This window comes from Chryseobacterium sp. WLY505, assembly GCF_030846215.1.
Taxonomy (GTDB): domain Bacteria; phylum Bacteroidota; class Bacteroidia; order Flavobacteriales; family Weeksellaceae; genus Chryseobacterium.
The window spans coordinates 115343-173013 of the sequence record NZ_JAVCWI010000009.1; the positions used below are offsets into that span (position 1 = coordinate 115343).

Annotated in this window: 56 protein-coding genes (2 of these 56 running past the window's edge); 31 read left to right on the plus strand and 25 right to left on the minus strand. The window is 36.7% G+C overall.

The genetic code is table 11. From position 1 onward, the window contains the following. The 3 genes from RAH34_RS17595 to RAH34_RS17605 form a co-directional block, all read left to right on the plus strand. Window positions 1-765, plus strand: the 3' portion of a protein-coding gene (locus RAH34_RS17595) for a NuoM family protein (protein ID WP_114820916.1). 729 nt of this gene lie to the left of the window's left edge; only the last 765 of its 1494 coding nucleotides appear in the window; the start codon falls outside the window, past its left edge; the stop codon is at window positions 763-765. A 16-nt stretch (window positions 766-781) separates the two neighbouring features. Next, complete coding sequence (locus RAH34_RS17600) at window positions 782-2161, plus strand: NADH-quinone oxidoreductase subunit N (RefSeq protein WP_306596967.1); 1380 nt, start codon at window positions 782-784, stop codon at window positions 2159-2161. Window positions 2162-2424: 263 nt separating this feature from the next. After that, window positions 2425-4737, plus strand: coding sequence for a GAF domain-containing protein (locus tag RAH34_RS17605; RefSeq protein WP_306596968.1), 2313 nt, complete (start codon window positions 2425-2427; stop codon window positions 4735-4737). Window positions 4738-4741: 4 nt separating this feature from the next. Here the strand turns inward: RAH34_RS17605 and RAH34_RS17610 are convergent, their stop codons facing one another. Both RAH34_RS17610 and RAH34_RS17615 read right to left on the minus strand, forming a co-directional pair. Then, window positions 4742-5665: a bestrophin family protein gene (locus RAH34_RS17610; RefSeq protein WP_306596969.1), complete on the minus strand. Its 924-nt coding sequence runs from the start codon at window positions 5663-5665 to the stop codon at window positions 4742-4744. A 19-nt stretch (window positions 5666-5684) separates the two neighbouring features. Further along, window positions 5685-6860 carry a Pycsar system effector family protein gene (locus RAH34_RS17615; RefSeq protein WP_306596970.1) on the minus strand — a complete coding sequence of 392 codons (1176 nt, stop codon included), beginning with the start codon at window positions 6858-6860 and terminating at the stop codon, window positions 5685-5687. A gap of 26 nt (window positions 6861-6886) precedes the next feature. Here RAH34_RS17615 and RAH34_RS17620 point away from each other — a divergent pair, with 26 nt between their 5' ends. From RAH34_RS17620 to RAH34_RS17630, 3 genes are all read left to right on the plus strand, one after another. Continuing rightward, entirely contained in the window at window positions 6887-10603 is a 3717-nt protein-coding gene (locus RAH34_RS17620) for a metallophosphoesterase (RefSeq protein WP_306596971.1), read from the plus strand. 519 nt (window positions 10604-11122) lie between these two features. Beyond that, window positions 11123-11818: a hypothetical protein gene (locus RAH34_RS17625; RefSeq protein WP_162800916.1), complete on the plus strand. Its 696-nt coding sequence runs from the start codon at window positions 11123-11125 to the stop codon at window positions 11816-11818. Window positions 11819-11920: 102 nt separating this feature from the next. Then, window positions 11921-12634, plus strand: coding sequence for a hypothetical protein (locus RAH34_RS17630; protein ID WP_114820923.1), 714 nt, complete (start codon window positions 11921-11923; stop codon window positions 12632-12634). An 80-nt stretch (window positions 12635-12714) separates the two neighbouring features. On the opposite strand, the gene RAH34_RS17635 is transcribed toward RAH34_RS17630, so the two are convergent. The 6 genes from RAH34_RS17635 to ruvX all read right to left on the minus strand — a co-directional run bounded on the left by RAH34_RS17635 (window position 12715) and on the right by ruvX (window position 17102). After that, on the minus strand, window positions 12715-13527 hold the full coding sequence (locus RAH34_RS17635) for a hypothetical protein (RefSeq protein ID WP_306596972.1): 813 nt from the start codon (window positions 13525-13527) through the stop codon (window positions 12715-12717). A gap of 29 nt (window positions 13528-13556) precedes the next feature. Then, entirely contained in the window at window positions 13557-14429 is an 873-nt protein-coding gene (locus RAH34_RS17640) for an SdiA-regulated domain-containing protein (protein ID WP_306596974.1), read from the minus strand. 56 nt (window positions 14430-14485) lie between these two features. After that, a complete protein-coding gene (gene mazG, locus RAH34_RS17645) occupies window positions 14486-15253 on the minus strand; it encodes a nucleoside triphosphate pyrophosphohydrolase (protein WP_306596975.1) in 768 nt (255 codons plus the stop codon). A gap of 231 nt (window positions 15254-15484) precedes the next feature. Further along, window positions 15485-16042 (minus strand): DUF5606 domain-containing protein, encoded by a 558-nt coding sequence (locus RAH34_RS17650; protein ID WP_306596976.1) that lies wholly within the window; start codon window positions 16040-16042, stop codon window positions 15485-15487. 74 nt (window positions 16043-16116) lie between these two features. After that, window positions 16117-16689: a peptide deformylase gene (gene def, locus RAH34_RS17655; protein ID WP_306596977.1), complete on the minus strand. Its 573-nt coding sequence runs from the start codon at window positions 16687-16689 to the stop codon at window positions 16117-16119. Next, the gene (gene ruvX / locus RAH34_RS17660; RefSeq protein WP_114820926.1) at window positions 16686-17102 is read right to left on the minus strand and encodes a Holliday junction resolvase RuvX; all 417 of its coding nucleotides are present in this window, start codon (window positions 17100-17102) and stop codon (window positions 16686-16688) included. The genes def and ruvX overlap by 4 nt, the downstream gene beginning before the upstream one ends. A gap of 115 nt (window positions 17103-17217) precedes the next feature. Here ruvX and RAH34_RS17665 point away from each other — a divergent pair, with 115 nt between their 5' ends. Continuing rightward, window positions 17218-17694 carry a histidine phosphatase family protein gene (locus RAH34_RS17665; protein WP_114820927.1) on the plus strand — a complete coding sequence of 159 codons (477 nt, stop codon included), beginning with the start codon at window positions 17218-17220 and terminating at the stop codon, window positions 17692-17694. Continuing rightward, on the plus strand, window positions 17675-18565 hold the full coding sequence (locus RAH34_RS17670; RefSeq protein WP_306596978.1) for an archaemetzincin: 891 nt from the start codon (window positions 17675-17677) through the stop codon (window positions 18563-18565). The genes RAH34_RS17665 and RAH34_RS17670 overlap by 20 nt, the downstream gene beginning before the upstream one ends. Window positions 18566-18887: 322 nt before the next feature. Here RAH34_RS17670 and RAH34_RS17675 read toward each other — a convergent pair whose 3' ends face one another. Further along, complete coding sequence (locus tag RAH34_RS17675; protein ID WP_306596979.1) at window positions 18888-20432, minus strand: serine hydrolase; 1545 nt, start codon at window positions 20430-20432, stop codon at window positions 18888-18890. Between the two features lie 87 nt (window positions 20433-20519). Between RAH34_RS17675 and RAH34_RS17680 the strand changes: the two genes are divergently transcribed. The 6 genes from RAH34_RS17680 (at window position 20520) to RAH34_RS17705 (ending at window position 23998) form a co-directional block, all read left to right on the plus strand. Then, window positions 20520-20987, plus strand: coding sequence for a hypothetical protein (locus tag RAH34_RS17680; protein WP_306596981.1), 468 nt, complete (start codon window positions 20520-20522; stop codon window positions 20985-20987). Window positions 20988-21045: 58 nt separating this feature from the next. Further along, window positions 21046-21495 carry a hypothetical protein gene (locus RAH34_RS17685; RefSeq protein WP_114820931.1) on the plus strand — a complete coding sequence of 150 codons (450 nt, stop codon included), beginning with the start codon at window positions 21046-21048 and terminating at the stop codon, window positions 21493-21495. Further along, on the plus strand, window positions 21495-21992 hold the full coding sequence (locus RAH34_RS17690) for a metallophosphoesterase (RefSeq protein ID WP_306596982.1): 498 nt from the start codon (window positions 21495-21497) through the stop codon (window positions 21990-21992). The genes RAH34_RS17685 and RAH34_RS17690 overlap by 1 nt, the downstream gene beginning before the upstream one ends. Before the next feature lie 125 nt (window positions 21993-22117). Beyond that, window positions 22118-22612 (plus strand): Smr/MutS family protein, encoded by a 495-nt coding sequence (locus tag RAH34_RS17695; protein ID WP_306596983.1) that lies wholly within the window; start codon window positions 22118-22120, stop codon window positions 22610-22612. 18 nt (window positions 22613-22630) lie between these two features. Next, window positions 22631-23347, plus strand: coding sequence for a DUF3822 family protein (locus tag RAH34_RS17700; RefSeq protein WP_114820934.1), 717 nt, complete (start codon window positions 22631-22633; stop codon window positions 23345-23347). 78 nt (window positions 23348-23425) lie between these two features. Then, on the plus strand, window positions 23426-23998 hold the full coding sequence (locus RAH34_RS17705; protein WP_306596984.1) for an RsmD family RNA methyltransferase: 573 nt from the start codon (window positions 23426-23428) through the stop codon (window positions 23996-23998). On the opposite strand, the gene RAH34_RS17710 is transcribed toward RAH34_RS17705, so the two are convergent. Further along, the gene (locus tag RAH34_RS17710) at window positions 23995-24342 is read right to left on the minus strand and encodes a helix-turn-helix domain-containing protein (protein ID WP_306596986.1); all 348 of its coding nucleotides are present in this window, start codon (window positions 24340-24342) and stop codon (window positions 23995-23997) included. The two genes, RAH34_RS17705 and RAH34_RS17710, sit on opposite strands and share 4 nt — an antisense overlap. An 84-nt stretch (window positions 24343-24426) precedes the next feature. Between RAH34_RS17710 and RAH34_RS17715 the strand changes: the two genes are divergently transcribed. Then, window positions 24427-25026 (plus strand): nitroreductase family protein, encoded by a 600-nt coding sequence (locus RAH34_RS17715; RefSeq protein ID WP_306596987.1) that lies wholly within the window; start codon window positions 24427-24429, stop codon window positions 25024-25026. Between the two features lie 80 nt (window positions 25027-25106). Here RAH34_RS17715 and murI read toward each other — a convergent pair whose 3' ends face one another. From murI to RAH34_RS17740, 5 genes are all read right to left on the minus strand, one after another. Continuing rightward, window positions 25107-25937, minus strand: a complete 831-nt coding sequence (gene murI, locus RAH34_RS17720; protein ID WP_034693761.1) for a glutamate racemase — start codon at window positions 25935-25937, stop codon at window positions 25107-25109. Between the two features lie 164 nt (window positions 25938-26101). Then, complete coding sequence (gene hemW / locus RAH34_RS17725) at window positions 26102-27226, minus strand: radical SAM family heme chaperone HemW (protein WP_306596988.1); 1125 nt, start codon at window positions 27224-27226, stop codon at window positions 26102-26104. 51 nt (window positions 27227-27277) lie between these two features. Then, window positions 27278-28228 carry a PorP/SprF family type IX secretion system membrane protein gene (locus RAH34_RS17730; RefSeq protein ID WP_114820939.1) on the minus strand — a complete coding sequence of 317 codons (951 nt, stop codon included), beginning with the start codon at window positions 28226-28228 and terminating at the stop codon, window positions 27278-27280. Between the two features lie 51 nt (window positions 28229-28279). Then, window positions 28280-29353 carry an RluA family pseudouridine synthase gene (locus RAH34_RS17735; RefSeq protein ID WP_306596989.1) on the minus strand — a complete coding sequence of 358 codons (1074 nt, stop codon included), beginning with the start codon at window positions 29351-29353 and terminating at the stop codon, window positions 28280-28282. 73 nt (window positions 29354-29426) lie between these two features. Next, complete coding sequence (locus RAH34_RS17740; protein ID WP_306596990.1) at window positions 29427-30515, minus strand: PASTA domain-containing protein; 1089 nt, start codon at window positions 30513-30515, stop codon at window positions 29427-29429. 156 nt (window positions 30516-30671) lie between these two features. On the opposite strand from RAH34_RS17740, the gene RAH34_RS17745 reads away from it, so the two are divergent. From RAH34_RS17745 to RAH34_RS17760, 4 genes are all read left to right on the plus strand, one after another. Next, entirely contained in the window at window positions 30672-31655 is a 984-nt protein-coding gene (locus RAH34_RS17745; protein ID WP_114820978.1) for a D-alanine--D-alanine ligase, read from the plus strand. A gap of 95 nt (window positions 31656-31750) precedes the next feature. Next, a complete protein-coding gene (gene coaD / locus RAH34_RS17750; protein WP_114820941.1) occupies window positions 31751-32215 on the plus strand; it encodes a pantetheine-phosphate adenylyltransferase in 465 nt (154 codons plus the stop codon). A gap of 23 nt (window positions 32216-32238) precedes the next feature. Continuing rightward, a complete protein-coding gene (locus RAH34_RS17755; RefSeq protein WP_114820942.1) occupies window positions 32239-32610 on the plus strand; it encodes a four helix bundle protein in 372 nt (123 codons plus the stop codon). A 49-nt stretch (window positions 32611-32659) separates the two neighbouring features. Continuing rightward, window positions 32660-33295: a trimeric intracellular cation channel family protein gene (locus RAH34_RS17760; protein WP_047428487.1), complete on the plus strand. Its 636-nt coding sequence runs from the start codon at window positions 32660-32662 to the stop codon at window positions 33293-33295. A gap of 268 nt (window positions 33296-33563) precedes the next feature. Here the strand turns inward: RAH34_RS17760 and RAH34_RS17765 are convergent, their stop codons facing one another. Together RAH34_RS17765 and RAH34_RS17770 are read right to left on the minus strand one after the other, a co-directional pair. Then, entirely contained in the window at window positions 33564-34133 is a 570-nt protein-coding gene (locus RAH34_RS17765; protein ID WP_034693340.1) for a membrane protein, read from the minus strand. Window positions 34134-34208: 75 nt separating this feature from the next. Next, on the minus strand, window positions 34209-34703 hold the full coding sequence (locus tag RAH34_RS17770; protein ID WP_114820943.1) for a dihydrofolate reductase: 495 nt from the start codon (window positions 34701-34703) through the stop codon (window positions 34209-34211). A 73-nt stretch (window positions 34704-34776) separates the two neighbouring features. Between RAH34_RS17770 and RAH34_RS17775 the strand changes: the two genes are divergently transcribed. From RAH34_RS17775 to RAH34_RS17795, 5 genes are all read left to right on the plus strand, one after another. Continuing rightward, the gene (locus tag RAH34_RS17775) at window positions 34777-35382 is read left to right on the plus strand and encodes a LemA family protein (RefSeq protein WP_066690947.1); all 606 of its coding nucleotides are present in this window, start codon (window positions 34777-34779) and stop codon (window positions 35380-35382) included. A 2-nt stretch (window positions 35383-35384) separates the two neighbouring features. Further along, a complete protein-coding gene (locus RAH34_RS17780; protein ID WP_306596991.1) occupies window positions 35385-35813 on the plus strand; it encodes a TPM domain-containing protein in 429 nt (142 codons plus the stop codon). After that, window positions 35794-36606: a YgcG family protein gene (locus RAH34_RS17785; RefSeq protein WP_306596993.1), complete on the plus strand. Its 813-nt coding sequence runs from the start codon at window positions 35794-35796 to the stop codon at window positions 36604-36606. The genes RAH34_RS17780 and RAH34_RS17785 overlap by 20 nt, the downstream gene beginning before the upstream one ends. 198 nt (window positions 36607-36804) lie before the next feature. Further along, window positions 36805-37326: an NAD(P)H-dependent oxidoreductase gene (locus tag RAH34_RS17790; RefSeq protein ID WP_110011719.1), complete on the plus strand. Its 522-nt coding sequence runs from the start codon at window positions 36805-36807 to the stop codon at window positions 37324-37326. Window positions 37327-37329: 3 nt separating this feature from the next. Next, entirely contained in the window at window positions 37330-39219 is a 1890-nt protein-coding gene (locus tag RAH34_RS17795; protein WP_306596994.1) for a monovalent cation:proton antiporter-2 (CPA2) family protein, read from the plus strand. Between the two features lies 1 nt (window position 39220). On the opposite strand, the gene RAH34_RS17800 is transcribed toward RAH34_RS17795, so the two are convergent. Then, window positions 39221-40048 carry a GIN domain-containing protein gene (locus tag RAH34_RS17800; protein WP_306596995.1) on the minus strand — a complete coding sequence of 276 codons (828 nt, stop codon included), beginning with the start codon at window positions 40046-40048 and terminating at the stop codon, window positions 39221-39223. Window positions 40049-40305: 257 nt separating this feature from the next. On the opposite strand from RAH34_RS17800, the gene RAH34_RS17805 reads away from it, so the two are divergent. Both RAH34_RS17805 and RAH34_RS17810 read left to right on the plus strand, forming a co-directional pair. Continuing rightward, on the plus strand, window positions 40306-42447 hold the full coding sequence (locus RAH34_RS17805; protein ID WP_306596996.1) for a M3 family metallopeptidase: 2142 nt from the start codon (window positions 40306-40308) through the stop codon (window positions 42445-42447). Window positions 42448-42711: 264 nt separating this feature from the next. Further along, window positions 42712-43089, plus strand: coding sequence for a YchJ family protein (locus tag RAH34_RS17810; RefSeq protein WP_114820948.1), 378 nt, complete (start codon window positions 42712-42714; stop codon window positions 43087-43089). 216 nt (window positions 43090-43305) lie between these two features. Here RAH34_RS17810 and RAH34_RS17815 read toward each other — a convergent pair whose 3' ends face one another. Then, window positions 43306-43806, minus strand: a complete 501-nt coding sequence (locus tag RAH34_RS17815; protein WP_306596997.1) for a peptidylprolyl isomerase — start codon at window positions 43804-43806, stop codon at window positions 43306-43308. 146 nt (window positions 43807-43952) lie between these two features. After that, window positions 43953-44201 (minus strand): VF530 family DNA-binding protein, encoded by a 249-nt coding sequence (locus RAH34_RS17820; protein WP_114820949.1) that lies wholly within the window; start codon window positions 44199-44201, stop codon window positions 43953-43955. 108 nt (window positions 44202-44309) lie between these two features. On the opposite strand from RAH34_RS17820, the gene RAH34_RS17825 reads away from it, so the two are divergent. The 3 genes from RAH34_RS17825 to RAH34_RS17835 all read left to right on the plus strand — a co-directional run bounded on the left by RAH34_RS17825 (window position 44310) and on the right by RAH34_RS17835 (window position 48853). Next, the gene (locus tag RAH34_RS17825; protein ID WP_306596998.1) at window positions 44310-44462 is read left to right on the plus strand and encodes a hypothetical protein; all 153 of its coding nucleotides are present in this window, start codon (window positions 44310-44312) and stop codon (window positions 44460-44462) included. Between the two features lie 146 nt (window positions 44463-44608). After that, window positions 44609-45814 (plus strand): exonuclease SbcCD subunit D, encoded by a 1206-nt coding sequence (locus RAH34_RS17830; RefSeq protein ID WP_306596999.1) that lies wholly within the window; start codon window positions 44609-44611, stop codon window positions 45812-45814. A 3-nt stretch (window positions 45815-45817) separates the two neighbouring features. Further along, entirely contained in the window at window positions 45818-48853 is a 3036-nt protein-coding gene (locus tag RAH34_RS17835; protein WP_306597000.1) for an SMC family ATPase, read from the plus strand. A gap of 74 nt (window positions 48854-48927) precedes the next feature. Here RAH34_RS17835 and RAH34_RS17840 read toward each other — a convergent pair whose 3' ends face one another. After that, window positions 48928-49953: an LLM class flavin-dependent oxidoreductase gene (locus RAH34_RS17840; protein ID WP_306597001.1), complete on the minus strand. Its 1026-nt coding sequence runs from the start codon at window positions 49951-49953 to the stop codon at window positions 48928-48930. 350 nt (window positions 49954-50303) lie between these two features. Then, the gene (locus RAH34_RS17845) at window positions 50304-52442 is read right to left on the minus strand and encodes a DPP IV N-terminal domain-containing protein (protein WP_306597002.1); all 2139 of its coding nucleotides are present in this window, start codon (window positions 52440-52442) and stop codon (window positions 50304-50306) included. A gap of 331 nt (window positions 52443-52773) precedes the next feature. Here RAH34_RS17845 and RAH34_RS17850 point away from each other — a divergent pair, with 331 nt between their 5' ends. Together RAH34_RS17850 and ygiD are read left to right on the plus strand one after the other, a co-directional pair. After that, entirely contained in the window at window positions 52774-53286 is a 513-nt protein-coding gene (locus RAH34_RS17850; protein ID WP_062675631.1) for a YceI family protein, read from the plus strand. A gap of 83 nt (window positions 53287-53369) precedes the next feature. Then, complete coding sequence (gene ygiD / locus RAH34_RS17855; RefSeq protein ID WP_306597003.1) at window positions 53370-54197, plus strand: 4,5-DOPA dioxygenase extradiol; 828 nt, start codon at window positions 53370-53372, stop codon at window positions 54195-54197. A gap of 69 nt (window positions 54198-54266) precedes the next feature. On the opposite strand, the gene RAH34_RS17860 is transcribed toward ygiD, so the two are convergent. The 3 genes from RAH34_RS17860 to hutH all read right to left on the minus strand — a co-directional run. Then, entirely contained in the window at window positions 54267-55748 is a 1482-nt protein-coding gene (locus tag RAH34_RS17860) for a S8 family serine peptidase (protein WP_306597004.1), read from the minus strand. A gap of 91 nt (window positions 55749-55839) precedes the next feature. Further along, window positions 55840-56286 (minus strand): GNAT family N-acetyltransferase, encoded by a 447-nt coding sequence (locus tag RAH34_RS17865; protein ID WP_114820956.1) that lies wholly within the window; start codon window positions 56284-56286, stop codon window positions 55840-55842. 115 nt (window positions 56287-56401) lie between these two features. After that, a protein-coding gene (gene hutH, locus RAH34_RS17870; protein ID WP_114820957.1) for a histidine ammonia-lyase crosses the window boundary here: on the minus strand, window positions 56402-57671 show its 3' portion. The gene runs 218 nt beyond the window's last position; 1270 of the gene's 1488 nt are visible here — the last part of the coding sequence; its start codon lies off the right edge, out of view; it ends in the stop codon at window positions 56402-56404.

The window sequence follows — 57671 nt, forward strand, 5'->3', positions numbered from 1 at the left end:
TTATTATCAGGGATCATGCTGAAGATGGCAGTATACGGTGTAATGCGTTATTTACTTCCAATCACTCCACTTCCGATTGCCGGAATTTCAGGACAGATCGTAATTATTCTTGCTATTGTAGGAATTGTTCACGGTGCGTTGATCGCTATTATCCAAACGGATATGAAGAGAATCATTGCGTATTCTTCTTTCTCTCACGTAGGATTGATGGTAGCAGGGATCTTCGCTTCTGCAGTAGTTACTTTAAGAGGAACTTTCAATGTAGAAGGTGCTGAAGGAGCTTTGGTACAGACATTTGCTCACGGTATCAACGTAGTAGGTTTATTCTACTGCTGTGATATTTTATATAAGAGATTTAAATCAAGAGACATCAGACAAATGGGTGGTTTAGCTAAAGTAGCGCCTAAGTTTGCGGTGTTGTTCCTGATCATCATATTAGGTTCAATGGGAGTTCCATTAACCAATGGATTCATCGGGGAATTTATTTTGTTGAAATCTGTTTATGATTTTAACGGAACAGCAGCAGTAATTGCTGGTCTTACGGTAATTCTTTGTGCGGTGTATTTATTGAGATTCTACGGAAAAGCAATGTTTGGAGAAGGAGATGAAGCCGTTTTAAGTACAGCAAAAGATTTATCAGGCGTAGAATTTTCTGTATTGGCAAGTTTAGCGGTTTTTGTGATTTTACTAGGTATTTTCCCACAACCGGTAATCGACATGGTGAGTAGTTCGGTGAAGTTTATCTACCAATCAATGGTAAGTTAATTTGATATTTTAAGAAATGAGTGTTTTAATTATTGTTTTCCTAACGGCAGTTATTGCGTTATTTTCAGGAGTTTTTGAACAAGGAAAATTCGCAAGATACATTGGGATTTTGGGATTAATCATTGCATTGTACGTAAGTTTTATGCCGGAATGTTCGTTTTTCGATCATTACAAGCATATGTATGAGTACAGTGACAATACCGCATTATTCACTAAAATATCAATCGTAACAACTTTATTATTATTCTTCCTGGGCGGTTTTGCATTCAGCAATCACAGAAGCCACCAGTCAGAATTATATGCATTAATGCTATTCGCATTATGTGGAGGGATCATCCTTTTCGGATACCAGAACCTGGTGACGATGTTCTTAGGAGTTGAGATCCTTTCTATTCCATTATATGTAATGGCTGGAGCTAACAAAACTGATCTGAGATCCAACGAAGCTTCTATTAAATATTTCCTTATGGGTGCATTCGCAACAGGTTTCTTACTGTTCGGTATTGCGTTCATCTACGGAAGTGCAGGAAGTTTTGATCTTTACAAGATTCATGATTTTGGAGTAGCTAATTCAGGGAATGTAATGTTCATCTTAGGAGTATTACTTATTCTTTGTGCATTGGCGTTCAAAGTAGCTTTGGCACCTTTCCACATGTGGAGCCCTGATGTATATGCAGGTTCTCCTTCATTAATCACAGCTTTCATGGCGAGTGTAGTAAAGATCTCAGGATTCTTTGCGCTGTTCAGATTGATGACGCTTGGCTTCGCTGGGGTAACTCACGAGTGGATTAATGTTTTAGGTGTATTCTTAATCATTACTTTACTTTTGGCAAACGTTATGGGTCTTGCTCAGACAAATGCAAAAAGAATGTTGGCATACTCTTCAGTATCTCACGCAGGATATATCGGATTGGTATTCTTCGGAATGACGAGCCTTTCTACTTATAACCTTGCCTTCTATCTGTTTGCTTATTCTTTATCTACAGTAGGAGTTTTCATGTGCCTGATCTGGGTAGAGAAATTAAAGAGAGAAACGTCTTTCGGAGCCTTCAAAGGATTGGCAAAAACTGAACCTTTATTAGCAACAGCTGCAACAATCTCTATGCTTTCAATGGCAGGAGTTCCGTTAACAGCTGGTTTCATGGGGAAATTTGCTTTATTCTCCCAGGCTATGAACGGTGCAGCTTTCTTAGTATTGGTAGCTGTGTTAGGTTCTGCCCTATCTATTGCTTACTATTTAAGACTGATCATTGCGATGTTCTTCTTTAAAGAATCAACATTCAAATCATCAGAAAAAGTAACCCTTACTTACAATATCATTGGAGTAGTTGTTATTGCTTTGATCATCATCCTTGGAGTTTTCCCGGATCTATTTGCAAGAATGTTCGGATTGTAAAATCAGAACTCTACAATATAAAAAGCACAACTTCTCAGTTGTGCTTTTTTATTATCTTATTTAAATAATTAATATCTTACCCAAAAAATTACAATTTTTGTTTATCAGTAAATCTATAATCTGTCTGTATAAAAAACAGTAAGGAATTATAAAATACCTTACAGAGTTTCCCAAAGCACCTGCAAATTATGTACAATAAAATAAAAATTCCACACGATCAATATTCTCCTTTTTTCATAACTTTACTTTAAATTTTTCAGCTCTTGGCTAATCTCTATAAAAAAGACTCTCCCTTTCAGGTTTATATATCATTCAAAAAATATTTGGATGTTCTGGAACATATCCGATATAATGACAGATTGGAATACAGGGTCAATTATGCGGAGTCTTTACTAGAGAGCACCAGAAATTTTAAAGATCTTAGAGAAGGATTTCAGGACACGACCCTTCTTGAAAAACATGAAGACCTCATCAGACTACTTCTTGCTGATCTTTTCCCAACGGGTCTTACCAAAAACGAAATAAAAGCAGCAAGTATTCCGCTTTCCAATATTACTTTCAACTATACCGAAAGGTTTAAAGATATTCTGAAAGACGCAGGAAAAGACTTCGAAATAGAACTCAGAAATATTTCAGATAATGAATTTTATGTATTCTGCTGTTGTCTGATTCTTCAGAGCTACTTCAAAAAAGATATTAAAAGTACCATTCCGTTTTATTATGATATTCCCAACAAACAGGGAATCATGAAACATTATAAAATTACGGTCAATTCAGATTTTACCGAAATAACGCCTACAGAAGAAGCCAGAATTCCATCTGATGACGTTCTGGATATGCTTCTGGAAAATCTTGATGACTTTAAGCTTTGGAAGAAATATTTCCCATCTCAATCCTGGATATTGAAAGGATTTACCATTATTTCACTGGTAGACTGCACCTCTGAAGTTGCCCTTTCTGATCTGAAATCAAGCATGATTGAAATTGATCCGGAAAATATGAATCCCAACGAAAATCTTACGGAAATTTTCAAATCTTATTTTGATGTTCCGGAACTCAGTTTCGGGTTAATGACATTCAATAAAAAGGAACAGAAACTGGATAAGCTCCCGATCTATGAGAGTCTTCTTACCAACCATATCCTGGATTTCTGGATCAATGCATTTGATGAAGAAACGCGTAAGAGTACTTTTAATAATTTAAATCACAATTCAAAACCTGTAGTCGTTTCCAATGTAAATAACCTGGAAGAAAATGTCAAGCTGCTTCCTTCCTTCAGTATTTTAAAGGATAATAATGTGAACAGTTTCATGGTAATTCCTATCATGAAAGATGGTGAACTCCTTGCGATCATGGAATTCACCTCTCCTATTGCCGGAAGTTTCAATGGTTTAAAACTAAAAAAACTGGAGTTTTTCACCGATATGGTTCTTTTTTCTCTGAACAGATTTTACTTTGAGAAAAATTACCAGATTGAAGCTATTATCCAGCGTGAATATACAACCATCCATGACAGTGTGGTCTGGAAATTCAGAAATGAAGCTGAGAAATATTTTACGGCATCGCTGGGAAAAAAAATATACACCTTAAAGCAGATTGCATTCAAAAATCTGACTCCTTTGTTTGGGGTTTCAGATATCCGTTCTTCTTCTGAAAAACGTTTTAATCTGATGCTGCAGGATCTTAATCAACAAATTGAATGGCTGAATGAAGTTTTGACACTCACCAATTCCGATTCGGAAAAATTTGTACTGGCACTGGATGTTTTTGAGAATGAGATCAACAACGAGATCAAAGCAGATACGGAACAACGTTTTCAGAGATTGTTAAGAGAAGAAATTCATCCTTTTTTACAAGGGAAGCTGGAAATTAAAACGTCCAGGGAAATAAAAGCAAAGATCAAAGACTATTTCTCCCACATCTTTACTTCTACAGATCTGTTTTATCATCACAGAAAAAACCTTGATGATTCTATCACTCTGGTCAACCGGAAACTGGCAGATATGCTGGACGAAAGCCAGGTAAAAGCACAGGAAATTTTCCCGCACTACTATGAAAGATTTAAGTCAGACGGTGTGGAACATAATCTGTACAGTGGCTCTACCATCGCTCCTGACCTGCACTATACTTCGAAAGTAGTTCACAAACTGAGATACTGGCAGCTGAAAACCATCTGTAAAATGGAACTTGAATTTCAGTCGTTCAAAAAGTATCTTCCGGTACCACTTGATATTGCTTCACTGATTTTCGTATATAATGAAAAAATAGACATCCGTTTCAGAATGGATGAAAAACGCTTTGATGTAGACGGAGCTTACAATTCCTATTACGAGATTATCAAAAAGCGACTGGATAAAGCCCATATCAAAGATTCTTCAGAACGCATCACTGCTCCCGGAAAAATTACGATCGTTTATTTCGGCATGGAAAACCAAAAGGAATATCTGGATTATATTTCTAAACTCCAGAAAAAAGGAGTTTTACAAAATGACGTAGAATTTTTAAGAGTAGAAGATCTTCAGGGAATTACAGGATTGCTGGCGCTGAGGGTATCTTTTACACTTCCGGAGGAATAGAAAACTAATCCACAAAATAAGTATCCGGTTTCTTCAACTCCCCTTGTGGAATTCCTGCCTGCTCACAAATAGAAAACTCAATCGTACGACAGATGCTGTTCAATGCAAGGTCATTTTCCTCTTCGCCAAAAGGTTCACCAATCTCCTGAATAATGGCATCAAGAGCAATAAAGGTGTAGCTGATCAACAAAACGATCAAAGGCATCATCCAGCCTAAAGAATCTACCAGCCCGAAAGGAAGCCAGAAACAATAGAGATAAACAGTACGATGCAGCAAAACACTGTAAGCAAAGGGTAATGGTGTATTGTAAATCCTCTCACAGCCTCCGGAAATATTAGAAAACTGGTTCAGCTGATGATCCATCGAAGTCATGACAATGGTATCTATATTTCCTTTTTTATTCTGTTCGTTGAGCCAATCTGCAATAAATCCAAGAATAATATTGGGAATAAATTTCTTATTCTTCACCTGTTCTAATTGTTCAGATGAAAGCAGTCTCTCAAGATGTTCTGTACCAGATTTATCTCTTAATTGAAAATTCAGTGACCAGGAAAATGCAGAGATCAGCTTGATGATTCTCTCTTTTTCCTCTTTAGCTTGAGGAGAAGAATCATTCACTAAGGATAAAATCTGTCTTGTGAGAGATCTGGTCTCAATGACAAGTAATCCCCACAGTTTCCGTCCTTCCCAGAAACGGTCATAACTTGCAGAATTACAGAAACCCATAAAAATAGCGAGCGCCAATCCTATCAATGTAAAGATGGTAGGATTAAGATGTACTTTATAGTCAAAGATTTTTCCTTTGAAAAAATAGATAGCTAAGGAAAACAGCGTGATAATGGAAAGCTGAACAACAATTTTCTTTAATACGGATCCTCTCCATATAAATAACATTTTCAGCCAATTGGTACGCTGTCTGACAATCATTTGTGTGTATGTTTATTAATTAAAGACTAAGAAAAGCCACTCCGAAAGATAAAACGGAAATAATAATTCCAGCCATAAAGATCTTATAGGTAATGGATAAAAGCTTATACTTCCTGTTAAGAACTTTTCCCAGATAATACAGGTCCTTCACCATAGAATCATAGATATAATCCCTGTCTTTAATAAGGTCTTTCATCGCATTGTTATAATCGTCAAACAACATCTGCTGAAAGTTCCCAAAGAAAAGCAGGTTTACTTTTCTGTTGGTAATATCTTCAGAAGTAAATGTTGATTTTGTTACATTCGGTTTGGTGGACAGAATCGCAAATATAATCGTCAGTACACTAGACAGCAATAATATGAAACTTGGAAGAATTAAATGTGAATTTTTTGGAGCATCCAGCTTCGGAACCAATACAGAAAGACAGACCGAGATAATAATGGCATTTACCGATAAAAGAATATTGGCTTTACTGTCTGCAATGTCACTTAATCTTGTATGATTGTTCAGTGTAACTCTGAATAAGGTATCTACACTTCTGTCTGATTTTTCCTTTTCTTTTTTACCTTCCGAAACGTCTTTTTTATTTTCTTTTTTCTCCTCTTCTTTTTCCAGCTTCTTTTCGATCTTTTTGATGTTTTTCTTTTTCAGAGGTTCCCAGTTTTCCTTGGCATAATCCGTATAAAAAGTATGCTTATTTTTCAGCATATCCAGATTTCCGGCATTCCATTCTTCATTGGAAAAACATCTTACATTGGTAAGTTCCCATTCTTTTCTTAAAGCATCGGAAATATCACTGTAATCATGGCCTGCAAAATGGCTGAAATCGGCATCCTTTACAATTTTTTCCAATAGATTCTGAGGTTCGTAATGTATTTTAGTGGCAAGAATCAGTTTTTCAACATCTGCAATATAGTTTTCAGGATAATTTTCCTGTTGTAAAAAGGCTTTCATCACCTCCACACTTCTTTCCTCATGGTTCAGGGCACATTCTATATACCCCGTATCATGAAACCATAATGCTACGAGTACCTTCTCCTGATCCTCCTCAGAAACAGGGGTATTTTTCATGATTTCCTCAGCCTTATTCACTGTATAGGCAGTATGGATAAAATTATGATAAAAATATACTGAAGATAACTTATCTTTGAATAAGATTTCAACATAATTTTTAGCTTTTTGTAAAATGCTCATCCCTGAAATTTTGTTAATGTAAATTTATGAATTTATCCTTTAAAACTCATCTAAAAAATACTTCTATTGTTCTTAGAACAGTAATGTCCGCAGGAGTCCTTTATTCCTGTGCTACCTATAACGTGCAAAAGGGCGAAAACTTATATGAAGTAAAAGATTCCGAAATAAAATCCGATAATGATTTTAAACTTTTTCTGGTTGGAGATGCAGGAAACTCAGATGAACCTCAGGCACAAAAAACTCTGAATTTACTGAAAAGTAAACTGGATTCTGCAGATAGCAATTCTATGCTGATCTTTTTGGGCGACAATATCTATCCCAATGGGATGCCTAAAGAAACAGATAAAGATTACGCCACAGCAAAGCAGAAACTGGAAAATCAGCTTTCCATAACCAAAAATTTCAAAGGGAAAACACTTGTAATTCCGGGCAACCATGATTGGTATAACGGATTGGAAGGGTTGAATAACCAGGAAGCACTGGTTAAAAAATATCTTGATGATAAAAAAGCTTTCTTACCAAAAAACGGCTGTCCTATTGATGATATCAATGTTTCCAAAGATATCAAACTTATTGCCATCGATACAGAATGGGTGATTGCCAACTGGGACAATTATCCCGGAATCAACAAAAACTGCAATATCAAAACCCGTGAAGATTTTTTCACAGAATTTAAAGATCTGATCATTAAAAATCAGGGAAAAAAAATAATTGTTGCCCTACATCATCCCATCATCAGCAGTGGAACTCATGCAGGTTTTAATTCTGCAAAATCCCATCTCTTTCCTTTAAAGAGTAAAGTTCCTGTTCCTGTGGTGGCAAGTGTAATCAATATATTGAGAAGTTCCTCAGGAGCCAGTCCTGAAGATATCAATAATCAGCATTATGCAGATCTGGCCAACCGACTGAAAAGTATTGTTCAGGATAAAGAAAACATTATTTTCGTATCCGGCCATGACCATAACCTGCAATATCATGAAGATGGAAACTTAAGACAGATCATCAGTGGTGCAGGTTCTAAAACAGATCCCTCTACCATTGTAGAAAAAACAGACTTTTCCTACGGAGGCAGTGGTTTTGCGGTTTTAAATTTCAGAAAAGATGAAAGTACAGATGTTGAGTATTTTTCAACCAAAGATGCCCAGCTTCAAAAGCTTACTCATATTTCCGTGATTTCCAAACCGGATGTATTTATCAATAATTTCCCCAATTCTTTTCCTGCCACATTTTCTTCCACCATTTACCCGGTAGCGCTTACTGAAAAAAGAAAGTTTTACCGTTGGCTTTGGGGAGATCATTACAGAAGATATTATGGAATTCCTATTGAGGCTCCAACCGCTAATCTTTCAGAATTGAACGGAGGATATATTCCTTTCCGGGAAGGTGGAGGAAACCAATCCAACAGTTTACGATTGAAATCTGCAGACGGACAGGAATTCGTCATGCGTGGAGTGAAAAAAAGTGCCATCCGTTTTCTGAATAATATGGCTTTCCAGAAAAGCACATTGGGAGAAGAGCTTGCAGATACATTCCCAGAAAAATTTTTACTTGATTTTTATACGACCAATCATCCGTTTACCCCATTTACGATTGGAAATATGTCAGAAAAACTGGGTATTTTTCATAGTAATCCGAAACTGTATTATATTCCCAAGCAGCAGGCTTTGGGAAGATATAACGAAAACTACGGGGATGAAATGTATATGATTGAGGAACGTTTTTCTTCCGATCCCAAAACATTAGCTTATCTTGACCATGCAAAAGACATCGTTTCCACCGATGATGTCCTTAAAAACCTTGGTAAAAGTGATAAATATTCTGTAGACAGGGAATCCTATATCAGAGCAAGATTATTTGATATGCTTATCGGTGACTGGGACAGACATTCCGACCAGTGGAAATGGGCGCAATACGAAGAGGGTGATAAAGTGATCTATAAACCCATTCCAAAAGACAGGGATCAGGCATTCAGTAAATATGACGGGGCGGCCTTTAAAATCATTATGAATGTTCCTGCCATCCGTCATATGAAAACCTTTACAGAAGATATCAGCAGTGTAAAATGGCTCGCTATGGAACCTTATCCGATGGATCTTGTATTCTTAAAAGGTGCAGACCAGAATGAATGGGAAACCCAGGCCAAATATATTCAGGAACATCTTACGGATGCGGATATTGATGAAGCATTCCACAATCTTCCTAAAGAAGTGCAGGATGACACCATTGCTGAAATTCAGAGAAAACTGAAAACAAGAAAAACCAAACTTCAGAGCTATGCAGCACAGTATTATGATGTACTGCAGAAAAAAGTTCCTTTGGCAGGAACGGTACATCCTGATAAGTTTATCATCACCAAAAACGGACATTCCGTACTGGTACAGCAATATTATCTGGGTAAAAACAAAGATCAGAATGAGCTGGTTTTTGAAAAAACTTATCACGATTCTAAAACAAAAGAATTATGGATCTACGGACTGGAAGATGATGACACCTATGTGGTGACAGGAAGCGGAAATCCGAAAATGACGATCCGACTGATTGGCGGATATAACCATGACACCTACAACGTTGCAGATGGAAGAAAAGTGAAAATCTACGATTTTAAATCTCAGAAAAACACTTACAATTCCGGAAATGCAACCAAGAATATTACGGATGATTATGACATCAACAGCTATAATTATAAGCATCCTAAATATAATTCCGTTGCCGGATATCCCAACCTGGATTACAACCCGGATGACGGGGTGATTGTAGGCGTTCTGGCCAATTACACGGTGAATAATTTTATCCGTGACCCATTTACTCAGAGACACAGTTTAAAAGCTAATTTTTATACGGCTACAGCAGGATTTAGCCTTACCTACAAAGGTGTATTTAAAAAAGCAATCTCAGGTTGGGATATCAACCTTGATGCATTTTATACAACACCAAGATTCTCTCAAAACTTCTTTGGACTTTCCAATGAAAGTGAATATGACAAAGAAGATACAGAAAGAGAATACAACAGAGCCAGAATTTCCAAATTCAACTTTGCTCCATCCATCTCTCAAAAGAGCTGGATGAACCTAAGCCACCAGTTTCAACTGACTTTTGAAGATAATAAAGTACAGAGAAAGGCTGACCGTTTCATCAACCAGTCACCGGATGTGAGACCTGGCGTGTTCAACAGCCAGCAGTTTTTAGGAGCCAATTATACCTTTGGTTATAAAAATGCGGATAATACAGCCTTTCCTACTCTTGGACTGGAATTTATGCTGAATGCTGACTGGAAGGCAACCCTTTCCGATTTTAATAAGAATTTCGTGACCATAAAAGGAAAGTTGGCTATTGATCACAGGATTGATAAAAAAGGGAAATTTGTATTCGCCAATTCCAGCAATGTGATGTGGATTAATAACAATAATTTTGAATTTTATCAGGCTGCAGCTATCGGAGGTAATAATGGAATGAGGGCCTTCAGAAACGAGAGATTCTCAGGAAGATCCTATTTTACCAATAACTCGGAAATCCGATGGGATTTTGGAAGAGTAAGAAATAATATTGTACCTGCCAATATGGGGATTCTTATCGGATATGATACCGGTCGTGTCTGGAATGACCATGAAAATTCCAGAAAATGGCATCAGTCTGTGGGTGCAGGAGTATGGCTGAGTATTGTGGAAATGATGTCTGCAAGATTGAATTATTTCTATGGTTCAGATGGCGGAAGAATTTCTGCCGGAGTGGGAATGAAATTTTAAAGCTTCTATAGGAAAAAGTTGATGACCACTCTTATAACGATCACCTCAAATCAATTTTTGTAAAATGTAATAATTAAAATTTTATCTTTACATTTTTGACTGATACGACAAATATGGCTTTTAATTAAAAGCCATATTTTCAATGGTATAAGTACAGATATCTTTCTTATATTCCCAAAATTCAGGTTGACAAATTAAATTTATTTGAATTTCAGTGCAACGTAATTTGATGATTTATCCATTCATTACAAAAAGAAAACCTAAAGATCTGATTATATCGGCCATAAGAAAAAATCTCAGGAAAGTAGATAAATATCTACAAGAAATTAAAAAAATCACAAAATAGTGACATTTAAAAAAAATAATTAATCCACATAATTATTTCACGTATTATTGATATAGAAAAGTCCTTCTCTCACTCAATAGTATTCACTTTTTTACAAATTACGGGTTATAAAAAAAAGATAATTTTGTTATCAAAAATAACAATAGATCAATCCGATGAAAAAAAGATTATGGATGACATTCTTTCTAATCATGTCATTTTTAGCCAATGCTCAAATAGGAATATTAACCTCTACTCCACAGAGAACACTGCACGTTAATGGTTCATTACAGCTGGTAAAAGAATTCAATGTAGGAGGGTCTGAAAATGTTCAGGGTACTGCAGGAAAGGAGGGAGAGTTTTTAAGTTCCAACGGGGCCGGAACATCACCTGTATGGAGAACTGTAGAATCGCAAAATTTTTTAAAGATTGTTTTTACGGGCCAGAAAACAAATATCTCACCCAGCACAGGCAGTTATACAGGGAGCAGCAGCGCAACAGACTATGACGGACCATCCAGAAATTATGTCTATAATATCGTCAATAAGATAGATAATAATTATGTTTCCTATGATGCCAATACAGGGATATTCACAGTTAACAGGACCGGATATTATAACATTTCAACTTACTTTTCTTATAACTTAAGCTTGAATGGAACCAATCAGACTGCGGGGACAGCAATCTCAAGACTTCAGAGAAGTTCAGATATGAGTGATTATATTTCGGCAGTGTCTACTGGACACGGAGAAAGAACAGAAAATATATATCATCAGCTGACAGGTATAAAGCTTCTCAATTCCGGAGAAACCTTTTCTCTGAGATCCGTTTATACTCAGAACTTCAGATTAACCTCAGGCAATATCAGCATTTCTTATCTGCTTCCTTAGAATTGAAGCCCTGCAGTTTTACTGAACGCCTCAGATTCTTCACAGGTCATACTATTGAAAACAGAAATACTTTGCACGATCAACAACAAAATACTTAATCTAATGAAAAAAAAATTATTACTGACATCGTTCCTAATCATGTCATTCGTAGCCAATGCGCAAGTGGGAATACTAACACCAACTCCGCAGAGAACATTGCATGTTAACGGCTCACTGCAGCTGGTAAAAGAATTAAACGTTGGAGGTTCTGAAAGTGTACAGGGTACCGCAGGTAAAGACGGCGAATTTTTAAGTTCCAACGGCGCCGGTACAGCTCCTACATGGAGAAGTATAGAATCTCAGAATTTTTTAAAAGTAGTTTTTGTAGCGAATAAGGATAATATATCACCCAGTTCCGGCAGCTATACCGGAAGCCACCTAACCGGAACTTTTGAAAACTTTTCTAAAAATTTCATCTATAATATTGTTAACAAAATAGATAATAATTTTATTTCCTATGATGCAAACACTGGGATATTTACGGTCAATAAAGCAGGTTTCTATAATGTAGCAACCTACTTTACATATGATTTAAACCTCAATGGAACCAATCAGACAGAAGGAACAGCAACATCACAACTTCAGAGAGAGGCTGATACCCAAAACTTAGTTTCAGCAATATCAACAGGACATGGGGAGAGAACAAACTATGTATATCATCAGCTTACAGGCATACAATCTTTTGCTGCCGGAGAAACTTTCAGGCTCAGATGTATATACACCCAGGATTTCAGATTATCAAAAGGTAATATCAGTATCTCCTATCTTACGCAGTAAACAATGCAAGCGTCATCATTTCCATAACATTCATCCATTTTAAAACCCTACAGATTCCTCTGTAGGGTTTATTTTATCTGCTATTGCAATGGAAAATATAATAGCACCTGGCCATTATTATCGTAATTGTAGGTCCATTTTGATTTGGATATGCCTGGCTGCGGAGGTACACCGGTATCAGGATAATCAGCATATTCAGTCACTGATTCCTTAGCTCTGAAATTATTTTTTGATAAACTCTTTTCATAAAAATCATCATTAATCAAAAATAATTTTTTAAATGGATTTTTAGCATTGTCAAAATCTGAATACAACGTAGTGGTGAACTGCTTGTCCTTACCACTCGTCTTTTCTAATGTTTCACTTTTAGAGAGATTACTATTTGCATCAAAGTAATATGTTGTAAAAAATTCCTGATAACCAAGTTTAGTATATACACTTACCGTATTGGATCCATAGGTATAAGTTCTTGTCATCTCAAGTTCGGCAACAGTTCCATTCTTATAATACTTTTCAGCCTTAACAGGTCTGTTGTTTTCCATCAGGTAAGAAGTCGTTCTATATCCGGAAGTCATTTCCGGTTCAAGATAATCTACTTGTACCTTATTGTTTGTATAACTTAACTGAGTAATTACATCAGGATAAAAAAATTGAGAATTTCCGGTTACGAAATAGTTTCTTCCAAGCATTTTCTGTAAACGTCCATTTTCGTAGAAAAACCGATAGTATTTATCTGGACTCATTAATGCTGTGCGCTGATCCATCAGAAAAATATACCCTTTATCAGGTTGTAAATCTTCAGTTTGATTTTCATTTACAGTTATAAACTCATCATTAGTACTACTGCAAGAGGATAACCCTAGTACCAATAAGATATAAAATATTTTTTTCATAGTTATTTAATCAGCTGCAAAGATAAAGGTTATAGTGAAAAACTATACACATTTCCCCCTTCATCTTTCCCTTTCTCATCTGCTATCATTAATGTTTTATCATCAAAGAATACCAGAGCTTCCTTCTGGGAATTATGATTCAAAGGAATTTTTTGAATTTTAGCAGTACTGAAATTATCTGCAGTAAACCCACTCAGAACATGAACATTTTTATGGGTAAGCAACACGATTTTATCTTTTGTACTGTTGATACTCGCAGAGGTAATAGCAGCATCATTATACCCTCCATCAAGCTTTAATTTTCCTATAAGCTTCGCTTCAAAATCACCCTCCTTATTCGGTAACTGGAATACAAGGAAAGTTCCGTCAAAACCTTTGCTTCTGTTTTTGGTGAATAAGTAAAAATTTCCGTCCATTTCAACAAAAGCTTCACAGTCATACAACAGATTTGATTTTTTTGGAGGGAACTCTGTCTGCCCCTGATAATGGAATTTTGTAGTCTGGGTAACTTTGGTTACAATTTGTTTGGTATCTTTTAAATCTGTTTTTAAGATCGCCAGATCCTGTCTGTTATTGTCATTATTTCCAAAATCTCCGATATAGATATTTCCCTGAGAATCAGATATAATATCTTCCCAGTCTGTATTTTCAGCATTTTCTACCGGTATTTTTGCCAGCATATCGCCTTTATCGCTTAATCCGTATACTGCATTTTTATTTCCCCTGTCTTCTATCACCCAGATGGTTTTCTTATCTTGCGACAAAGTAATTCCGGAAACTTCCTTCAACTTTTTCGGTAAGGAAAACTGAACTTTCAATTCATCCTCCTTCGTAGGGGAATTCTGAGCTTTTGGATTGCAGCTGAATAAAAGAAAAGCAGGTAAAATAAGAAAACGTAACATATTTATTTTTTATTTTTTAATTGAATGTAAGAAGCATTAATTGTTCCAATCGGCAACTATGAAAGTTTTTTTGCTTTTTCCCAGAGAACATCCATTTCTTCCAGAGACATATCTGCCAGTTTTAAATCCTGCTCCTCGGCAAGACCTTCCATCTTTTGAAATCTTGAAATAAACTTCAGATTGGTTCTTTCCAACGCAGAATCCGGATTGATTCCTGAAATCCTTGCATAATTAATCAAAGAGAAAAATACATCACCCAGCTCCTGCTCTTTTTTATCCAAATCAGTCTCTGCATGAAACTCCTGAATTTCTTCATCTACCTTTTTCCAGGCGTCTTCAGCATCGTGAAACTCAAAACCGATTCCTTTTACCTTATCCTGAATTCTGTAGGCTTTCACCAAACTCGGCAGACTTTTCGGAACTCCACCCAAAATAGATTTATTTCCTTCTTTTAATTTTAATTTTTCCCAGTTCTGCTTCACTTCTTCTTCATCCTTCACTTCCGTATCTCCATAGATATGAGGATGACGAAAGATCAACTTTTCATTCAGGGAGTTGATAACATCTGCAATGTCAAAGCTTTCTTTTTCCGAACCTATTTTAGCATAAAAAACCAGATGAAGCAGGACATCGCCCAACTCTTTCTTTATTTCCTGTAAATCATTCTGCAAAATGGCATCTGAAAGTTCATAAGTCTCCTCAAGGGTAAGATGGCGAAGGGATTCTAACGTTTGTTTCTGATCCCATGGACATTTTTCACGCAAATCATCCATAATATCCAGTAATCTTCCAAAGGCGTCCAGTTTCTCTTGTTTCGTATTCATAGTTTGAAAATTCAATCTCATACAAATGTAAGGGATATTCGGACATCATTACAAACGTTGGAAGTAAAAGTTGCGGCATGCAGAATTCGGATATTGGATATGTAAACCTAACAGGTTTTCGAAACCTGTTAGGTTTGGAATACTAGCACGCAATTATCTTTTGTCTGAAAAAACAAAAAACCTTGTCCGGAAATTCCAGACAAGGCTTTGTATCTTTAATTCAAAAATGAATTATCCTTGTTTTCTGTGTGTACTTTTCGGAGCTGATTTAGCAGCGGAAGTAGCTTTTACTTTTGGAGCTGCTGGTTTTTCTGCTTTTGGAGCTGCTTTTTTAGCTTCTTTTTCAATGCTTACTTCCTCAGCTGGCTCACCTTCTAAAGTTTCAGGCTCTGCTTTTACAAAGCTATCAGGAGTGATATATCCTGCTTTCTGAAGGATATTATACCACTGAGCCAATTTTTTGATATCAGAAGAATATACTCTTTCTGTATCATAGTTAGGAAGAGATGCCAACATGAAATCTTTCAGATCTGCATCAGAAGATTTATGAGAGATTGTTTCCTTATAATCGTTGTTTTTAGCAATATTTTCAAATACTTCAAACAAAGGAACTTCTTTCTCAAATGTAAACATGGCAATATTATCCAATAAACTTACCTGGCTTGAGTTTCCAATGCTTACTTTTTTCTTGTTGGTAACATCTTCAATGATGAATCCGTTTCTTAATTGAGAAACTAATTTGAAAAGTCCTGGTTTTCCAGAAATTGAAATTATTTTTTCTAACAGCATAATTTTATTTTTTGTAAATTCTGCAATCAGCACTAGCTTTTTGCTTTTTATTATTCGTTTTAATCCTTATTTAATTACTTTGGAAATCTCATTTTGTAACCGATGTTTACGTCACCCTGAGAGATTTTAGTCAGCTTACCTTTTACCAGTTTCTTCTTCAGAGCACTCAGGTGGTCGGTAAACAGAATCCCTTCAATGTGGTCATATTCATGCTGAATTACGCGGGCTCTAATATCGGAAAAAGTTTCTGTATGTTTCACAAAATTTTCGTCATAATATTCAATAACGATTGTTCCTTTTCTTTTCACATCTTCTCTTACATCCGGGATAGAAAGACAACCCTCATTGAACTTCCATTCTTCCCCTGATTCTTCAAGAATCTGAGCGTTGATGAATACTTTTTTGAACTCTGCCAACTCATCTTTAATATCTTCATAGTCCTCATCTTCTGCAAGAGGCGTCACATCTATTACAAACAGACGGATATCCAGACCAATCTGTGGCGCTGCAAGACCTATGCCATTTGCGCTGTACATGGTTTCGAACATGTTATCTATCAGTTCCTGTAATTCGGGATAGTCTTTGTCTATATTTTTTCCTACTTTTCTCAAAACAGGATCCCCAAAAGCTCTTATCGGTAATATCATCTTAATCTTTGTTCTAAAAAATTCTGCAATATAATTGTTGCACTTACTTTATCTATTAATCCTTTTTCCTGCCTCTTTTTCTTACTTTTTCCACTTTGGGAAATAAAAAATGAAGCCATCTTGGAAGTAAATCTTTCATCAAAACGGTGAACTGCAATATCCGAAAATTCTTTTTTAAATTCTTCTATGAATTTTAAAATATCGGTTTCCACTTCCGAAACATTTCCTTTCAAATCTATGGGAAGCCCAATCACTACTTCATCCACCTTGTTTTCACTGAAATATTTTTTCAAAAATTCCATTAAAAAACGGTTCTCTACAGTCTCCAGTCCACTGGCTATAATCTGCATATCATCGGTTGCAGCGATACCACAACGAGCCTTTCCGTAGTCTATTGCAAGGATTTGTCCCATAAGTTTGCAAATTTAGTAAAATTTACTGATTTTATTCATAACGCAGTTTTTTTATATAAATCATGTTTTATTCCATTATTTTTTTTATAATTTTAATCTTCCAAAAAACAATTATATGAAGAAACTCATCCTCGTTAGACATGCAAAAAGCGACTGGCCGGAGGAAACGGAGGACTTTGACAGACCTTTGGCAGACAAGGGTTTGGAGGATGCTATGCACATGTCCAGATTCCTGAAAAGCAATAATATTTCTATAGACCATTTTGTATCGAGCCCGGCGGTTCGTGCACTGAATACCTGTAAAATCTTTAATCAGGCGTATCAGCTGAACTGTTCAACTGATGAAAAACTATATAACCCTTCGGAAAGAAGCTTTGAATCTGTAATTTATGATCTGGATGACAACCTGAATTCGGTGGCGTTCTTCTCTCATAATAATGGAATTTCCAATTTTGCCAATTCCATTTCTGAGGATATTTTCCATTTCCCCACTTGCGGCGTTGCAGGCTTTGAAGTAGACTGCCAATCCTGGTCAGAATTCGACGGTGCTAAAAAGAAACTTCTTTTCTTTTATGAACCGGGGAAAATATAATTTCACTTTTCTATTTTTTTCTGTTGCAGTACTCCTTCTTTTCTCTTGTCAGAAACAGAAGAAAAATTACTATGAATCTATTGCAAGCAATGACATCAAACTTTCCTCTTCTCCAAAACCCGGAAGCTGGCGGTATAATCATGATGAACATTTCCAGACATTTGAAGATTTTCAAAAATTAAAAAGAATAAAACCAGGACCTGGAAAGAATACCATTTATCTTCAACCCATAGGAGCATTCGATGAACTTCAGAAAAAAGAAATAACCCTCACAAAGGAATATTTAAAAACATATTACCAGCTGGAGACGAAAATACTCCCCACTCTGCCTAACAAGATATTCACCGAAAATGTAAAAAGAATTTCAAAGGAAGGGAATGAACAGATTCTTGCAGGATATGTACTGGACAGCATTCTGATCAGAAGAAAACCAAAAGACGCTGTCGTACTGATGGGAATTACCGAAAAAGACCTTTTCCCAAAACCGGAATGGAACTATGTTTTTGGATTGGCTTCTTATGAAGATGGTGTAGGAGTAACTTCGATGTACAGATTTGCAGGCGGACATTTGACCCATTCAAATTTCAATGAAAGCCTTTTAAGACTAGTAAAAATCAGCTCACACGAGATTGGTCACATGTTTGGAATCAGCCATTGTCTGAATGCTAATTGCGTGATGAATGGGACCAATTCCTTAACTGAAACTGATTATCATTTTGCCAGAGCCTGTTCGTTATGCCAAAGAAAACTCAATTCAAGCATCCGTTACAACAATAAGAAAAGACTTCTTGAGTTAAAAAATTTCTTTGAAAATCAACATCTTAACACAGAGCTTACGCTAGCAAATCAGGATCTGAATCTTGTACAATAAACCAACATTTGTTGTACCGACTGCTCATTCCCTCCACCGGAGGGGTGGCAAAAAATTTATTTTTTGACGGGGTGGTTATCTTCGGCTAAAGCCATTATTGTTGTAAACATGAAAAACGGTCTTCCTTCTTGAACTGGTGTTCGTAACCTTTCAGCTTATGCTCATGATGATCGCCCGTTCCTATTGAATTATTTCAGTTCTCATTTTCAATGAGCATTAAAATGAGTGTTATCTGTGAATAAATCAGCGGCATTCGTGGTTAACAAACAAAAAAGAACGGACCAAAGCCCGTTCTCTATAAATATCTTATATGATTTCGATTTTATTTCTTCTTCAAATCCAGATCATCAAAATCAAAACTGAAATCCGTCACATCAGAGATCGCTTTCAATTTTGCAGATTCTGCTTTTCCGTTTTCGTCGTAGCTGAAAATAATGTAGGCATCCGCATCATAACTTCTGTCATCCCATTTGATAATAAAAGAATTATTAGAGTAAGGAAGTAATTCTCCTTTTAATCTCGGAGAGTTTTTACATGAAATTCTGTAGGTATTTCCTTGCTGGGCAATGTCTACATCACCAAACCAAACGTCATTATATGTCCCTGTAAACTGTTCTGCCTTTGGCTGCAGTGCTTTTTCTTTTTTGAAAGCTTCAGATTTTGCAAAAGCATCTTTCTTCTGTTTGTTGAATTCAGCTTCCATTTTAGACATTCTTTCGCCATAGGTTTTCAGCCAGTTTCTGTCGGCAACCCCAAGATAAGAATCTTTCACGGTATTCGTAATGGTATTGAAAGCTGCTCCGGACTGTTGGTTCGTCAATACTACAATTCCGAGTTTCATATCCGGAATTAAAGTAAATTGGGTAACGGTTCCAATCAGTCCACCAGTATGCTGTACCTGCTTGTGTCCTTTAACATCACTTAGAAACCATCCTAAACCATATCCGTAAAAACTTGTATCATAAGGATTTTTTGCAGCCACCCTATCTGGAATCTGCAAGCTCCATAACTGTTGTACATTCTTATCAGAAACCAGTTTTTTTCCGTCTTTAGTAGTAAAGTTATTCAACAGACATTCTGCCCAGGTTGTCATATCTTTGATATTACTCATGATTCCTCCTGCTGCATTGCCTGTCTCATTCCAGTCGTGAGGAACAGCAATTGCTTTTCCGTCTACAGGAGCGTGTGCATCAATTTTATTAGCAATAGCTTTTGCTCTGTTGTAGCTTCCGAAACTTGAAGTCATGCCTACAGGTTTCATAATTCTTTGCTCAATAAATTCTGCCCAGCTTAATCCGGAAACTCTGTGAATGACTTCTCCGGCTACAATAAACATAATGTTGTTATAATCTAGTGTTGTTCTGAAAGGATTTTCCGGTTTCAGGTATCTCACATTGTGAACGATATCGTTAACAGTTAAATTTCCTCCTTCCGGAAAGAACATAAGATCTCCCTGACCAAGTCCTAGCCCCGCTCTGTGGGTAATAAGATCTTTGATTGTTACATTTTGGGAAACGTAAGGATCATACATTTGAAATTCAGGAATATATTTTGAAACTTTATCATCCCAGTTAAGTTTTCCTTCATCTGCTAAGATGGCTAATGCTGTACAGGTAAAACCTTTTGAGTTGGAAGCAATCCCTACCAGCGTATTGTCATCCATCGGCTGCTTTGTTGTAAGAGAACGTACTCCAAACCCTTTGGAATAGATCATTTTACCATCTTTCACAATTCCTACCGACATTCCTGGTACATCAAAGGTTTTCAGGGTATTTTGGATCAGTTCGTCCAGTTTTTTTTCTTCAACCTGTGCGTTCGCCAATCCTACGGTCAAAAGAAAAATGAAAAAAGAAAGTTTCTGTTTCATTGTTTATTTTAATTTTCCCAAATTTACTAAATATTACGCATGCTAATTTTAGCCGTGCTAAAACTTTACGATAAATCAGTTGTATTCATGAAAAAGCCTATTTGTATCTGTATTTTCTCTCTTTTCGCTATCGTTGGGATCAAAGCCCAGGACAGAACTTCAAATCCTTTACTTTTACAGACCTGGAATCTCAGTAAAATGGATACCTATATTTATACTTATGAAAAACAGGATGGTTTTGAAGCAAGAAGAGAAGGAATAAGATTTCAGAAAAATGGAAAAATAACAGGAAATCTCATTAAATCTACCTTAAAATATGATACCCTGGAAGAACCTGTTAATAAGAAAAATGAAAAACCGGACCGTTATATCGGGAGCTGGAAAAAAGCATCAGATTCTACAGTAACTTTAGTTTTCCCTTCCAATACCAATATGACGGGTACTTTTGTTATTTCAAAGCTTACAGAGAATCAACTGAAACTAAAAAAGGTTTTCAGCGCAGATATTGAAAAGAAAATGGATTCTATCAGAAAAACAAAAAATATTACTGATTAGGATCTCCTGCGAATTGATAAAAGCTTCTTTATATTTGCAGTCTTAAAAAAATAGTAAAATGGCAGTTAACAGATTATTGGCTTTCTTCTTATTGATGATAAGCTGTAATTTATATTTCTCTCAGAATGTAAGCATCAAAGACGATAAGGTTTTATTGGATGGAAAACAGATCCTGAAGGCTGAAAAAATCAATGTGGCACAGTATTCATTTTTCTCAATGAAAGATGATGAAGAAGTTCTTCTTTACCGTTATATGGATAATGAAACGCCAAGCTATGTAAGTGATGATTATTTTATCCTGAATTTTCTGACAGAAAAAGTAAAGGTAGAATCTACGGATATTGCTAAAATTGCCAATTTTATGAATTCCAAAAAAGGAATGGAAAAGCTGATAAAATGGCTATTGAAAGAAAGAGTAATCAACCACGACGGGGAGCTTAATCCTGACCGTGTAGCTGTTTTTAAAGATAAATACAACGAAAATATTACCGAAAGAACCCTTAGATAATGACAAAAGTTCTTCTCCTCTCCGACTCTCATTCTTATATTGATGACAGAATTCTGGAATATGCTTCTCAGGCTGATGAAGTATGGCATTGCGGGGATTTCGGAAGTCTGGATGTCATTGAGCAGCTGGAAAAAATAAAACCACTGAAGGGTGTTTACGGAAATATTGATAATGCTAAAATTCAGGCAGAATTTCCGGAAGTGAACCGTTTCTTTTGTGAAAAACTGGAAGTTCTGATGATCCATATCGGAGGTTATCCGGGAAAATATACTCCACTTACGAAAAAAGAAATGGCAGAGAAAGCTCCGAAATTATTTATTTCAGGGCACTCTCATATTTTAAAAGCGATGTATGATGAGAAAAACAGCCTTCTTCATCTGAATCCTGGAGCTTGTGGTAAACAGGGCTGGCATAAAGTAAGAACCATGATGCGCTTTGTGGTGGATGGTGAGGAAATCAAAAATCTGGAGGTCATTGAACTGGGACCAAGAGTGTGATGGGAGAGAGTGTGTGAAAGTTGAAGGGTTTGAGTGTTGAAGAGTTTGAAGGTAGAAGAGTTTGTGTTCATCCGTTTTACTTTCTACCTTTGCACAAATAATGGCTCACAGAAGTCTAGAAAAATATGAAAATTGGCGATAAGGTTTCGGTAGTAGATGAAGATTTAAGCGGAATAATTACTTCCGTGAAGGGAAATATTGTCGTTTTTAAAGATGAATATGGTTTTACCCATCAATACCCAAAAGAAAAACTGGTTCCTAAAGATGCTGATCTTTATGAAAATATCAGAGTCGTAAGAAAAGCGGAGCCTAGAAAAATCATTTCTAAAAAACATCAGAAAAATCATTTGGTTTTAGACCTGCATTTTCATAATTTGGTAAAGAATCCCAATGATTACGACAGTTTTGAAAGATTGTTTATTCAAAAGGAAAAACTGATTGAAGTGATTGAGTTTTGCAGAAAAAACAACCTGAAGAGACTGGAAATTGTTCACGGCATTGGTGACGGTACTTTGCAGAGGATGGTCCGGGACGTACTGGAAAGCCAGGTCAATATTGATTTTTATAATAAGGAAATACTTCACCATCAATCGGGTGCGGTAATGGTAGAATTTCACTAAATTTGCAGGAATTGAAATATGAACGTACTTAATTTACTTTTTACCAAAGACGGATTGATCTCCCAGATTGTTAAAAACAAAAGCATTCTGGAGGAAAAGTCTTATTTCGTTACTGAAGAGACACCGGCCAATCTTATTGACCAAAAGCTGGATGAAGTTCTTATAAAGCAGCGCTATGACGAAATCCATGTGATTTCAGCATTGAATCATTTTACCCTGATGCCGGAAGGTTTTTCAGAGCATGAGGCAGGATTTGATCTGATTGCCTTCAACGCTCCTACTGACAGAGAGAAGGAAGAACTGATGCTTTCTATCAACAAAAAATTCAATATTCAGTTTTATTATACTTTCCCGAAAAACTACTATAAGAAAATAAAAGAGCTGGCAATACCGGTTCATTTTAATTTCTCGGGAGAAAAGTTTTTAAGTTCAATCAACAATAAAACGAGTAAAGAAATTCACATCAACCTCTATCATAATCAGTGTGAGTTTTTTGCGATTGATAATAAGAAAATCATTCTTTATAATAATCTGGATGTCAATTCTGAAGTAGATTTCCTTTACTTCATTATGTTTACATTGAGCAAGATTGGTTTCGGAATCAATGAAACCACTTTTTATGCTTATGGAGAAACTACGGAAAATGAAACGTTTATTTCCGAACTTCAGAAATTTGTTAAAAACCTGAAAATTGTTTTTGACAATATTCCCAACAAAAATTTTATACTTAATTAGGTTGCAGGCCGCAGGTAACAGCAATTAAAACACATTCACCTGCCTCCTATAATCTACTACCTAAACCCTAACAACACTATGTTCAGAATCATATCAGGCAAATGGAAAGCCAAGAAAATTGCCGCTCCGAAAAACTTTGAAGTAAGGCCTACCACCGATTTTGCAAAAGAGGCTTTATTCAGCATTCTGGAAAACAAATACGACATGCAGTCGATTTCCGTGCTTGATCTTTTTGCAGGAATTGGTTCTATCACCCTGGAATTTGCTTCCAGAGGGTGTCAGAATGTGACTTCCGTAGAATTGAATCCAAAGCATACGGCATTTATCAACACTACGGCTTCTGAACTTGATATGGCACTTCAGATCAATGTGCAGAGAGGAGATGTCTTCGACTGGCTTAAAAAATTCAGAAATAAAAAATCATTTGAGATTGTCTTTTCTGATGCTCCTTTTGAAATGGAAGAGAAAAAATACCACGAGCTGATTTCTCTGGTTTTAAACAATAAATACCTTAAAGAAAATGGGGTTCTTATTGTAGAACACCAAAGCCGAATGAAGCTTGACCATCCCAATTTAATAGATACCCGAAAATACGGAAACGTAAGTTTCAGTTTTTTTGAACCCAATAAAGAAGATAATCAGGAACTTTAATTCCTGATTATTTTTTGTGATATTACGGGAGACTCTTCACCCCATTTTGTTATCGCTTCTAACACTGGTAAAAGCGTCTTTCCAAAGTCTGTCAATTCATATTCTACCACTAAAGGAGGTTTTTCCGTAAAAACTTTTCTGTCCACAATTCCGTCTTCTTCCAGTTGTTTTAGCTGTAAACTCAGTGTTCTTTCCGTAATGGTAGGAATAGACTTTCTTATCTCGTTATAACGCTTAGCACCGCCAATAAGATGGTGTAAAATTACTGCTTTCCATTTCCCTCCTATAAATTTCATTGTGACGCTGGTACAGCAGGGATAGGATTTATTATCTATTGTATACATTTTTATACTATCATTTTTTACCGTTATTGCAAAGTTAATAAACTTAAATTACTTTTGTAACTATAAAAATGATAGTATAAAATTATGAACTTTTTAGACCAAATGAAAAACAGGTATACTGTAAAAAAGTATAACCCACAGGGAAAAATCAGTGAAGAACAAATTGCAACACTTCAGGAGATTTTAAATTTAAGTCCTTCATCCATTAACAGCCAGCCATGGAATTTTATTTTCGTGAATGATCCTGAACTGAAAAAGCAATTGGGTGATAAATCTTATTTTAATAAAGAAAAGGTGTTGGACAGTAGTCATATTATTGTCTTTCAGGTGATCAAAAATGTAGAAAATTTTGAAAAACAGATTGAAGAAAACCTTCCGGAAGGCTCTGTTAATTACTACCGAACGATGGTAAAACGTAAAGGTGAAGAGGCTATAAAATCGTGGTTAGGGCATCAGGTCTATTTATCTTTAGGAGTTCTTTTATCTGCCTGTGCTGCGATGGGAATAGATTCTACCCCAATGGAAGGAATTGAACCTGAAGGGTATGATACGATTCTGAATAATGAAAAATACGAGACCTTATTTGCTGTAGCTATTGGGGAAAGAGATGAAACAGATGCAAACCAACCTAAATTTAATCCTAAGAAAAGACTTAATGCTGAAAAAGTAATTGTGGAGGCGTAATTTTAAACACAAATTTCACTAATTATTCCACAAAGAACACAAATAAAAAGTCTGCTTCAATAGAGAGGCAGACTTTTTATTTATAATACTTTCAATTCTAAGTCGATGGTTTTTCCGAAGAACTTCTTTGAAATTTTCTCGAAATTTTTGGTAATATCCGAAAGATAGAAATGATAATTCGGTTTTGAATTATGATCATTTAAAAGGTTATACTTATCCAGAATGATCTTCAGATGATTGGCTACTATATTCGGGGAATCAATCACACGTACTCTGTTTCCGTAGTACTGCTTGATTTCATCTATTAAAAGAGGATAATGAGTACAGCCCAGAATCAAAGTTTCAATATTTTTTAACTTGTTATTACTCAAATAATTATAAATAATAGCATGAGTAATCGGATGATTTTTAAACCCTTCTTCAATGGCAGGAACCAATAATGGGGTTGCCAATTCGTCTACTTTGATCCATTTATTATGTTTGCGGATGCTCTTTTTGTAAAGCCCCGAATTCACAGTCGCTTTGGTAGCAATTACTCCTACATTATTATGGATTTCGTAAGAAACTTTTTCAGCAACAGGATTAATAACGTCTATGACAGGAACTTTTCCTGCAACAGACTGCATGACCTCATTCAAAGCATTCGCTGTTGCCGTATTACAGGCGATAACAATGGCTTTGCAGTTCTGCTCAAGCAGAAAATTGGTAATCTTTGTAGAATATTCAATAATTGCATCCTTGGATTTTTCTCCGTATGGAAGATGCTTTGTATCTCCAAAATAGATCAGATCTTCGTTAGGAAGAAGTCTTTTGATTTCTTTGGCAACGGTAAGACCTCCTACCCCGCTGTCGAAAATTCCGATAGGCTGGCTTGGTGAAAGATGTGAATAATCTTGTTTTTTAGTTTTCAAATGAGTTGAAATTTTATACAAAATTAATGAATTTATGTCGCATAGTATAATATACTACCTAATTAAAAAATTTTGATGTTAGATTATACTTTAGATCTGTCATGCTGAGCATAAACTGAAGGTTTACGAACGTAGTTCATGAAGCATCTTTCATATTATACAATTTATACAATAAACAAATCCGAAGCAATTCCGTCTGCCATAAACCAATGTTTTTCAGGAATTTTTAAATGATCATTCTCAATGATTAAAATACCTTCCTCAATTTTAGATTTAGCTTCTTTCTGAAAGTGCTCTAACATTCTCTCTGAAAATTTATTTTTTAAACTTTTCAGATCAACGCCCCAAATGGTACGTAAACCAATCATAATCATTTCATTAAACTGATCTTCCTGGGAAAGGATTTCCTCTTCTTTGGCAAGAAGTTTATCATTCAGTTTTTTAATGTATTGCTGGTTATTGGCTACATTCCAGCTTCGGACATCAAATCCGTTATAAGAATGCGCTGATGGTCCTATTCCAAGATATTCATTGTATTTCCAATAAGCAGAATTGTGTCGTGAGTAAAAACCAGGTTTTGCAAAATTAGATACTTCGTAATGTTCAAAATTATTATCCTTTAAAAAGTCGGACAGATAATAGAACTCTTTGTTTTGTTCTTCTTCTTTGGGGCTTTTTACTTTCCCTTTTGAAATCCAGTTTTCCAACGCTGTTTTGGGCTCCACCGTCAATGCATAAGATGAAATATGAGGAACTTCTAAAGCAATTGTTTTATTCAGGTTTTCTTTCCAGATTTCAAGATTGGAAGTGGGTGAACCGTAGATCAGATCAATACTCAGGTTTTCAAAACCGAAGTCCTGTGCCCTTTTAATAGAACTTTCTGCTTCGGAAGCACTGTGAGCTCTGTTCATCAGTTTCAGATCTTCTTCAAAAAAACTTTGAGTTCCAATGGATAGTCTGTTCACTGGAGTTCCCGCCAGCTGTTTTAAAAAGTTTTTATCCAGATCATCAGGATTAGCTTCCAGAGTGACTTCTATATCTTTTTCAAAACTGAAATACTTCAGGACATCGTCTATTAAAGAACTGATTTCATCCACCGAGAGAATAGAGGGAGTTCCGCCTCCAAAATATAATGATTTCAGATTTTTATTCTGTAACTCATCTTTTCTCAATAATATTTCAGTTTTCATGGCGCGAAGCATTTCATCCTTGAAATTCAGGGATGTTGAAAAATGAAAGTTACAATAACTGCATTTTTGTTTACAGAACGGGATGTGAATATATATCATAAAAAAAGCTCTGAAAAATTTCAGAGCTCAAATTTATTTAAATTAAATTAATTAGTATCTAAATCCTCTAGCATTAATGAAGTTGTCGAAGTTATACCCCAGACCAATCATGAAGCTGTTTCCTCCATAACTCTGGATATCAGACAATCCAAGGTTATACGTAGCTCCGATCATGAATTTGTTGAATCTTACTTTTACAATTGGAGAGATACTCAGGTTCTGATTGTCAAATCTGTTCTGAACCGTTCTGTAGCTTACCCCGAAAGAGAATGCGTTGATATCATTAGAGAAAGTCGCCATTAAGTTCCAGTCGATCATTCTCGTTGAATTTGTATTAAGGTTGATCAATGCTGACGGTGCAATGGTAATATTATCAGCAATGTTCCAGTTATATCCTAAATTTAAGAAGAATTTAATTGGAGAAGGCTCGTAGTTGTTTACGATAGAAGCGTCATTGCTTAATGCAATATCATTCACGGAAACACCCCCGAATAAACCTCTGTACGTAGCAGCCAAACCGAAGTTGGCATACACCATAAAAATGTTACTTTCTTCCCCTCTTAATAATGGGTCACCACCTTCTTCAGTATTGATTTTTGAATAATCAAAATTCATGTTATAGAAGTTAACACTTGTACCGAAAGAGAACTGGTCTTTTCTGTCTCCTTCACTACTTAGCGGAATAAAATATGAAGCACCAGCCGTGATACCACCCGCAGAGATTGGTCCGTTACTGTCTCTGAACACGGAAATACCAGCACCTACTCTATCAAAGATATTCGCATTCATCCCGATTGACTGAACATTTGGAGAATTACTGAATTTTGAAAATTGTTGTTGATAATTGGCGTTGAGCTGTACGTAATCTGTTTTTCCGTATTGAGCTGGGTTGAACAGGAACTCACCATCCAAAAGATATTGCTGATAGTATGGTAGTGATTCTTGTGCTTTGTATGCATTTGACAAAAGAGCTAAACATACGATAGCATATAGTTTTCTCATAACAAATCTTGATTTCAATTCAACAAATATAAAAAAATTCTCAATATATTTTTAGTTTTCTAAATAATTTCTCCATTTTTTTACAGCATCCGCCATATCTTTGGGCATTGGGCTCTCAAAATATAATTCCTTCTTTGTTGTTGGGTGTATAAATCCGAGGGTATGGGCATGAAGGGCATGTCTTGGCAAAATTTCGAAAACATTTTTAATAAATTGCTTGTATTTTGGAAGATTTACCCCTCTTAAAGGTGTATGTCCTTCATATCTTTCATCATTAAACAAAGTATGGCCGATATGCCTGAAATGTGCCCTGATCTGATGTGTTCTTCCGGTTTCAAGCTTACATTCCACCCAGGTCATATATTTGAATCGTTCAAGAACTTTATAATGGGTTACCGCATGTTTTCCCTGGCTGCCGTCTTCATAAACAGACATCTGCATTCTGTTTTTAGGATGCCTTCCGATATGGCCTCTGATTGTACCTTCTTCATCCTGCATATTTCCCCACACAAAAGCCCAGTACAGCCTTTTCGTAGTTCGGTTAAAGAACTGTTTGGCAAGGAAGCTCAGTGCGTATTCATTCTTAGCAATGACCAATAGTCCTGAGGTATCTTTATCAATTCGGTGAACAAGTCCTACTCTGTCAAGATCGGACTTCTCCCCGTTCTTTTCAAAATGGAAAGCCAGTGCGTTCACCAGTGTTCCGTCCCAGTTTCCAAATCCTGGGTGTACCACCATTCCTGCTTCCTTATCCACTACTACAAGATCATCATCTTCATAAACGATATTCACCGGAATATCCTGTGGAATAATGACATTCTCTCTTGGCGGATGAGTAAGCAGTACAGAGATCTGATCTCCCGGTTTTACACGGTAATTCTGCTTCACTGCCGTTCCGTTCACTATAACATTTCCGGCTCTGCAGGTCTGTGAAATTTTATTCCTTGAAGAATTCTGTCTGTATATTAAAAGGAACTTGTCTATTCTTAGTGGTTCCTGTTTGCTATCGACAGTGATATTAAGATGTTCATATAAACCCTTATTTTCCTCATCAATATCGATGTTTTCGATACTGTTGGATTCTAATAATTCTTCATCTAAAAAATCGTCGTTATCTTCTGACATTGTTTTATATTTTTTACACAAAAGGCTTCAACATTTTATAGTTGAAGCCTGTATTTTTGATATTAATCTGATCTTATTCTACGACAACCTTCTTAGCTTTCGGCTTTTGAGCAGGCTGTTGTGTTGTTGCTGCAGCTGGTTTTGCTGTATTTCCTGCAGCAGGAGTAGTGGTAGAAGTTTTAGGCTTCTCTGTACTTTGGCCTGCTGGCTTTGAAGTTGAAGTCTGAGTCTTGGGAGTCTCTGTTTTCGGAACTTCTGGCTTTGGAGTTTCTCTTCTAGGCGCAGGAGCTGGTACTGCCGGAGCATCATAACTTGGCTCACTGTGTACTTCTTCATATCGTACCGGAGGAAGTGAAGTATCCACTTTCATGCGATAGATAGAATTCAACTGGTCTACTTTTGCTCTTAATTCTGCCGGAGTTCTCTTACTTGCCCAAAGATCGATCTGCATTCCCTGGTCACGAACATCTCCGGAAGCAGGATCCTGATAATAAATAATATCAGATTCGTCTTTACTTCCATCTTCATGCTCTACCAGTCCAACCTCAAACATACTTTTGGTAATTACAGCTCTTGCTTCTTTTACCGTAAGTCCTACAACATTAGGAATAGAAATATTTCTCATTGGCCCTGATCCTACCACAACATCAATTGTAGAGAATCTTGGTAAACGGGTACCCGGATTCACTGCATTTCCTTTATATAATATTCTTAGAAGGGCATCTTTCTGAATACTAGGCTCATAAATCGTATCACCGATTTTAAGACCTACCTGATCCAATCTCTGGAATGCCAGTCCGGAATACTTATTGATTACATTCGGCACCGCAATAGGAGCCCATGTTCTCGGATTTACTTTTAATGTTACAGTTCTTCCGTCTTTTACACGGGAACCTGGAGCAGGATATACCTGCAATACCTGGAATGGTCTGTATTTCGGGTCGTAATTGGCACTGTCTACTTCATATTCCAGCCCTGTATCATCTAATATTTTAACGGCATCATGCACCGATTTATTTACAATATTGGGAACAGGAATTTCCTGACCGTGGTTAGTATGGTACTCCAACCAGCGAAATGTGAGCCATACCAGCCCAACGAAAACACCGATGGCTACTACTAAATTCAGTAAAACTTTCCAATTGAAAAGTGATTTAAGCATACTTAAAAATACTTTAATTATAACCGCAAATATAGCTAATAATTTTAGAATGGACTTTTTATTTAACACAATTCATTTTTGATTTTAAAATTTGCCGATTTCCCATATTGCATTGCATAAAATGATTAAATTTGCCCTAATTGATACTATATGGTTATGAATAAAAAAAGTGTTGCCGTAGTGATGGGAGGCTATTCTGATGAATATGTTGTTTCCTTAAAAAGCGGACAATTGATTTATGATTCTTTAGACAGAAATCTCTATGACGTATATAAAGTAGTAGTCCTTAAAGATGAATGGTATTTTTTAGGTGAAAATGATAAAAAATATGCCATCAACAGAGGAGATTTTTCTGTGACTTTAGATAATGGGGAAACTTTAAAATTTGATGTTTGTTTCAATATCATCCACGGAACTCCGGGAGAAAACGGAATTCTTCAGGCCTACTGGGATGCCATCGGCCAAAAATATACAGGATGTGACTTTTACCAGAGTGCCCTTACTTTCAATAAAAAAGATACTCTTGCCGTATTATCAAAATATGGAATTCCTTCCGCAAAAAGTATTTATTTAAGAAAAGGAGAAGATATCAATGTAGATGAAATCGTTTCAGAGCTCAATCTTCCATTATTTGTAAAGCCAAACCAGTCCGGATCTTCACTGGGAATTTCAAAAGTAAAGGAAAAGTCTGAACTGATTGCAGCTACTGAAATTGCCTTCAAAGAAGACAATGAAATCCTGATTGAAAGTTTCCTTGACGGTATGGAAGTTTCCGTAGGCGTTATTGATTTTAAAGGAGAAACTATTGTTCTTGGAATTACAGAAATTGTTCCTACCAATGAATTCTTCGATTATGAGGCAAAATATGAAGGTGCTTCTGAAGAAATTACGCCTGCAAGAATTGACGAAGAAACCACAAAAAGAGTGGAAGAAATTGCCAAAAGAGCTTACAATTCATTAGGGATGAGTGGTTTCTCAAGAAGTGAATACATTCTGATGAACGGAATTCCTTATATGCTGGAAATGAATACCAACCCGGGATTCTCTCCTGCAAGTATTCTCCCTCAGCAGGCAAGACATTATGGAATTTCCATTATGGATCTTTGTGGAAATGAAGTAGAAAAAGCACTTAATAAGTAAATATAGAAGTTAGCAATTAGAGGTTAGAAGTTAAAAATAATAAATACATAGCTTTTAACTGATAATTTACCATTCAACATCATAACTCATACAACATGAAAATTGCTGTTTTTCCAGGGTCTTTTGACCCGATTACACTAGGACATTATGACATTATAGAAAGAGCGGCACCGCTATTTGATAAATTAATCATCGCTATCGGACAGAACTCTCAGAAAAAATATATGTTCCCTCTTGAAAAAAGAAAGGAATTCATTCAAAACTCTGTAGCAGAATTTCCCAATGTAGAAGTAGATTCATTTGAAGGATTAACGGTAGATTACTGTTTTGAAAAAAATGCACAGTACATCATCAGAGGATTGAGAAACCCGGCAGATTTTGAATTTGAAAAAGCGATTGCCCATACCAACAGAACGTTAGCTCACAAAAAACTGGAAACCGTATTCTTACTGACTTCTTCAGGAAAATCATTCATCAGCAGCAGCATTGTAAGGGAAGTCATTACCCACGGCGGCGAATACGAACTGATGGTTCCGGACTCTGTGAGAGTGGAAAGATAAATATAAGTAATGAGCAATAAGTAATGAGTAATTTTGATAGGGTAGATTTTAATCAAATTTTCAGAGAAAGAACGAAAAACTTTTCTATTGCTGTCATTAGAACTCTTTCTTCATTACCTTATTCGGATGACATTTCAATAATAAGAAAACAAATTATAAGATCTTCAACTTCTGTGGCTGCAAATTATCGTGCTGTATCCAGAGCAAGATCGGAGAAAGAAAAATTTGCTAAAATATGCATCGTAGTCGAAGAAATTGATGAAACACAATTTTGGCTTGAAATTATTGAAGAATTAGAATATGTAAGTCCGGAAAAAATTTTACATTTAAAAACAGAATGTGAAGAACTTGTAAAAGTTATGACTACCTATAAGTTTAAGTTATCTCAAATTTAAATGGCATAATTTTTATTACTCATTGCTCATTATTTATCATTCATAATATATGCACGAACAGTTCAATTTTGCGATAGAAGTCCTGGGGACGATTGCCTTTTCCATGTCCGGAAGTTTTGCAGCGATGCAGAAACGGCTTGATCCGTTCGGAGTGCTTATTATTGCATTTGTAACTTCTGTAGGAGGAGGAACTGTAAGAGATCTGTTACTGGATATCCCTGTATTCTGGATGCATGATATCCTGATGTGTACCCTGATTCTGGTGACCAGTATTTTTTCCATGATATTCAAATCTCTTGAAAAGAATTTTAAAGTCACTTTATTTATCTTCGACAGCTTCGGGCTTGGATTATTTACCATTATCGGAGTTCAGAAAGGCTTAAATGCAGGTATTCATCCTATGATCTGTATTGCATTGGGAACTATCACAGGCTGTTTCGGAGGGATTATCCGGGATATATTACTCAATAGAATTCCATTAATATTCAGAAAGGAAATTTATGCTACGGCATGTATCGTAGGCGGAGCAGTTTTTCTGTTGATGACCAAATATTCTGTACTATCTTATACTTTTGTACAGATTCTCACTATTCTACTTATTGTTGCCATACGGACGCTTGCCGTAAAATACCACTGGCAGATGCCCAAGTTTTATGGCTATGACCATAATAATTCGGAAATGTAATTTAAAAGTGATTACTGTCCGATAAAAAGTTTAAATATATTGCTACAGCAGATTCCAACGGGAACAAATCCGGCTCCAATGCGAACTAACTGTTAATACAATGTATTTGTTCTAAAATCATTACTCCGGAGGAGCGACCTGTTAATTATCTTTTAATTTAATCAGACAACAAGATTTAAAAATATTGAGTTACTCAAAAGAAACTTGTAATTACAAGCATAAAAAAGTCCTGAAAAATTCAGGACTTTTATATTATATATTAGTTTAACTAGAAGAATTTTCCTCTGTTTCTCATATTCGGGTTATGCATATGCTTCTGCATGGTTGGCATTTTCAACTGATCTTTCATCATTTTGATCTGATCCGTCATCATTCCTGCGCTGTCAAGTCTTTTTGCTTCTTCCAGCAACTTCTGACCTTCCTGTTTTCTACCTTTAGAAATAGCTGCTGCTGCAAGATTTAAAGTAGCCATTGCTCTGTCGTGTTTCATATTCAAACCGTACTCCAAAGCTTTCTTCATGAAAGGCTCTACTTTTGCAGGGTGATCCTGAGCCTGCGTCAGTCCTGATAAATAGTGGAAATATCCGTATTGAGTCTTATGAAGCTGTCCTTTATAATCTGTTATTTTAGATAACCACTCTCCTGCTTTTTCCATATTCTGCTTTCTCAATTGCCAGAATGCCAATAGGATATACTCGTTTTTGAAGAAAAGTAAGATGGGAAATGCAGCCAGAAGAAAAACAACAATACCCCATCCAAGATTTCTTGTGAAAATCATCATATAAAGTCCTAACAGGATAAGAACTGCTGCTACTGCAATTTTTATGTATTTATTCATTATTAAATTTTAGAAGTGCAAAGATAAATAAATTAGAGATTAGAAGCTAGAAGTTAGAGGCTAGAATTCCTATAACTATTCACTCTTAATTTTTTCAAACGTCTGGAAACAGAAATCATAGCCGTTCTTTTCATCTTTCTCATGGCAGATTTCGTTAGTCATTTTCCAGATTTTAGGATCTATTTTCGGAAAGAATGTATCAGCCTGAAGGTCTGCTTTCACCAAAGTAACTTCCAATCTGTCCACAACATCCATAGTCTGCTCATAGATATTTCCTCCTCCGATAACAAAAACTTCTTCATCAATCTTCTTCGCAAATTTCAATGCCTCTTTGATGCTTCCTACAATAAGAATTCCTTCCTCAAACCAGTCTTTTTTTCTTGACACAACAATGTTGGTACGGTTTGGAAGAGCTTTTCCAATACTTTCATAGGTCTTTCTCCCCATAATAACCGGATGCCCGGAAGTAATATCTTTAAAATGTTTCAAATCTTTGGGAAGATGCCAAAGCAACTGGTTTTCAAAACCAATTTCATTTTTCTCTCCCATTGCCACCACTATTGTTGTCATTCAAATAATTTTTTACAAAATTAGCACATAATTTGTATATTTGGTTAGCACAAAAAATTTAAAAAAATAAACTATGAAAAATAAAGGATGTCTGGGTGCAGGAACCATCGGTATTGCCCTCCTTATTATTGTTGCTGTTCTATTCTTCTGGGGAAAAAGCGGCTATAACAGTTTTGTCAACAAAGAACAGACTGTGAACGCAAAATGGTCTAATGTAGAGACCGTATATCAGAAAAGGGCGAACCTTATTCCTAACCTGGAAAGAACTGTAAAATCGTATTCAAAATTTGAGCAGGAAACTTTAACACAAGTTGTGGAAGCCCGTTCCAAAGCAACTTCCATCAATATTGATCCTACGAATATGACCGAAGCTGATCTGGCAAAATTCCAGGCAGCACAAGGAGAATTATCGGGTGCATTAAGCAGATTGATGGCTGTAGTAGAGTCTTATCCTAACCTGAAAGCAGATCAGCAGTATATCAACTTCCAAAGAGAATACACTGCTATCGAAAACAGTATCAGAACAGAAACGGTTTACTATAACGATGCTGCGAAGGATTACAATACTTCCATCAAGACTTTCCCGAATAATATTCTGGCGAATTTCACCAACTTCAAAGAAAAACCTTATTTCAAAGCTGATGCAGGCGCTCAGAAAGCTCCTGAAGTATTCAAATAATAATGGGTAATTTCCTAACAAATCAACAAATCGCTTCCCTTGTGGAAGCGATTCAGTCTGCGGAAGATCATTCTACGGGAGAGATCAGAGTGCATATTGATTCCAACACGGAAAACCGTGATGCAAAGACTGCATTTGAAGTTTTTAAAAAACTGGCTATGGATAAGACCGCTGACAGAAACGCAGTACTTTTCCATGTCAATTTTGAACAAAAATATCTTACCATCATTGGAGATATTGGAATTCATGAAAAAGTAAGACAGTCGTACTGGGATCATCTTCACGATTATATTACAGCTGAATTTGCCAAAGGAAATTATTATCAGGCCCTGAAAAGTGCCATCCTGGAAACAGGTCTTGAACTCAAAAAACATTTTTCTGTACAAGGAGAAAACCCAAACCAACTCCCAAATGAAATTACGTTCTCTTAAAATAGTATTTTCATTTTTACTACTCTGCTTTTACACTTTTGTATCAGCACAATACACTATTCCCGAAAAGCCTGCGGTGCTCTATCCTGTTTTTGATGAAGCCGGATTGCTTTCCCAGCAGGAAAAAGATGTACTTAATAATAAACTGATCAAGTTTGCAGATTCTACCTCAACGGAAATTGAAGTCGTCATCATCCGCTCTACTAAAGGAGAGGATGTTAATTTTCTGGCAACCATGTTTGGAGAGAAATGGAAAATCGGAAAAAAAGGTGTGGATAACGGAGTGGTTTTCCTGATTGCCACAGAAGACAGAACCATGTCTATCCAGCAGGGACGAGCCGTAGAACAATATCTTACTGCATCAGTAGCAGGACAAATCTTAGACTACATCGTTACTCCAAATTTCAAGAAAGGACTTTGGTATGAAGGCATCAATGGTGGAACCTCAGCGATTATGGAGGCTGTGCAGGGAAAATTCAAACCTGTAGCCACCACAGCTCCTTCTGGTAATGGAAGTGCCTTTAAAGTTCTTATCATTGCTTTTATTATTTTCATCATCATTGCTATCCTTTTTGGAAACAGAGGTGGCGGACGTGGCGGAAATAATGACGACGATGATGATGTGATCATCACCAGAAGAGGACGCAGAAATTATCCCGGCGGTTTTTTCCCATTCCCTGGCAGCTTCGGAGGAGGTGGCTTTGGCGGTGGAAGTTCCGGAGGAGGTGGCGGATTCGGTGGCTTCGGCGGTGGCGGAAGTTTTGGAGGCGGCGGTGCATCCGGAGGTTGGTAAATTAACAAGTCAATTTAAAATTTATATAGAAATCAGATCGTGATGATCTGATTTTTTTATTTAAAAACCTAAAATAATACTGATTCTTTAACTTTTATTAATGTTAATTTGATATTTAGATAGTAAAAAATTAACAAAAGCGTTAAAAAAATACCTTTTATTCAATATTTTTTTCTTATATTTACTGAAAACAGGATTATGAAGAAGACGCTGGTAGTATTTGCACACCCTTATCTGGAGCACTCCAATTCGAATGTAGAGCTCATCAATTTCTACGTTCGACACCAGCATTATACCCTGAGAGATCTTTACGAAGAATATCCCGACTTTCATATTGCCGCTTTCCGGGAAAGGAAGCGTCTTAAAAATTACGAACGTTTTATCTTCCAGTTTCCCCTGATATGGTTCGGAATGCCACCTCTCCTCCGGCTATGGATTGATGAAGTTTTCGACAGAGACTGGCTGAAAGAAGGTGAACATAATCCTCTGGAAGGAAAAGAAGTCTATATTCTGGTAACCACAGGTGGAAAAGAAAGGTCTTTCAGCAAAACCGGCACTTACCAATATACCATAGATGAACTCATCAGCGGGCTTATTGTTTCATTAAAAGTTTTTAAAGCAGATATTAAGCATATCAAAATCGTATACGAAGCCAATAAGCTCTCTAAAAAAGAAATTATTTTACATAAAAAAGAATTTACAGAACTACTCAATCAATAGCATATGGAATCCAGCTTAGCGATGAACACATTAATTTTCCTCGGTGTAGCCATTATTATGGTTCCATTGGCCCGGAAATTAGGGTTGAGTTCTGTTATCGGTTATATTTTAGGAGGAATTATCATAGGTCCTTACGTCCTTAAACTTACAGGAAACAATGTCAATGATATTATGCATGCCAGCGAGTTTGGAGTGATTATGCTTTTGTTTTTGGTAGGTCTGGAACTGGAACCCCGGAAGTTCTGGGAAATGCGAAAGAAAATAATGGGCCTGGGACTGTCTCAGATGGCTCTTACCATTCTTCTGCTCTTTCTGGTATTCACAACCGTTGGCTGGAGAGTAGACAAAGCGATTGCTATTGCCATGTGTTTTGCCCTATCTTCTACCGCCATTGTTCTGCAGACTTTACAGGAAAAAAATAATCTCAAAACCACCGCGGGAGAAGCTTCATTTTCTACCCTGCTGTTTCAGGATATTTCGGTAATTCCTATTCTGGCCATATTGCCTATTCTGGCCAATTATAAAGCCAAGCATCATGACAATGAAATTCAGATTCTGATCCAAAAACTCCCGGAATGGCTTCAGGCCGGAACGGTTATTTTCGGGGTAGCATTGCTTATTTTACTGGGTAGATATGTCTTTGTTCCTTTCCTTCGCTATGTTTCAAAATCAGGAATGTCAGAGTTATTGACTGCTTCTTCCTTATTTCTGGTGATTGGAGTTTCGGAACTGATGGTTGTGATTGGCCTTTCCCCTGCATTGGGAGCTTTCCTTGCGGGTGTAATGCTTGCCAACAGTGAATTCCGCCATGAGCTGGAAGCACAGATCGATCCTTTCAAAGGGCTGCTTTTAGCTGTTTTCTTCGTAAGTGTAGGATCTACCATCAATTTTAATATTATTCAGAAAGATCCATTATTTATCTTCAGTACTGTTTTTGCCGTGCTGGCCGTAAAATTTGTGGTTTTATATGCAATCGGAAAATTTTTCAGGATAGATACTTCCCAAAGTCTTTTTTATGCCTTTGCCCTTTCTCAGGTAGGAGAATTTGCATTTGTACTGCTGAATTACGCATCAGATCTTTACCTTTTAGGTCCTGAAATGAATGCACAGATGATGGCTGTAACGGCAATTACCATGTGTATCACTCCTATTCTTTTGATCATCAATGACAAATTGATTACTCCAAAATTTATCAAAGAAATTCCCGAAGAAGAGCATGATTATAATATTCTTGACAGCAACGTTACTCAAAAGAAAATCATCATTGTAGGTTTTGGGCATTTCGGAAGTACGGTAGGACGCCTTTTAAAAGCCAATAAAATACCAGCTACCATTCTGGATCGTGATTCTGACCGTGTGAAACTGCTCAGAAGTTATGGTTTTAAAGTGTATTATGGGGACGCAACGAGGATTCCTATTTTAAGAGCGGCAGGAATTGAAGATGCTGAAATTCTGGTTTTATGTCTGGATGATCCGGATGATAACAAATTCATTGCAGAACTCGTCCGCGAACATTATCCTAATGTCAAAATTTTTGTAAGAGCCAAAAACAGGATTGATGCCTATGATTATCTGAACAGCGGAGTCAATCATATTTACCGTGAAACACTGGGAACAGCCGTGGATATGGCTGTGGATGTACTTCATGAAACCGGAATGAGGAAATATGCGGCAAGACGTCTTGGTCAAAGGTTCATGGCCATTGATAAAGCATCTGTACGGAAGCTGGCAAAAATGAAGGAAAATGATGATGATATTACCTTATTTACCACAAAAGAAATCCTCCAGCGTGAGGAGGAATTATTAGCTTACGATAATCTTAATTTTGATAATAAAAACTGGGAAGGTTCCTCATCTACCGACGAAGAAGATGAGGAAGAATCCCAGGATTAGTTTATTGGATGTTTACGCTTCCACCGCTGCTTTCGTCTTTTATTACACTCTTAAGCTCTCCTTTTTTCGAGATATCCACACTTCCACCGGATGAAGCACCTGCTTTCACACTGGAAACAGCACTTATGTGAACACTTGCTCCACTGGAAGCGTCTGCTTCTACATCATCAGCAATAACTCCTTTTGCAGAAACGCTGCTGCCTGAAGAAGCACTTACGTCTACCTTTTTTGCTTTACCGGAAAGATCCAGAGTTGATCCTGATGAAGATTCAATATCAAGGTTTACGGCCCATATTTTACCATCGAAACTGCTGCTGCTGCTTACATTGATGTCCATATCATTAGCTTCGAGGTCTCCGGAAATACTTCCGGCACTTGATGCTTCGACATCTGTTTTCTCCTGAGTAAATTTATCTTTTATAATAATTCTCGCAGCTGAATCCGCAACAAGTTTGCTAAAATCTTTTGTATAAATTTTAGCTGTCACTTTACTGATGTTCATCACTCTGATCCCTGGTTTATAATGAATGTGCAGTTTTCCGCCATCATTTTCTACCAGAATTTCATCAATGATACTTTGAGGAGCTGAGATTTCAACTTTCTCAGTTTCAGATTTTATAATTTCTGCTTCAATAGCTTGTGAAACCTGAATTTCATCGAAATCTCCGTTAAATTCCTTATGCTGCATCGGGCCGCTTTCTTTGCTCACTACTTTCTCTACCCAATTATTTCGGTCTCCGTCTCTGTCTCTGTTTCGGTTCTCATGTTTATCGTTACATGAGGCTAATGCCGCTAAGGCTGAAAAAATAAATAAAGTCCTTGTTTTCATGCTTATTCCTTTTGTTAATTATTTTTGTTGATTTCTTTAATTAAATGACAACTAATTTATAAAAAATATTACATTACATTTGAAAATACTGCAACTCTATGCAATACTGATTTTTTAGAAAAGACATTTCCGATTCATCGGTACTTAACCGATTCATTGTAAAACGCTGATACAATGGGTTAAATAAATACGTTCGCCAAAATACATTCTATGATGCAAGTTTTTAATATCTTTATGCTTTAATAACAACTATATTTATGAAGAATATTTCATCGGTATTATTAATTTCTGCCTTGGCGTTCAATCAATCTTGTACTACAATGAAACAGACCGATATTCAACAGGAGCTACCTGCACCTGATCCCTCTTTAGCTTCAAATCCTTTTATGAAGAAGAGTAAGCTTCAATACGAAGCTCCGGAGTTTGACAAAATCAAAAACGAACACTTCAAACCTGCCTTTAACTATGGTTTAAAGCAACATGAAGCTGAAATTATAAAAATTGCCAACAATCCGGCTGCCCCTACTTTTGAAAATACCATCGTTGCATTGGAAAAAAGTGGTGAAGTACTGAGAAGAGCGCAAATTGTATTCTCAAACCTTACCAGCGCAAATACGAACCCTACTTTGCAGGCTTTGGATGAAGAATATGCACCTATTTTTGCTGCTCATTCTGATAAACTGTACCTGAATGAAAATCTTTTTAAAAGAATACAATCCATCAAAGAAGATGGTCTGGATTCTGAAAGCAAAAGACTTTTACAATATTATAAGCAGAATTTTGAAATTGCAGGAGCTAACCTTTCTGCAGCTGATAAAGAAAAATTAAAGCAACTCAATCAGGAACTGGCTTCTCTTTCTACTCAATATGCCAACAAATTACTGGAAGCAAGAAAGCAAGGTGGAGTTTTCTTCTCAGACGCCAAAGAACTTGATGGACTTTCTGCTGATGAAGTTGCCGCAGCTGCAGCGGATGCTAAAACGGCAGGACAACCAGGGAAATATCTTCTGGCTTTACAGAATACAACCCAACAGCCTCTTTTACAAAATTTAAAAAACAGAGCTACCAGAGAAAAACTTTTCAAAGCTTCATGGACCAGAGCTGAGAAAGGAGATGCCAACGATACGAGATCAACCATCGAGCAGCTTGCTAAACTAAGATTGAAGAAAGCACAGATTTTAGGCAAGAAAAACTTTGCAGAATGGAAACTTCAGGATCAAATGGCAAAAACCCCTGAAGCAGCAACAAAACTTATGAACCAGATCGCTACTCCTGCAGTGGAAACAGCAAGACGTGAAGCAAAAGATATTCAGGATCTTATTGATCAGCAGAAAGGAGGTTTCAAAGTAGAACCTTGGGACTGGAATTTCTATGCTGAACAGGTAAGAAAAGCTAAGTTTGATCTTGATGAAAGTGAAATAAAACCATATTTTGAAATCACAACTGTTCTTGAAAAAGGAGTTTTCTTCGCTGCTGAAAAATTCTACGGACTGACTTTCAAAAAGAGAACAGATCTTCCGGTTTACCATCCTGATGTAGTAACCTATGAAGTTTTCGATCACGATGGAAAATCTATCGCCATCTATTATCTGGATTTCTATACAAGAGATTCTAAAAACGGTGGAGCATGGATGAGTAATTTTGTGGAGCAATCTTACTTATTAGGAACAAAACCTGTAATCGTGAACTGTTACAATTACCAGAAACCGGCTCCGGGGAAACCTTCATTAATCAGCTATGATGATGTGTCAACCATCTTCCATGAATTTGGCCACTCTATTCACGGAATGTTTGCCAGCCAGAAATATCCTTCACTTTCAGGAACGAATGTACCGAGAGACTTCGTAGAATTCCCATCTCAGATCAATGAGCACTGGGCTTTAGATCCTGTTGTTCTGAAGAATTATGCTGTACATTATGAAACGAAACAGCCTATTCCACAGGCTTTGGTAGATAAAATCAAAAAGGCAGCTACATTCAATCAGGGTTATATGACTACAGAGTTGGTTTCTGCAGCTGAGCTTGATATGGATTGGCATACGGTAAGCAATGAAAGTCAGTTTATTCCTGTTCTGGATTTTGAAAAGCAGTCTCTAGCCAGCCATGGATTTAATTTGGCAACGGTTCCGCCAAGATATCACACCCCGTATTTTGCTCACATCTGGGGAGGTGGATATTCTGCAGGATACTATGCGTATTTATGGTCTGAAACTTTGGATAACGATGCATGGGAATGGATCAGTAAAAACGGTGGTTTAACCAGAGAAAATGGTGACCGTTTCAGAAAATATATTCTTTCGGTAGGAAATTCTGTAGACCTGAACCAGGCATTCAGAGACTTCACAGGACATGATCCGGATATCAAACCTTTATTGAGAAACAGAGGGTTTATTAAATAAATCAAGGGAAGCATTCTTTAATTAGAGTGCTTCTTTTTTATACCTATCTGTGATAAATAAAATTATCTATGTTTCGGCTAAAGCCGGTGGTTTTTTGTTTATTTATTTTGAACGGGCTTCCTTCGTCTCCGCTCAGGATTATATCCCGTTTCTATTGAATATATAATAATTCAACATATTAATTCCATTATAAAATTCAAATAGGCAGAAGTCCTTTCTAATGAGATTCATTATTTTTGCAGTTCAAAACTTAAAGTACAATATATGAACTGTCCATGCTGTTCAGGAAAATCCTATGAAGAATGCTGTAAACCTTATCATACCGGAGAAAAGCATGCTCCTACAGCTGAAGCTCTGATGCGTTCAAGGTTTTCTGCTTTTGCCATTCCGAATGGTGAATACCTGATGGAGACTACCCTTCCGGGAAAAAGAAAATACCATAATAAGAAAGATCTTCAGGAATGGGGAGAAATCAACCAATGGACAAAACTGGAAATCATCCGTACTCCGGCTTTAAATCATGTAGAATTTAAGGCTTATTATACAGATCAGGACGGGCATCCGCAAGTTCATCATGAGTTCTCTGTCTTTCAGAAAATGCATGAACGCTGGTATTATGTTTCCGGGGAGTTTTTGGATTAATAAATGGATTGAGGAGATATGATGTAAAGTGATGCTTTGCGTATAGAACCACCCCGTCAAAAATTCTTTGAATTTTTGCCACCCCTCCACTGGAGGGGAATGCCAAGCATTCAATACCTATTATAACCTTATCAATAAAAATGAGCCACAGATAATTCTGTGGCTCATTTTTTATCTCTAAAAAATATCCGAAATAACCGGACATTTTTTTATTTTTTAGTGAGCTTCGTTTCCGTCAATTCCATGAGCGTGACCATGCGCCAACTCCTCTTCTGTTGCAGGACGAGTGCTTAAAACTTCAACGTCGAAATCTAACACTTTTCCAGCCATTGGGTGATTAAGGTCTGCTACTACAACTTCCGGAGTAATTTCTACTACAAAAGCCTGGAAGTTATTCCCCTGATTGTCTGATAAAGGAAGAATAGCTCCAACTGGTGGAAGTCCTGATTCGTTGAACATTTCCACTGGTAACTGTGCAATAGCATCAGGCTGTCTTTCACCGTAAGCTTCTTCAGGCTGAATTACGAAAGCCGCTTTATCTCCAGCTTTTAAACCTAAGATATTTTGTTCAAATTTCGGAATCATCATTCCCACACCATACAAAAATGTAAGTGGATTTTCTGTTGTTGTTTCTTCTACAAGAATCTTACTTCCATCTGGTTCGATCGTATGAAGTATATACTTTACAGCTACAACGTGATTGTTTTCGATTGTCATATTTTTTCTTTTTTTCGTGATTTTCGTTCACGATTAATCATACAAATATACTATTTTTGAAATGATTTAGTGAGCCTGGAGGCTGAAGGTTGGAAGAAGGAAGCTATGAAAGGCATAAAGAAATGAAGATCTTCTTTTTACAGCCTTTATTTTTTTCTGCTTTCATCTCTTTTTTTCTGTCTCAGCATAAAGAGATACAGGCTCTCCACCTTTGTTCTGGCCCACGGTGTTTTCCGCAGAAATTTCAGGGAAGAACTTATGCTTGGGTTATCTGTAAAACATTTGATATTGATCTGTTCGCCCAGCCTTTCAAAACCCTGATAATATTCTACCAGTTCTTCCAGGATAGCATCAAGTCTTTTTCCGTGTAGAGGATCTTTGGACTGCTGTTCCATCTTTTTTTTGCAAAATTAATTGATTATAAGTTTATATGGAAATCTACACCTCTTCTTCCCTTTTTGTTTCTTATTTTTGAAGAAGCTATTTCTTACCCATAAAAAAATATGAGCAAAAACAACGACGCGAACAGGAAAAAAAATAAAAAGAAAATTGATCAGAAAAAACGTAAAATACAGAATGCAGAAGCGGAAAGGAAAGCACGTTTAAAACAAATCCGGGAAGATTTCAAAGCAAGAAAAGCTGATGATAGCTTATAAATTGTTTTTATATGAAATTAAGGGAAACCTTATTTTTAAAAATGAAGTATTCTCTATATTTACATTGTAATAGCTGCATAATAATTCTCTGCGAAACAAGTTGAAAATTACGCTGCATATACCCTTTTAATTCTCAAATTTACATTATGAAAATCCTCCACACTGCCGACTGGCATTTGGGTAAACGCCTCGACCGTTTTTCTAGACTGGAAGAACAGGTTTTGGTGATGAATGAAATTGTTCAGATGGCCGATGAGCAAAACGTTGATTTAGTTCTCATTGCCGGAGATCTATTCGATAATTTTAATCCAAGTGTAGAGGCTGCTGAACTTTTTTATAAAACATTAAAACGTTTATCATTGAATGGTAAGCGCCCTGTGATTGCTATTTCAGGGAATCACGATTCTCCGAGCTTAATTAATGCTCCCGATCCTCTGGCAAGAGAATGTGGAATTATTTTAATAGGCCATCCTAAAGCTGAAATAGCACCTTTTGGTACAGAATATTTTAAGATTACCCACTCAAAAGAAGGTTTTATCGAGCTGAAAATTGATGGGATCAACTTTCCTGTAAGAATTCTTCACACTCCTTTCGCAAATGAGATCCGATTAAAGGAATACTTTGGAGAAAATAAGGAAGAAGAAATCAACAAAGTCCTTTCTCAGACCTGGAAAAACCTTGCGGATCAGTTTTGTGATGATTCCGGAGTGAATCTTCTGACAGCTCATTTGTATATGAATAAAAGAGGTGCAGAAGTGTTGGAAGAACCCGAAGGAGAAAAACCAATTAAGATAGGCAATGCAGATCTGATTTTTTCAGACAGTATTCCTGAACAGATTCAGTATACGGCACTCGGTCACCTTCATGGTTTTCAGAATATAGGAACGAAGGAGAAACCGGTTATTTATTCATCTTCTCCTCTGTGCTATAGTTTCAGTGAAGCGGGACAAACGAAGTATGTTTCCATTATTGACGCAGAACCTGGAAAAACAGTTTCCTACGAGAAGAAACTTCTGAAAATCGGCAGAGCTTTAGTCCGAAAAACATTTACCGCCATTGATGATGCTGTTCAATGGCTGGGTGAAAATCCCAATACATTTATAGAACTTACGCTGGAAAGTGAGACTTTTTTAACGGCAGATGAAAGAAGATTAATTTATCAGTCCCACAACGGAATTGTTCACCTTATTCCCAAAGTAAAAAATCTGGAATTGTCAGAAGACCAAAACCATGAAATCAATTTAAGTCAGGATATTGATCTATTATTTAAAGATTATTTTAAATCTAAAAACGGCGGGCAGGAAGCCAATGAAGAACTGATGAATTTGTTTAACGAAATTTTAAATGCATAAGCCATGATCCCTGTTCAATTAACTATCGAAGGTCTTTACTCATACCAGGAACGTCAGACTATTGATTTCAGAAATCTTACTGAAGCCGGACTGTTTGGGATTTTCGGAGCGGTAGGTTCCGGAAAATCATCGGTTCTTGAGGCCATTTCGTTTGCTTTATATGGAGAAACGGAACGTCTGAACATGCGTGATAAGAGGGCTTATAACATGATGAATTTAAAATCAAACAGCTCTTATATAGAATTTGATTTTGTGAATTATGAGAATAAATTGTTTCGTGCTACCCGTGATTTTAAACGAAATTCCAAAAAATTCGAAGAGGTAAAACCTAATGCCGTTACTTTTTATGAGAACATCAATGGGAAATGGATTCCTTTAGATCACTCAAATGCGGAAGCTGTTATTGGATTAAGTTATTCCAACTTCAAAAGAACTATCATTATTCCGCAGGGACAGTTCAAAGAATTCCTTGAATTGGGTGCTGCAGAAAGAACTAATATGATGAAGGAGATCTTCAATCTTCAAAAATTTGACCTCCAGAACAATGTTTCTGCACTTAATGTAAGGAACAGATCTGAACTGGATCAATTGGAAGGGCAATTGAAAGGTTTTGAAGAAATCAATGAAGAGAAGATCCGGATTCAAAAAGAGCAGCTTGCAGAGGAACAGAAAAAGCTCTCAGAATCCAATGAAAAACTGGAAAAAATTTCCCAGACTTATCAGCAGCTGAAAAACTTAAAAATTGACTTCCACAGTTTACAACAGAATAAAGAAAAATTCAATAAACTCTCAGAAGAAAAGTCTCCAATGGATGCTTTGGAAGCACAGGCAGAATTATACGACCGTATTTTCAGGCTCTTCAATCCATTGATCATTGAGAAAAATAAGCTTTCAAAAGAGATTTCAGACAAGCGGAATGAGAAAGAGCAACAGATCAAAATCCAGCAGGAAACTGAAAAGGCTTTTACTATCATCAAAGAACAACTTACTGCTCTTGAACCAAAGTTTAAGGCATTGGAGCAGTCCAGAATTCAGGAAAATGATTTGAATCTCATTATTCAGATCCTGACGTTTTCCAAGGAGATCAAAATTCTGAATGAAAGAACTCAAAAAGGTTCTGAAAAAGTAAAAGAAGTAGATGTTCATAAAGAGAAAATTCAAAAAACCATTGATGAACTTTCTACACAGGTTAAAACCTTAAAGGAACAGAAACTTGACTCTGCCCTGCTTTCTGAAGTGGGCAACTGGTTTATTCAACACAAGAATTTAAAAAAATCCCTGCAGGAGCAAACTGAAAAGATCGGGAAACATCAAAAGCAGATCGGAGAAATTACAGAAGAATTAAAGCCTTTTGCTTATACCGAAAATTATAAAGAAGATTTCAGAATCAGAAAAGAAACCTTAGAAACTCAAAAAAAGGAACTTTCCCAGAAACTGGATCATCTCAAAATACAAAAAGAGCTTTCCCGTTTTGCCAGTGAGCTTCATGACGGTGAAAACTGCCCTCTTTGCGGATCTAAAGAGCATCCGCATATTGTTGAATTTCATGATGTGAATGCTGAGTTGAAGGAAACTCAGGAGAAAATAACTTCTGTGGAACAGGAAACTATTAGTCTTCAAAAACAGGAAGCTGAAATTGACAAAATTCTGGACCGCAAAAAGATCTTTGAGGAACAGCTTATTTCAGAACAAAAAATCGTTCTTCAGATTCAAAAAGATCTTGAAAATCATATTCTGAATTTTACGTGGAAAACATTTTCTCCTGATCAGGAAGAAGAGTTTGAGAAAAAACGTTCAGATTCATTCACTTTAGAAAAAAAGATTGAGGAAACAGAACGGAATATTGCTTTGGAGAGAGAAGCTCTTGACAGAGAAATTAAAACCCTGGAAAAATACAAGAGTGCTCTGGAAGCTTTCCGTTTAGAAGAAGTTTCGAAGCAGGAACAGATCAATATCAGCCGCTCCGGTCTTAAAATACTGGACTGGAATCTCTATGTTCAAAAGGAAAAAGCTGAGGTTGATGAAATTTATCAAAAGCTGATACAATCCAATAAGGAAACCGAAGAAAATTACCAGAAAGCTTTACAGCAGGAAAAAATCCTTTCTCCAAAACTTGCAGAGCAAAAAGCCATTGTCAGCCAGTCTGAAAAACAGATTACAGAACTTGAAAAAGAAATTTCAAGCAATGAAGCAGCTATTGTCAAAGCGTTGACAAATCAAAACTTCACAGAATTTAAAGAGGTTGAGCATATTTTACTTCAGGAAATTGATGTTCAGATGGTAAGGGCTAAAGTCCAGCATTTCAAAGTTGAATTTGAAGCTTTAAAGAAATTCATCGGAGAGCTGGAATTAAAGCTGAAGGGACTTTCATTCGATAATGAACAGTTTTCTCTGGCTGAAAAGCAATTTAATGAAGCACAAACCGAGCAAAAGCAGATCAGTGATTCTGTAGTCACAAAAACTGCAGAAATAGACCGTCTGGAAAAGGAATTTGTAAAAAAAGACGAACTTCTGAAAGAACTGGCAAAGCTTCAGAAACGTTCAGAAAATTTAAAAATTATGATGAACCTGTTTAAAGGAGCAGGCTTTGTACAATATGTTTCATCTATTTATCTGAGACAGCTTTGTGATCATGCCAATGTACGTTTTCACCGCATGACGAGAAACCAGCTGAGTCTTCAGCTTAATGAAAATAACGATTTTGAAATCATCGATTACCTCAACGAAGGAAAAAGCAGAAGTGTAAAAACGCTTTCCGGAGGACAGGCATTTCAGGTATCTTTAAGTCTGGCTCTGGCTCTGGCAGAAAGTGTTCAGGCCAATGCACAGGCTGATAAGAATTTCTTCTTTATTGATGAAGGTTTCGGAACACAGGATACCGAATCTGTGAATATCGTATTTGAAACGCTCACCAATCTGATGAAAGAAAACAGAATTGTGGGAATTATTTCGCACGTAGAAGAACTGAAAGAGAAAATTCCTACGGCACTCAATATTATTAAAGACGAAGAAAGAGGAAGTATCATTGAAATGATTTAGTTCAGTATATTTTAAATAACAAAAGCCACAAAAGATTTGTTCTTTTGTGGCTTTTGCACCTGATAAACTTCCTGTTACAGTCCTTTTATAACAGGCTTCACTTCATTTCCAAACAATTCTATAGACTTCATCATTACATCATGGGCAGGATCTCCCACATCCATGTGCCCGATAAATCTTGTAATCCCGAAAATCTCCTTCATATAAGCAATCTTTTCTGCTACTTCAGCCGGACTGCCGATGAATAACGCACCGTCTTTGCTTCTTCCACCCTCATACTGTGCTTTTGTGTAAGGCGCCCATCCTCTGGAAGCTCCTATCCTATCCATCTGAGATTTATAATTATGGAAATATCCGTCAACTACTTTCTGATCATCACTCACAAAAGTATGGGAGTGGATTGCAATCTGCATTTTCGAAACATCATGTCCCGCTTTTTGGTATTCCTGTTTATAGAATTCGATCAGATTTCTAAACTGGATTGGCATTCCTCCAATGATGGCTACCACTAAAGGCATTCCAAGCTGGGCTGCACTTAAAACAGACTGAGGAGTTCCTCCAACCGCTCTCCAGATGGAAAGTTTTCCATTATTTTTTGCTCTTGGATATACGGTTTGATTCTGCATCGGAGCACGAAGTTTTCCCGACCAGCTAACATTTTCCTCAGAATTGATTTTCAGTAATAATTCTAATTTTTCGTCAAACAGCTGTTCATAATCATTCAATGAGTAACCATACAATGGAAATGACTCAATGAAACTTCCACGTCCTACAAATATCTCTGCTCTTCCGTCTGAAATCAAGTCCAGCGTTGAAAAATCTTCATATACTTTTACCGGCTCTGAAGAACTTAAAACAGTCACTCCACTTGCCAGTTTTATATTTTTGGTAATACTTGCTGCTGCTGCCAGTACTATTTCCGGTGAGGAAACGGCATAATCAGGACGGTGGTGCTCTCCCATTGCGAAAACATCAATTCCCACCTCATCCATTAATTTTACCTGATCCAGTATTTCACGGATTTTTATTCCTGCATTTCTATATTTTCCGGTAGACTGGTCTAAAGACAAATCTCCGAACATTCCTATTCCTAATTCCATATTGTTGATTTTAGTAATACAAAATTACCACTATGAAATATCAAAAACATTGATGTTTGTTAAGATCGGAAGGGCTATTGAATACTGATGATTTTTTTGTTGGAAAACGCAAGGGCGCAAGGATTTTTATCTTTATACTGTTTTAAGGCGCAAGAAAATCAAAGATTTTCAGCAAATATTTATGTGTATAATGTATATAGTATTAGAACTGTACAATTTTATCGCAGATAAAATCCTTGCTCCCCATAATATGAAGTATTCAATAATCTTGCGTCTTTGCGTTTTCAAAAGATCCTAATCCTTTTTAGCGAAACAAAAAATCCAGCCTAAAACCAGGCTGGATTGTATTATTATTTCTTCAGATACAAATCAAAATAATCTGTAATTTTCTGCATTAGGTGAACTCTGTCTTTCCCGATCACATTATGCGGATGTCCCGGGTACGTAAAGTAATCCAGCTGAACTCCGTTATCCACAGCTGATTTGATGAATTTAATAGAATGCTGCCATACGACTACATCATCCTGAGCTCCGTGGATCATCAGTAATTTTCCTTTCAGGTTCTGTACTTTATCCAGAAGATTAGCCGTTGCATATCCCTGTGGGTTTTCCTGCGGAGTATCCATATATCTTTCTCCATACATGATCTCGTACATGCTCCAGTCGATTACAGGTCCTCCTGCTACTCCTACTTTGAATACATCCGGCTTGCGAAGCATGAAACTTGTCGTCATAAATCCTCCGAAGCTCCATCCATGAATTCCCATTTTGTCTCCATCTACATAAGGAAGAGATTTTAAGTACTCTACTCCTTTCATCTGGTCATTCATTTCTGTTGTTCCCAGATTTCTGAATACAGCCTGCTCAAACTTCATTCCACGGTTGGAAGAGCCTCTTCCGTCCATGGTAAAGATAATGTATCCGTTCTGAGCCATATATTCATACCAAAGGTTTCCTGAAGCCGGGAAGCTGTTGGTAATCAGCTGTAAGTGCGGCCCGTTGTACAGATAAACAATAGTCGGATATTTTTTGTTCGGATCAAAGTTGGTTGGAAGGATAATCTTTCCATACAAAGGAGTTCCGTCATCTGCTTTTAAAGTTACGTTTTTAATTTCCGGTCTCTGATAATTCTTTAATGGATTCTCAGAAGTAAGGATATTGGTAGTTTTTAAATTCGCTGTATTGATAATATTGGCAATTCTTGGTGAATTGGCATTACTGTAAGCATCATACAGATAATTTCCATCGCTGCTCAATGTACCTGCATGCATCCCTTCTCCACTGTCCAGCCTTTGCATCTTAAAATTAGTCCAGTTAATTTTATACAAATGTCTTTCTAAAGGAGTTTCTTTTGTTGATGTGAAATAGATTTCCTTTTTCTTTTCATTAAACCCTAAAATATCGGTTACCAGCCAGTCCCCTTTTGTGATCTGTGCTACTAATCCTTTTTCAAGACTATAGTGGAACAGGTGATTGTATCCTGTTCTCTGGCTCTGCCAGATAAAGTCTGTATTAGAGTTCGGGAAGAAAGTAAGCGGATGCTGTGGCTCAACATATTTACTGTCTGTTTCTTCAAATAAAGTTTTCACCAATTCTCCAGTTGCAGCATCATATTGATTCATTTTCATATGATTCTGGCCTCTGTTCAGAACAGCCACAAAGATGTATTTTGAATCCGGACTCCAGGTAACTGCTGTTAGGTATTGGTCTTTTTCGCCCTCCACTTTTAAGAAAGTCGTAGCTTGAGTTTTAATATTAAACACCCCTAATGTCACCTGGTGAGAAGTCTGACCCGCCATCGGGTATTTGATATTATGGTTTACAGCCGGAGTTACAGACCAATCGATGATCGGGTAATCTGCCACCATGCTCTGATCCATTTTATAGAAAGCTACACTCTCAGAGTTTGGCGCAGGGAAAATTCCGGTATCAATTCCGAATTCATTTCTGTGAACAGCCTGTCCGCTAATGATATTTTCATTGCTCTCGTTGGTTACAGCAATGGTTTTCCCGTTTCTGTTGACAAATAAATTATTCTTTGTTGTGAAGGCAAAAGTCTGACCGTCACCAAACATTTTCACGTTCGCAGCATCCTGATCAATGGTAGCTGAGCTTTTTACTTTCCAGTCGTTTCCTGATTTTTCGATCCACAACATTTTACCTTCTGTAGTAAAATATCCTTTAGAATTCCCTGTAAATTTGATAGGAGGAATCGCTTTAAATTTTTCACTAGAAAGGTTTCTGTTCATTTGGCTCAATGAGATCAGAGTATCCTGTTTGTTGGTCTTCAAATCTGTAATCAGATAACCGCCTTTCACTGCCTGGATATAAGATTTTCCGTCTGCAGCCCAGGAAAACTGGGAGATATTTTTCACAGCAAGGTTGGTTCTCATTCCATTTACAGCCTCCGCCATGGTAAACTTCTGGGTCTGGGCGAATGCTGAACTGCCTAAAACCAGCATCAATAAAGAAAATTTATGTAATTTCATTGTATAAAATTGAATCCTCCAAAAATAAGAAATAAAAACCATTCGTTAAGAAACGTTAAATTAAAACATTCATAAAATGGAATTCATGCATTCAAAGGAATTATTTCTTAACTTAATAGTAGAATTTTTAAAAGAAATTAGGATAGGTGAATTGTGAACAGTCAATCCGCTGCTCTTGTCAATTTGATGTTGAAATAAATTCACCATTCACTTGCGGAGCAAAATTGACCCTTGACAAAAAAATCTCATTTCTTATCCTATATCAATGACTCATATAGGTACGGTGTCCTAAATTTGCATCATTAATAACAAACAAAAAATACAAAATACAATGGCAACAAAATGGATTTTAGACCCTACGCATAGTGAAATTACTTTCAAAGTAAAACACATGATGATCTCTAACGTAAAAGGAAGCTTCAGAACTTTCACTGCTGAAATTGAATCTGAAGATGAATTCTTTGCAAATGCAAAAACTACTGCTACCATTCAGACAGATTCTGTATTTACCAACAATACAGACAGAGATAACCACTTAAAGTCTGCAGAGTTCTTCAATGCTGAAGTACATCCTACCATCACTTTTGAATCTCAGGCATTAAATAATTCTATTGTTGGAAATCTTACCATCAACGGAATCACAAAACCTGTAAATCTTGATGTAGACTTCGGAGGAATCAACGTAGATCCATGGGGAAATACAAAAGCAGGTTTCTCTTTTGAAGGAAAAATCAGTAGAAAAGATTTCGGATTAAACTGGAATGCCGCTCTTGAAGCAGGAGGTGTAATGGTAAGTGACGATGTAAAAGTAGCTGGTGAATTACAGTTTGTAAAACAGGCATAGTAAATTAATAAATATGATAAAAGGTTCGGGGATTTTTCTAAAAGCCTTGAACCTTTTGTTTTTTTTTATAATCTTCAATATTTATGAACCTCAACGATCTTCAAAACATAAGCAACGATTTTAAAAGCACACAGAGAATGCCTGTTTTATTTCTTGGACATGGTTCACCAATGAATGCCATTGAAGAGAATCAGTTTGTACAAGGATTCCGGAAAGCTGCTTCAGAAATTCCAAAGCCTAATGCAATTCTTTGTATTTCTGCCCACTGGTATACAGACGGAACTTTTGTAACCGCTATGGATATGCCGAAAACCATCCATGATTTTTATGGTTTTCCAAAAGCCCTTTTTGATGTGCAGTATCCTGCTCCCGGAAGTCCGGAACTGGCAAGAGAAACTGCAGAATTACTTCTTCCTGTAGATGTGGAAGAAGACCACAGCTGGGGACTGGATCATGGGGCATGGTCAGTTATCAAACATATGTATCCTGATGCGGATATTCCGGTGATTCAGCTGAGCATCGATCATACAAAACCTCCACAGTATCATTACGATCTTGCCAAAAGACTGAACAAACTTCGTGAAAAAGGTATTCTTATTATCGGAAGCGGAAATATTGTTCATAACCTTCGCCTTATCGACTGGAAAAATATAAATACAGTGGGAGCCGGCTGGGACTGGGCTGTGGAAGCCCGTGAAAAAACCAACAACTGGTTACTTGACGGCAATTTTCAGAATATCATCGATTACCAGAAACAAGGGACTTTCTTACAATATGCTGTTCCTACGCCTGATCATTATCTTCCTTTATTGTATACTTTAGGGCTGAAAGATCAGTCTGAAGAGCTTAATTTATTCAATGACGAACTTATTGGTGGATCATTGAGTATGACAAGTGTAAGGATAGGATAATCTATATTAAAATAAAAAAGGAAATACCTCAGCTGAGATATTTCCTTTTCTTTTTATAAGGCCATTATATTATTGTACTGCTTTCAGAACATTGATGTTTCCGTAGCCATAGCTTGAATTTACATTGGGATAGTAGGTAGCAGACTGTCTCATTTTATTCAGTACCTGATCTCTTGTCCATGATGGATTTTTAGCCCAAACCAACGCTGCAATTCCCGCTGTAGCTGCTGTAGCCACTGAAGAACCACCTACATAATCTGCCTGGCCGTTGTAATAACTCAATACAGGCACTGTATTTCCTGAAGGCCTCTCCATCTGGAAAGTAAAGTCGATCTGGCTGCCCGAGTGGCACACATCACATTTCTGATTGGAAGTATTTTCTTTTACTCCTGTTATCGCCTGAGTTTCTGACATTGATGCAGGGAAAATGACTCCGACAAAACTCGTAAAACTGGTTGAAGTACCTCCGGCACAGAAGATCAGTTTTCCTTTAGAATAAGCATATTTAACCCCATCTTCAATTTTTCCGACAGAGAAAATATGTCCCATCGACATAGAGATGATTTTTACACTGGTATTGTTACCCAATTCTGTGAAAGCCGTTTTTACAGCTGTCTGTTCACTGGAAGTTTCAAGAACAACATTTTCTGCAGCTCTGTAGGCAATAAGATTGGCATTATAAGCTACTCCTACAGGTAATCCTGCATTATTTCTCGGAGCTGCCATTACGGAAGCCATTTTCGTTCCATGCCCACACTGGTCTCCGGATCCGTCTGAATTATACACTCCGTATTTGCTGATCGTTCTTCCTGAAGAAGCTCCATTATTAAAACTTCCTCCCAGTAAAGTCTGTTCCGGTGAAACTCCTGTATCAATAAGTCCTATGGTAACACCTGCTCCTGTGCTGTAGCTCCATGCATCAGGAATATTGTGTTTAGCAAAAGCCCAAGGTATTTTTGCACTTGGCGTTGTTGAAGTATAGTCTGCAGTACTTAAAGTAGATGATGAGAACCCACATCCCGAAGAACCACTTCCTGAAGATTTTGCCGCTGCATTATATTGAGCTTCAAATTCAAAATAATGATAATCTGCCGGTTCTACATATCGGATGTTTTTCATTTGTCGGAGAGCGGAAACAGTTTCCTCATTTTCTATCACAACATCCATCTGATTAAGATATTGATCTGAAAGAAGAAGGAAATTTCTTTCGTCTTTTCCTTCATATTTTTTGATTACAGAGAGAACTTCTTTCTCCATATCAGCATTGTTGGGAGACTTACTTCTGTCAAAATCATCTTTAGAAGCTCCGAAACCGATAGAGACCATTTTATTTCCACGGAAAATAGCACTCCATACGAAATGATCGGATTCATTTTTCCAATTGAAAGTTCCGTCTGTTTTAATCGCCTTATTGATCCTTTCGTTGATTTGTTTTGCTGTCAACGGATCTTTCTGGGACATTTCTTTTTTTACATTTTCGTTCTGGAGATCTTCTCTGGAGCACGAGTTTAAGGCAAAAAATATTGCCACTAGGAATACAGTTTTTTTCATATGTTATAATTTTGGATGAGGCTACAATATAACACTTTAACGGGAATTAAAAATTGAAAAAAAATGAATTTAGCATTACATAAATATTAAATTACAATACTTTTCTGTAGCACACACTTTGCTCTATCCCAGCGTATTGGCCATAATTGGGTATTTGATAAAAACCACTTTTTTCATAAACCGAGATGGCACTTTTCAAATCCCGGGAAGTTTCTAATACGGCATTTGTAAAGTTCAATTCTGTTGCCCAGCTCTCAAGTTCTTTTACAATGGTAGAACCTAGTCCTTTCTTTCTGAATTCCGGATGGGTAAACATTCTTTTTATTTCTACGGTATCTTCTGAAAACGGTTTGAATGCTCCACACGCAGCAGGTATATCATCTATATAAGCTACGACACAGTTTTTAATAGTATCTATTGTATTGAACTGAGCAAAGAAATCATCATTTTCACCATTATGTTCAGACAAAGTGGCATCGAGGAGTTTTACAAGGTTCTGAAAATCTTTATGAGTAGAATCTGTTCTGAGGATGTACATTTTTATTTGATTAAAAGATTAATACTGATAGAATCAAACCTATTAGGTTTAAACCCAGCCATTATTTAGTAGAAAACAAAAAAGCTCCCTTTCGGAAGCCTTCATTTTATTTAGATTAGTTGACAACAAATTTTCTTTCGTTAATTAACTCAGCAATCGCCAGCATATCTTTACCGATCAGCCTGTCGTCTTCAAGCTTGGCAACTTTAGAACGAAGAATAGCAAAGTTTTCTTCAATCACTTTAGAGCATTTCGCAGGTCTTCTGAATTCAAGTCCCTGAGCTGCAAACATCAACTCAACAGACAGAATATTCACAAGATTCCCAAGAACCTGATTGAATTTTCTTCCTGAAATACTTCCCATAGAAACATGATCTTCCTGACCTAAACTTGTTGGAATAGAATCTGCCGATGCAGGGAAGCATAATGTTTTGTTCTCTGTAACCAACGCTGCTGAGGTATATTGAGGGATCATAAATCCGGAATTCAATCCTGAGCTTTCCGTTAATAATCTCGGAAGTCCATATTTTCCTTCTAATAATAAGTAGCTTCTTCTGTCTGAAATATTCCCCAGTTCGGCTGCAGCTAATGTAGCATAATCTAAAGGCAACGCCATTAGCTGTCCGTGGAAGTTTCCACCTGAAATAGATTCTTCGGCGCTTAGGACAATCGGGTTATCTGTTACAGAGTTCAATTCTGTTTCTGCCATTCCTTTAAGGTGCTCAAAAGCATTTCTGCTGGCTCCATGAACCTGTGGTACACATCTCATAGAATAAGGATCCTGAACTCTCTCACAATCTTCATGAGCTTTCATATTTTCTGATCCCTTTAAAAACTTAAGCATTCTTGCCGCCACTTTTTTACTGCCTTCAAAAGGTCTGATCTCGTGAAGTTCTTTTTTAAATGGGCTTTCTGAACCTCTGTACGCTTCGAGACTCATTGCAGCTGTCATATCAGCAAGGTCTAATAAGTATTCAAATTTTTCAAGTCCTTTGATGGCGTGAGCAAGGATAAACTGCGTACCGTTGATCAATCCCAATCCTTCTTTTGGACCTAAAGCTAAGGGTTCAAGGTCATGCTTTTTCAAAACATCCAAGGTATCAGAAACCTGATCTCCTTCCCAAACTTGTCCTAAACCAAGTAAAGGCAGTACAAGATGTGCTAATGGGGCAAGGTCTCCTGAGGCTCCTACAGATCCTTGTTCAGGAACTACCGGAATGATATCTTTCTCAAGCATCAGAATCATTCTTTCAATAACTTCCAGAGAAACTCCTGAAAATCCTTTCGATAGCGCATGTACTTTAGCAATCATCATGATCTTGGAAAGCTCTTTATCAATAGGCTTTCCTACTCCCACCGCATGAGAAATGATAAGGTTATATTGT

Excerpts from the sequence above, each read along its gene's own strand:
- RAH34_RS17825 (WP_306596998.1), top strand. The coding sequence starts at position 44,310 with ATGAGCAAAAACAACGACGCGAACAGGAAAAAAAATAAAAAGAAAATT.
- RAH34_RS17865 (WP_114820956.1), bottom strand. The coding sequence starts at position 56,286 with ATGTACATCCTCAGAACAGATTCTACTCATAAAGATTTTCAGAACCTT.
- RAH34_RS17820 (WP_114820949.1), bottom strand. The coding sequence starts at position 44,201 with ATGGAACAGCAGTCCAAAGATCCTCTACACGGAAAAAGACTTGATGCT.
- def (WP_306596977.1), bottom strand. The coding sequence starts at position 16,689 with ATGATATTACCGATAAGAGCTTTTGGGGATCCTGTTTTGAGAAAAGTA.
- RAH34_RS17765 (WP_034693340.1), bottom strand. The coding sequence starts at position 34,133 with ATGAATAAATACATAAAAATTGCAGTAGCAGCAGTTCTTATCCTGTTA.
- RAH34_RS17760 (WP_047428487.1), top strand. The coding sequence starts at position 32,660 with ATGCACGAACAGTTCAATTTTGCGATAGAAGTCCTGGGGACGATTGCC.
- RAH34_RS17610 (WP_306596969.1), bottom strand. The coding sequence starts at position 5,665 with ATGATTGTCAGACAGCGTACCAATTGGCTGAAAATGTTATTTATATGG.
- RAH34_RS17775 (WP_066690947.1), top strand. The coding sequence starts at position 34,777 with ATGAAAAATAAAGGATGTCTGGGTGCAGGAACCATCGGTATTGCCCTC.
- RAH34_RS17745 (WP_114820978.1), top strand. The coding sequence starts at position 30,672 with ATGAATAAAAAAAGTGTTGCCGTAGTGATGGGAGGCTATTCTGATGAA.
- RAH34_RS17845 (WP_306597002.1), bottom strand. The coding sequence starts at position 52,442 with ATGAAATTACATAAATTTTCTTTATTGATGCTGGTTTTAGGCAGTTCA.
- RAH34_RS17860 (WP_306597004.1), bottom strand. The coding sequence starts at position 55,748 with ATGAAAAAAACTGTATTCCTAGTGGCAATATTTTTTGCCTTAAACTCG.
- RAH34_RS17675 (WP_306596979.1), bottom strand. The coding sequence starts at position 20,432 with ATGAAACAGAAACTTTCTTTTTTCATTTTTCTTTTGACCGTAGGATTG.
- RAH34_RS17815 (WP_306596997.1), bottom strand. The coding sequence starts at position 43,806 with ATGACAATCGAAAACAATCACGTTGTAGCTGTAAAGTATATACTTCAT.
- RAH34_RS17710 (WP_306596986.1), bottom strand. The coding sequence starts at position 24,342 with ATGTATACAATAGATAATAAATCCTATCCCTGCTGTACCAGCGTCACA.
- hemW (WP_306596988.1), bottom strand. The coding sequence starts at position 27,226 with ATGATATATATTCACATCCCGTTCTGTAAACAAAAATGCAGTTATTGT.
- RAH34_RS17700 (WP_114820934.1), top strand. The coding sequence starts at position 22,631 with ATGAACGTACTTAATTTACTTTTTACCAAAGACGGATTGATCTCCCAG.
- RAH34_RS17715 (WP_306596987.1), top strand. The coding sequence starts at position 24,427 with ATGAACTTTTTAGACCAAATGAAAAACAGGTATACTGTAAAAAAGTAT.
- RAH34_RS17790 (WP_110011719.1), top strand. The coding sequence starts at position 36,805 with ATGAAGAAGACGCTGGTAGTATTTGCACACCCTTATCTGGAGCACTCC.
- RAH34_RS17625 (WP_162800916.1), top strand. The coding sequence starts at position 11,123 with ATGACATTCTTTCTAATCATGTCATTTTTAGCCAATGCTCAAATAGGA.
- mazG (WP_306596975.1), bottom strand. The coding sequence starts at position 15,253 with ATGAATACGAAACAAGAGAAACTGGACGCCTTTGGAAGATTACTGGAT.
- RAH34_RS17650 (WP_306596976.1), bottom strand. The coding sequence starts at position 16,042 with ATGCTGTTAGAAAAAATAATTTCAATTTCTGGAAAACCAGGACTTTTC.
- RAH34_RS17850 (WP_062675631.1), top strand. The coding sequence starts at position 52,774 with ATGGCAACAAAATGGATTTTAGACCCTACGCATAGTGAAATTACTTTC.
- RAH34_RS17600 (WP_306596967.1), top strand. The coding sequence starts at position 782 with ATGAGTGTTTTAATTATTGTTTTCCTAACGGCAGTTATTGCGTTATTT.
- RAH34_RS17785 (WP_306596993.1), top strand. The coding sequence starts at position 35,794 with ATGAAATTACGTTCTCTTAAAATAGTATTTTCATTTTTACTACTCTGC.
- ruvX (WP_114820926.1), bottom strand. The coding sequence starts at position 17,102 with ATGGGACAAATCCTTGCAATAGACTACGGAAAGGCTCGTTGTGGTATC.
- RAH34_RS17835 (WP_306597000.1), top strand. The coding sequence starts at position 45,818 with ATGATCCCTGTTCAATTAACTATCGAAGGTCTTTACTCATACCAGGAA.
- RAH34_RS17805 (WP_306596996.1), top strand. The coding sequence starts at position 40,306 with ATGAAGAATATTTCATCGGTATTATTAATTTCTGCCTTGGCGTTCAAT.
- RAH34_RS17665 (WP_114820927.1), top strand. The coding sequence starts at position 17,218 with ATGAAGAAACTCATCCTCGTTAGACATGCAAAAAGCGACTGGCCGGAG.
- RAH34_RS17780 (WP_306596991.1), top strand. The coding sequence starts at position 35,385 with ATGGGTAATTTCCTAACAAATCAACAAATCGCTTCCCTTGTGGAAGCG.
- RAH34_RS17810 (WP_114820948.1), top strand. The coding sequence starts at position 42,712 with ATGAACTGTCCATGCTGTTCAGGAAAATCCTATGAAGAATGCTGTAAA.
- RAH34_RS17635 (WP_306596972.1), bottom strand. The coding sequence starts at position 13,527 with ATGAAAAAAATATTTTATATCTTATTGGTACTAGGGTTATCCTCTTGC.
- RAH34_RS17770 (WP_114820943.1), bottom strand. The coding sequence starts at position 34,703 with ATGACAACAATAGTGGTGGCAATGGGAGAGAAAAATGAAATTGGTTTT.
- RAH34_RS17735 (WP_306596989.1), bottom strand. The coding sequence starts at position 29,353 with ATGTCAGAAGATAACGACGATTTTTTAGATGAAGAATTATTAGAATCC.
- RAH34_RS17705 (WP_306596984.1), top strand. The coding sequence starts at position 23,426 with ATGTTCAGAATCATATCAGGCAAATGGAAAGCCAAGAAAATTGCCGCT.
- RAH34_RS17840 (WP_306597001.1), bottom strand. The coding sequence starts at position 49,953 with ATGGAATTAGGAATAGGAATGTTCGGAGATTTGTCTTTAGACCAGTCT.
- RAH34_RS17615 (WP_306596970.1), bottom strand. The coding sequence starts at position 6,860 with ATGAGCATTTTACAAAAAGCTAAAAATTATGTTGAAATCTTATTCAAA.
- RAH34_RS17730 (WP_114820939.1), bottom strand. The coding sequence starts at position 28,228 with ATGAGAAAACTATATGCTATCGTATGTTTAGCTCTTTTGTCAAATGCA.
- RAH34_RS17640 (WP_306596974.1), bottom strand. The coding sequence starts at position 14,429 with ATGTTACGTTTTCTTATTTTACCTGCTTTTCTTTTATTCAGCTGCAAT.
- RAH34_RS17620 (WP_306596971.1), top strand. The coding sequence starts at position 6,887 with ATGAATTTATCCTTTAAAACTCATCTAAAAAATACTTCTATTGTTCTT.
- RAH34_RS17670 (WP_306596978.1), top strand. The coding sequence starts at position 17,675 with ATGAACCGGGGAAAATATAATTTCACTTTTCTATTTTTTTCTGTTGCA.
- RAH34_RS17800 (WP_306596995.1), bottom strand. The coding sequence starts at position 40,048 with ATGAAAACAAGGACTTTATTTATTTTTTCAGCCTTAGCGGCATTAGCC.
- RAH34_RS17830 (WP_306596999.1), top strand. The coding sequence starts at position 44,609 with ATGAAAATCCTCCACACTGCCGACTGGCATTTGGGTAAACGCCTCGAC.
- RAH34_RS17680 (WP_306596981.1), top strand. The coding sequence starts at position 20,520 with ATGAAAAAGCCTATTTGTATCTGTATTTTCTCTCTTTTCGCTATCGTT.
- RAH34_RS17755 (WP_114820942.1), top strand. The coding sequence starts at position 32,239 with ATGAGTAATTTTGATAGGGTAGATTTTAATCAAATTTTCAGAGAAAGA.
- coaD (WP_114820941.1), top strand. The coding sequence starts at position 31,751 with ATGAAAATTGCTGTTTTTCCAGGGTCTTTTGACCCGATTACACTAGGA.
- ygiD (WP_306597003.1), top strand. The coding sequence starts at position 53,370 with ATGAACCTCAACGATCTTCAAAACATAAGCAACGATTTTAAAAGCACA.
- RAH34_RS17685 (WP_114820931.1), top strand. The coding sequence starts at position 21,046 with ATGGCAGTTAACAGATTATTGGCTTTCTTCTTATTGATGATAAGCTGT.
- RAH34_RS17690 (WP_306596982.1), top strand. The coding sequence starts at position 21,495 with ATGACAAAAGTTCTTCTCCTCTCCGACTCTCATTCTTATATTGATGAC.
- RAH34_RS17695 (WP_306596983.1), top strand. The coding sequence starts at position 22,118 with ATGAAAATTGGCGATAAGGTTTCGGTAGTAGATGAAGATTTAAGCGGA.
- RAH34_RS17795 (WP_306596994.1), top strand. The coding sequence starts at position 37,330 with ATGGAATCCAGCTTAGCGATGAACACATTAATTTTCCTCGGTGTAGCC.
- RAH34_RS17630 (WP_114820923.1), top strand. The coding sequence starts at position 11,921 with ATGAAAAAAAAATTATTACTGACATCGTTCCTAATCATGTCATTCGTA.
- RAH34_RS17740 (WP_306596990.1), bottom strand. The coding sequence starts at position 30,515 with ATGCTTAAATCACTTTTCAATTGGAAAGTTTTACTGAATTTAGTAGTA.